Raw genomic sequence first — 57,178 nt, forward strand, 5'->3', positions numbered from 1 at the left:
AAACGCCCGGTTACATTCCGAACCCGGAAGCTAAGCCTCACAGCGCCGATGGTACTGCAGGGGGGACCCTGTGGGAGAGTAGGACGCCGCCGAACAAATTTTGAAAAGGGTTGGACCCCGAACTTCGGTTCGGGGTCCAACCCTTTTTTGTTCTGCGTAACTTCGAGTTCACGTTCCACCCGCAGCATCGGAGCCATGGGTACTGCTGCAATGCTCAGGGCGGCCGGCGTCGGAGCCGGTGACGAGGTCGTCGTACCGGCCTTCGGGAACGTCGAAGTGGCCGAGGCCGTCACCCAGGCGGGTGCGCTCCCGGTGTTCGCCGACATAGATCCAGCCAGCTACTGCCTCGACGCGTCAGCCGTGGAGGCGGCGACAACTGCACGCACGGCGAGCATAGTTGTCGTGCACCGCTTCGGACGGCGCGCGGACATAGCCCGGTTGCACCAGCTCGGACAGCGGCACGGGCTGCTCGTGCTGGAGCAGGGGGAGTCCGAGGCGCCGTACGACGAGATGGCGCAGCGCAGGGAGCGAGCCGCCTACCTCGACGCCAAGTTGAAAGGCGTGCGGACGCCGGACGGGGGCCCCGGGCACACCTACCAGCAATACGTGGTGCGGGTGCCCGGTAACGGCCGGCCGGACCGCGACGCCTTCGCCCGCGCCCTGCGGGCCAAGGGAATCGACTGCCGCGTCCCCGTGAAGACCCCCGTGCACCGGCTCTCGGAGTTCCGGCGCTGCGTCACGCTGCCGGAGACCGAGCGGGCCGCGGACGAGACGCTCGCCCTGCCGGTGGACGCCTCCCTCACCAAGCGGGAGATGCAGCGGATCGTCTCCGCCTGCAACGCGCTCGGCGGACTGCTTCAGCCCGCCTTCTGAACGTACGCCGAACGAGTTTGGGGACTCGGGCCTGTTCAGGGTATGGTTTTCTTGTTGCCGCGAGGGAAACCTCGAAGGCGACAGGCCCCTATAGCTCAGTCGGTAGAGCGTCTCCATGGTAAGGAGAAGGTCAACGGTTCGATTCCGTTTGGGGGCTCCGACAGAAAGGCCCCGCCCAATTGGGCGGGGCCTTTCTCATGCCTCCTGGTGGGGCTCCGGCACTCGCATCGCGAGGATCGCCATGTCGTCGGACGGGGCATCCGAGGCGAAGCGTTCCACCGCGCGCATGATGCGCGCGGCCACCGCGCCCGCCGTGAGGCCCGTGCACGTGGTGAGGACGTCGGCGAGGCCGTCGTCGCCCAGCATGCGGGTGCCCTCCCGGCGTTCGGTGACCCCGTCCGTGACGCAGAGAAGGACGTCACCGGGGTCAAGGGTGACCGTCTCCTCGTACAGCTCCAGGTCCTCGATGACACCGAGCAGCGGCTGGGGTTCGGCCGACGGGACCACCGTGCCGTCCTGGCGCAGGCGCAGCGGGAGCGGATGGCCGGCGCAGACCACCTTCAGCTCGGCGCTGCCGTCCTCCTGCGGCCGCATCTCGCCGTAGAGCAGCGTGAGGAAGCGGCTGCGGTCGCCCTCGTCGAGGATGGCCGAGTTCAGCCGCTCCAGCACCGCCGGGCCGGAGAGGCCCTCACGCGCCAGCAGGCGCAGCGCGTGCCGGGCCAGGCCGGTGACCGCGGCCGCGTTCGGGCCCGTGCCGCAGACGTCGCCGATGGCGAAGCCGTAGGCACCGTTGCCGATGGGGAAGAGGTCGTAGAAGTCGCCGCCGACCTCGTTGCCCTCGCCGGCCGCGCGGTAGATGACCTCGACCTCGACGCCGTCGATGTGGGGCAGGCCGGGCGGGAGCAGGCTGCGCTGGAGGGACTGGCTGATGGCCGTGCGCTCCGAGTACAGACGGGCGTTGTCCAGGGCGAGCGCGGCCCGGCGGGACAAGTCCTCGGCCAGTTCCAGGATTTCCTGGCGGAAGTGTTCGTCGGTCGGCTTGCCGAGGGTCAGCATGCCGATGACGCGGTTGCGGGCGACCAGGGGCAGGACGACCGTCTCGCCGCCGACCGCGGAGGCCGTGGCGAGCGTCGGGCCGATGGCCGAGGCGGCCTGATGGGTGGGGCCGCCCGCCAGGCCCAGGCTGCGCATGGAACTGCGCAGGGCCGCCTGGTGGGCGACCTCGCCGGGCGCGGACCAGATCCGGGCGCCGGGCGTCGGCACCGGGTCGGGCGCGGGCACCTTCGACAGCAGCGACTTGATGCCGTCGATGAGGTCCTCGTCCTCGTGCAGCACGTACGACAGATAGGGCTCCGAGGCCTGGTCGGCGATCGTGTAGACCGCGCACCAGGTCGCGAGGGTCGGCACCGTCATCTGTGCCATCAGGGCCAGGGTCTGGTCGCGGTCCAGGGTGCCGGCCAGCAGGTCGGAGGCCTCGACCAGGAAGCTCAGGGAGCCGCGGCGCAGCCGCTCCAGCTCGCCCAGCCGAGCCGACTCGACCGCCAGCGCGATGCGGTCGGCGGCGAACTGCAGGCGCAGCGCCTCCTCGTTCGAGTACCGGCCGGGTGCCTCGGCGGCGACACCGAGGGAGCCGGTCAGACGGCCCTCGACCTTCAGCGGGACCGTGACCACGGAGCGCATGCCGGTGCCGGACAGCAGGGGCACGGCTCCGGGGACGGCGGTGAGGTCGTCGTGGACGGCAGGCATGCGTGCGGAGCCGTAGCGACCGGGGCCGGCTTCCACGGGCACGCGGGCGAAACGCTGGCGGGCGGAGGGCAGGCCGGTGGAGGCGCGCACCTCGAGCTCGGTCTCGTCGTCGGTCGCGAGCAGCAGGAACGCGGAGTCGCCGTCGAGCATGTCGCGGGCCCGCTCCACCGTGCGCTGGAGCAGGCCGTCCAGGTCGTCGGGGGCGGGGGAGCCGATGAACACCTCGAACGGGTCGGTGCTCTGCCCGTCGGAAGTGGACGTCTGGTCGGTGGCGGGACCGCGCAGCGGCGTCTGCAGGACGGCGCGCTCGTGATCGCGTACCAGGAGGCACACGGTGGACGGCTCGCCGCCGGTGTCGCGGACCCGCAGGTGGGAGGCGTACACCGGGGCGACCCTGCCGTCGGCGCGGCGGATGCCGTAGCTGCCCTCCCAGCGGGAGAGCTTCAGAGCCTCGGCGATGCCGGTGCCGGTGCCCGGGGTGTGCGGCCAGGCCGCGAGGTCGGTGAGGGGCTTGCCGACGACCTCGTTCGCCGAGTGGCCGAACAGTTCCTCCGCGTCCTCGTTCCAGGCGCTGACGGAGCCCTTCCGGTCGACCTGGAGGACCGCGACGCGGATCCGGCCGTCGGCCAGCGGGAGCAGGTCGGCGGGGAGCGAGGGGCCGGCGGCACGCGTGCCGACCGGGCGTTCGGGCAGGTCGAGCTGGAACCAGACGTTCTTGTGGGTGGGCGTGTAGTCCACACCCCAGCGGGCCGCCAGGGCCGCGCACAGCTGCAGGCCGCGGCCGCCCTCGCGGTCGGGGTTGCCCATCGCGGCGTGGGCGCTCTGCACGGGCAGCTCGCGCTCCGGGTAGCGGTCGGAGACCTCGACGCGGACGCCGTCCTCGGTGCGCAGGCACAGGACCTCCGCGTGCGTACCGGCGTGCACCACCGCGTTGGTCACGAGTTCGCTGGTGAGAACCACCGCGTCGTCGATGATGTCGGCGAAACCCCAGCCCTGGAGGGTGTCGCGGACGAAGGACCGGGCGGTCGCCACCGATCGTCCGACGGGCTCGAAGCTGGCGGCCGCGCGCGCGGTGATCACAAAACTCCTCGGCCTGTTGTCGGCGGACAGGGCTGCGGGGCCGGCCGGCTCGCGCCGCTGCTGCGGCATCAGCTCACCCGTCGGCCGTGGCTCCGGGGGTTGTCCCCCGGGGATCAGTCCGGTGGTCATGTTCTGCGGCCGCCCCTCCGATGCCCGCTCGTTCTGGTGCCACCGCCCAGGCCGGACGGACCGGTGCGGCTGGACAGCCGCATGCAAGGTTACTTACCTTCGCCGTCCGAGCGGATGCCGGTCGCCGTTGTTTAACCCCCCAGGGTGTGTGCGGACGATGTGCGAAGCTGCCGAACTGTTATGGCCTGGTTCGGCCGGGGTGAAACACTGGGCAAGCTTCTGATGAAGGTCCGCTCAGTTTGAGTGTGTTCCGTGCACGGCGGGCAGCAGCCCCTGGTGTGTCCGGAGCTCATCTGGCAGAAATACCGAGCAGTAACGGGTACGCGGAAGCAACCGGTATGCCGGGGAGCGGCACACCGGACCGATGTGACCGAGCACGGCAGTAACGGTCTACCCCTTCGGGAGGGACACAGTGGAGTCTGGCGCAGCGACGCGGGGCACGAAGGCGCGCGCGAAGGGCGGACAGTCCCAGGGCAGGGGCGGCGGCACCACCGTCGTGGACACGGCCGCCCTGAACCGGCTGCAGGCGGCCCTGGTCGCCATGCGGGACGGGAACTTCCGCAAGAGGCTCACGGTGTCCGGGGACGGCGTGATGTCGGAGATCGCCGCGGTCTTCAACGAGGTCGCCGACCGCAACCTGCACCTGACCGGTGAGCTGTCGCGCGTGCGGCGCATGGTGGGGCGTGAGGGAAAGCTCACGGAACGGCTGGAGACAGGGGCCTGCGAGGGCTCGTGGGCGACCGCCGTCGACAACTCCAACGCGCTGGTCGACGATCTGGTGTGGCCCGTCTCGGAGGTCAGCCGGGTCCTCACGGGGGTCGCGGAGGGTGATCTTTCGCCGCGGATGGATCTGCGCACGCAGGCGCCGGACGGCACCGGGCATCCGCTGCGGGGTGAGTTCCTGAAGGTCGGCCGTACGGTCAACAACCTGGTCGACCAGCTGTCGACGTTCACCGACGAGGTCACACGCGTGGCCAGCGAGGTCGGCACCGAGGGCAAGCTCGGCGGCCAGGCCCGGGTGCGCGGGCTCTCGGGTTCGTGGAAGGACCTGACGGACTCCGTCAACACGATGGCGTCCCGGCTGACGGCCCAGGTGCGGGACATCGCCCTGGTGACCACCGCGGTCGCCAAGGGTGATCTGTCGCGGAAGGTCACCGTTCACGTGGCCGGCGAGATGCTGGAGCTGAAGAACACCGTCAACACGATGGTCGACCAGCTCTCCGCGTTCTCCTCGGAGGTGACGAGGGTCGCGCGGGAGGTCGGCACCGACGGCATCCTCGGTGGTCAGGCGCACGTGCCGGGTGTGGACGGCACGTGGAAGGAGCTCACCGATTCGGTGAACCTGATGGCCGGCAACCTGACGGCCCAGGTGCGGGGGATCGCCCAGGTGACCACGGCGGTGGCCAACGGTGATCTGTCGCAGAAGGTGACGGTTCCGGCGCGGGGCGAGGTCGCTCAGCTCGCCGAGACGATCAACCAGATGACCGAGACGCTGCGCATCTTCGCGGACGAGGTCACGCGCGTGGCCAACGAGGTCGGCGCCGAGGGCCGGCTGGGCGGTCAGGCGACGGTGCCGGGTGTCGCCGGCACCTGGAAGGACCTGACGGACTCCGTCAACACGGTGTTCCGGAACCTGACGACGCAGGTGCGTGACATCGCCGCGGTGACGACCGCCGTGGCCAGCGGTGACCTGTCGCAGAAGGTCACGGTTGACGTGGCCGGCGAGATGCTGGAGCTGAAGAACACCGTCAACACGATGGTGGACCAGCTCTCCGCGTTCGGTGCCGAGGTGACGCGGGTCGCGCGGGAGGTCGGTGTCGAGGGTGAGCTGGGCGGTCAGGCGCAGGTGCCGGGCGCTGCCGGTACCTGGAAGGACCTGACGGACTCCGTCAACACGGCGTTCCGGAACCTGACCGGCCAGGTGCGCAACATCGCCCAGGTGACCACGGCGGTGGCCAACGGCGACCTCTCCCAGAAGGTCACCGTGGACGTCTCCGGTGAGATGCTCCAGCTGAAGAACACCGTGAACACGATGGTGGACCAGCTGTCGAGCTTCGCCGACCAGGTGACGCGGATGGCCCGGGACGTGGGGACCGAGGGCCGGCTCGGCGGGCAGGCCCGAGTGGACGGGGTGTCGGGCACCTGGAAGGAGCTCACCGACTCCGTCAACTCGATGGCGTCCAACCTGACCGGTCAGGTGCGCAACATCGCGCAGGTTACGACGGCCGTCGCGCGGGGTGACCTCTCGCAGAAGATCGACGTGGACGCGCGCGGTGAGATCCTCGAGCTGAAGAACACCATCAACACGATGGTCGACCAGCTCTCCGCCTTCGCCGACCAGGTGACCCGGGTCGCCCGGGACGTGGGCACCGAGGGCCGTCTCGGCGGCCAGGCGCAGGTGCCGGGCGTGGCCGGTGTGTGGCGGGACCTGACGGATTCCGTGAACGGCATGGCCGGCAACCTCACCGCCCAGGTGCGCAACATCGCCCAGGTGGCCACGGCGGTGGCCCGCGGTGACCTCTCCCAGAAGATCACCGTGGACGCGCGCGGGGAGATCCTGGAGCTGAAGAACACGCTGAACACGATGGTGGACCAGCTGTCGTCGTTCGCCCAGGAGGTCACGCGCGTGGCCCGTGAGGTGGGCACCGAGGGCATGCTGGGCGGGCAGGCGGAGGTCCAGGGTGTCTCGGGCACCTGGAAGGACCTCACGCAGTCCGTGAACTTCATGGCGAACAACCTGACCATCCAGGTGCGCAACATCGCCGAGGTCACGACCGCCGTCGCCAAGGGCGATCTGTCGAAGAAGATCACCGTCGACGCGAAGGGCGAGATCCTCGAGCTCGTCACGACGGTCAACACGATGGTGGACCAGCTCTCGAGCTTCGCCGAGCAGGTGACCCGGGTGGCCCGTGAGGTGGGCACCGAGGGCATCCTGGGCGGTCAGGCGCACGTACCGGGTGTCACGGGCATCTGGAAGGACCTGAGCAACAACGTCAACCTGATGGCCAACAACCTGACCATGCAGGTGCGGAACATCTCCCAGGTGGCGGCCGCGGTCGCCAACGGTGACCTGACGCGGCAGGTGACCATCGAGGCGAGCGGTGAGGTCGCGCAGCTCGCGGACACCTTCAACACCATGGTGCGGACCCTGAGTTCGTTCGCCGACCAGGTCACCAAGGTGGCCCGTGAGGTGGGTACGGACGGCATCCTGGGCGGCCAGGCACACGTGCCGGGTGTGGCCGGCACCTGGAAGGACCTCACCGAGTCCGTGAACCAGATGGCGTCCAACCTGACCGGTCAGGTGCGCAACATCGCCATGGTCACCACGGCCATCGCCAAGGGTGACCTGACCAAGAAGATCGACATCGACGCCCGTGGCGAGATCCTCGAGCTGAAGACGACGATCAACACGATGGTGGACCAGCTGTCCAGCTTCGCCGAGGAGGTCACCCGGGTCGCCCGCGAGGTGGGTACCGAGGGGCAGCTCGGCGGTCAGGCACGCGTGCGCGACGTCGACGGCACCTGGCGTGACCTGACGGAGTCGGTGAACGAGATGGCCGGGAACCTGACCCGGCAGGTGCGTGCGATCGCGCGCGTGGCGACCGCGGTGACCCGTGGCGACCTGAACCTGAAGATCGACGTCGACGCCTCCGGCGAGATCCAGGAACTGCAGGACTACATCAACAAGATGATCGCCAACCTGCGCGACACCACGATCGCCAACAAGGAGCAGGACTGGCTGAAGGGCAACCTGGCCCGTATCTCCGCGCTGATGCAGGGGCGTCGGGACCTGGCGGACGTGGCCTCCCTGATCATGAGCGAGCTGACGCCGGTGGTCTCCGCGCAGCACGGCGCGTTCTTCGTGACGATGCCGCTCATGGACGGCCAGGACCTCGGCGCCGACGCCGAGGAGCACTACGAGCTGCGGATGCTCGGCTCGTACGGCTACCTGACGGGCTCCATGCCGGCGTCGTTCCGGCCGGGTGAGGGGCTGATCGGCACAGCCGCCGAGGAGAGGCGCACGATCCTGGTGGAGAACGCGCCCAGCGGCTATCTGAAGATCTCCTCGGGGCTCGGCGAGGCCCCGCCGGCGCAGGTGATCGTGCTGCCGGTGCTCTTCGAGGGCAAGGTGCTCGGCGTGATCGAGCTCGCGTCGTTCACGCCGTTCACGCAGATCCAGAAGGACTTCCTCAACCAGATCGCCGAGATGATCGCGACCAGCGTCAACACCATCTCGGTGAACACCAAGACCGAGCTGCTGCTGAAGCAGTCGCAGGAGCTGACCGAGCAACTGCGGGAGCGGTCGGCCGAGTTGGAGAACCGTCAGAAGGCGCTGCAGGCGTCCAACGCCGAACTGGAGGAGAAGGCCGAGCTGCTGGCCCGGCAGAACCGGGACATCGAGGTGAAGAACACCGAGATCGAGGAGGCCCGGCAGGTCCTGGAGGAGCGTGCCGAGCAGCTCGCGGTGTCCATGCGCTACAAGAGCGAGTTCCTCGCCAACATGTCGCACGAGCTGCGTACGCCGCTGAACTCCCTGCTGATTCTGGCCAAGCTGCTCGCCGACAACGCCGAGGGCAACCTCTCCCCGAAGCAGGTCGAGTTCGCCGAGACGATCCACGGCGCCGGTTCCGATCTGCTTCAGCTGATCAACGACATCCTGGACCTGTCGAAGGTCGAGGCGGGCAAGATGGACGTCTCCCCGACGCGCATCGCGCTCGTCCAGCTCGTGGACTACGTGGAGGCGACCTTCCGGCCGCTGACCGCGGAGAAGGGGCTGGACCTGTCGGTGCGGGTCTCCCCGGAGCTGCCGGCCACCCTGCACACCGACGAGCAGCGGCTGCTGCAGGTGCTGCGCAACCTGCTGTCCAACGCGGTGAAGTTCACCGACTCCGGTTCGGTGGAACTGGTGATCCGGCCCGCCGGCACCGATGTGCCCCAGATCATCCGGGAGCAGATGCTGGAGTCCGGTTCGCTGACCGACCCGGACGCCGGCCTGATCGCGTTCTCGGTGACCGACACGGGAATCGGCATCGCGGCCAGCAAGATGCGGGTGATCTTCGAGGCGTTCAAGCAGGCGGACGGTACGACCAGCCGCAAGTACGGCGGCACCGGTCTCGGTCTGTCGATCTCGCGGGAGATCGCACAGCTGCTCGGCGGCGAGATCTACGCACAGAGCGAACCGGGCCGCGGCTCGACGTTCACGCTGTATCTGCCGGTGCATCCGAGCGAGTTGCCGCCGCAGGGCTACCAGCAGTCCGTGCAGGCGCTGGAGGCCGGTGAGCTGCTCGCCTCCGAGGGCCGGCCGGACGCGGATCTGTCGGCGGCGGAGATCGAGACGCCGGCGGAGGTGAAGTCGTACCGGGAGACGCAGAACGGGGCCGCCGCGCTCTTCAGGCGCCGCCGCCGGAGTCTGCCGCCGCCCGAGCACCGGCCGGAGCAGTGGAGCACGGTCGCCGAGCAGGAGAGCGCGTCGCAGCCGGTCCTCGCGGTACGGTTCGGCGGCGAGAAGGTGCTGATCGTCGACGACGACATCCGCAACGTGTTCGCGCTCACCAGCGTGCTGGAGCAGCACGGGCTGTCGGTGCTGTACGCGGAGAACGGCCGTGAGGGCATCGAGGTGCTGGAGCAGCACGACGACGTGGCGGTGGTGCTGATGGACATCATGATGCCGGAGATGGACGGGTACGCGACGACCACGGCGATCCGCAGGATGCCGCAGTTCGCCGGGCTGCCGATCATCGCGCTGACCGCGAAGGCGATGAAGGGCGACCGGGAGAAGGCGATCGAGTCGGGTGCCTCCGATTACGTGACCAAGCCGGTCGATCCGGACCATCTGCTGGCGGTCATGCGGCAGTGGATGGGTGAGCGGTGACGGGCTCGCGGGAGCGGATGTGAACGCGGCGGGAACCTTCGGCGTGCACGCGGAGTTGTCGGAGTGCGGGGTGCCGGGCCGTGCGCCGGGACGTGTGGGAATCCTGGATTCCGGGAACCTTCGGGTCACTCACGGCGTTTCGCTTATGTGCACAGTGACATCGCGGTGACAGGGTGTGGCGACGGGCAGGGTGCGGCTACGATGACCGGCACAAGGACGGGCGGCGAAAGGGAGTCGTCCCCTGGGGCGGCGCCCGGTGTACCGCCGGGGCGAGGAGGGCGGGCCATGGTGCAGAAGGCCAAGATCCTCCTGGTCGATGACCGGCCGGAGAATCTGCTGGCGCTGGAGGCGATCCTCTCTGCGCTCGATCAGACGCTGGTGCGGGCATCGTCCGGGGAGGAAGCGCTCAAGGCACTGCTCACGGACGATTTCGCGGTCATTCTGCTGGACGTCCAGATGCCGGGCATGGATGGGTTCGAGACCGCCGCGCACATCAAGCGGAGGGAGCGGACCCGGGACATCCCGATCATCTTCCTCACCGCGATCAACCACGGCCCGCATCACACCTTCCGGGGTTACGCGGCCGGCGCGGTGGACTACATCTCCAAGCCGTTCGACCCGTGGGTGCTGCGGGCGAAGGTCTCCGTGTTCGTCGAGCTGTACATGAAGAACTGCCAGCTCCGGGAGCAGGCGGCGCTGCTGCGGCTGCAGTTGGAGGGCGGCGGCAAGGGCGCGGTCGGCGGCAAGGAGTCCGCGGGGCTGCTCGCCGAACTGTCCGCGCGTCTGGCGGCCGTCGAGGAGCAGGCCGAGGCGCTGTCGAAGCAGTTGGACGACGAGTCCGCGGACGCCGCCGCGGTGGCCACGGCCGCTCATCTGGAGCGGAAACTGACGGGCTTGCGACGGGCGCTCGATGCCCTGGAGCCGGGTGCGGGCGCCGGCAGCCAGTCGGTGCCGACGCAGAACTGACGTCCGTCGGGAAGGCAGTTGCCCATGAGTGCGCGTCACTTCCGCGCCTCGGCAAGGGCGACACGAACGGGTGAAGCAGTGGGCACACGTGTCCGCTGTCGTCTCCCCCGGTAATCTCACACCTATGGCCTCACGTCCCTCCGCAGCCAAGAAGCCGCCCGCCAAGAAGGCGGCCGCTCCCGCGAAGGCTGCGGCGAGGAACGCCGCCGCGAAGAAGGTCCCGGCGAAGAAGGCGCCCGCCAAGCGGGCGCCGGCGAAGAAGGCCGCGCCGCCCAGGCCGGCTCCGAGCCCCACGGGGGGCGTGTACCGACTCGTGCGCGCCCTCTGGCTCGGCCTCGCGCACGCCGTCGGCGCCGTCTTCCGCGGCATAGGGCAGGGTGCGAAGAACCTCGACCCCGCCCACCGCAAGGACGGCGTCGCGCTGCTGCTCTTCGGCCTCGCGCTGATCGTCGCCGCCGGTACCTGGGCCGACCTGCGCGGCCCGGTCGGCGACCTGGTGGAGATCCTGGTCACCGGCGCCTTCGGGCGGCTCGATCTGCTGGTGCCGATCCTGCTCGCGGTGATCGCGGTCCGCTTCATGCGGCACCCGGAGCAGCCGGAGGCCAACGGCCGGATCGTGATCGGCCTGTCCGCCCTCGTCATCGGCGTCCTCGGGCAGGTGCACATCGCCTGCGGGGCGCCCGCCCGCAGCTCCGGCATGCAGGCCATAAGGGACGCCGGCGGGCTCATCGGCTGGGCGGCGGCGACCCCGTTGACGTACACCATGAGCGAGGTGCTCGCCGTACCGCTGCTGGTGCTGCTGACGGTCTTCGGGCTGCTCGTGGTGACCGCCACGCCGGTCAACGCCATCCCACAGCGCCTGCGCGCGCTCGGCGTGCGCCTCGGCCTGCTCTCCGACCCGCAGGAGTTCGAGGCCGCCGGGGACGACGAGCGGTACGACGAACAGTGGCGCGAGGCGCTGCCCGCGCGCCCCCGCGGGCGCCGGAGCGCCCCCCAGGCGTACGACCCCGAGGGAGCCGAGGAGGACGCGCTCTCACAGCGCCGCGGCCGCCCGAGGCGCTCCGCGGTGCCGCAACCCGATCCGCGGCGCCGGATGGACGCGGTGGACGTCGCGTCGGCCGCCGCGGCCGCGCTCGACGGCGCCGTCCTGCACGGCATGCCGCCGTCCCCGGTCGTCGCCGACCTCACCCAGGGCGTGAGCGTGGGCGAGCGCGAGGACACCACCCCGGTGCCCACGCCTGATCCGGCGCCGGCCCCGACGCCGGTCCCGGCCGCCCGCCCCAAGCAGGACAGGCTGTCCACCGGCGGCGTCCCCGACCTGACCAAGAAGGCCCCCGACGAGCCCCGTGACCTGCCCGCGCGCGCGGAGCAGCTCCAGCTCTCCGGTGACGTCACCTACGCGCTGCCGTCGCTGGACCTGCTCACCCGGGGCGGCCCCGGCAAGGCCCGGAGCGCGGCCAACGACGCGGTCGTCGCCTCGCTCACCCAGGTCTTCACCGAGTTCAAGGTCGACGCGGCCGTCACCGGCTTCACCCGCGGTCCGACGGTCACCCGCTACGAGGTCGAGCTCGGCCCCGCCGTGAAGGTCGAGCGGATCACCGCGCTGACGAAGAACATCGCGTACGCCGTCGCCAGCCCCGACGTGCGGATCATCAGCCCCATCCCCGGCAAGTCGGCGGTCGGCATCGAGATCCCGAACACCGACCGGGAGATGGTCAACCTCGGTGACGTGCTGCGCCTCGCCGAGTCCGCCGAGGACGACGACCCGATGCTGGTCGCCTTCGGCAAGGACGTCGAGGGCGGGTACGTGATGCACTCGCTGGCGAAGATGCCGCACATGCTGGTCGCGGGCGCCACCGGCTCCGGCAAGTCGTCCTGCATCAACTGCCTGATCACCTCGATCATGATGCGGGCGACCCCGGAGGACGTCCGGATGATCCTCGTCGACCCCAAGCGCGTGGAACTGACCGCCTACGAGGGCATCCCGCACCTGATCACGCCGATCATCACCAACCCCAAGCGGGCCGCCGAGGCCCTGCAGTGGGTGGTGCGCGAGATGGACCTGCGCTACGACGACCTCGCCGCCTACGGCTACCGGCACATCGACGACTTCAACCGCGCCGTCCGCGAGGGCAAGGCCAAGCCGCCGGAGGGCAGCGAGCGCGAGCTCCAGCCGTACCCGTATCTGCTGGTGATCGTGGACGAGCTGGCCGACCTGATGATGGTCGCCCCGCGGGACGTCGAGGACGCCATCGTGCGCATCACGCAGCTCGCGCGCGCGGCCGGCATCCACCTGGTGCTCGCCACCCAGCGCCCGTCGGTCGACGTGGTCACCGGCCTGATCAAGGCGAACGTGCCCTCCCGGCTGGCGTTCGCCACCTCCTCGCTCGCCGACTCCCGGGTCATCCTCGACCAGCCGGGAGCCGAGAAGCTGATCGGCAAGGGCGACGGCCTCTTCCTGCCGATGGGCGCGAACAAGCCCACGCGTATGCAGGGCGCGTTCGTGACCGAGGCCGAGGTCGCGCTCGTCGTGCAGCACTGCAAGGACCAGATGGCGCCCGTCTTCCGCGACGACGTCACCGTGGGCACCAAGCAGAAGAAGGAGATCGACGAGGACATCGGCGACGACCTCGACCTGCTGTGCCAGGCGGCCGAGCTGGTCGTCTCCACCCAGTTCGGGTCGACTTCCATGCTGCAGCGCAAGCTCCGGGTCGGCTTCGCCAAGGCGGGACGGCTCATGGACCTGATGGAGTCCCGCAACATCGTGGGACCGAGCGAGGGTTCGAAGGCGCGTGACGTTCTCGTGAAACCCGACGAGCTGGACGGCGTACTCGCGGTGATACGTGGGGAGACGGACGGATAGGGCAGCGGGCCGCCCGGCGTGTCGGGGTTACGCCGGGTGGCGGCAGCGCCGTGATCCACCCGTTAGGGAGCGGCGGGCAACCGTTTCCCCTCGCTGTACGTCAAGTTGAGCGAAAGGACCGGTACGGATCCCGTCCTGGGGTATGTGTCTGTCCCACCATCGGGTTGTCGGGCCATACCGATGGCGTACAAACACCCCCCGCCCGGTCGCTCCACCCTTTCGTACCCGCCTAGACTGAACCTCCAGCACAGGTGGCTCACACGCTCGAAAGGCGCCCCCGTGTCCATCGGCAACTCCCCTGAAGACGAGCGTCCGTTCCACGACGTGTCCGAGGAAGCCCGTCCCTCCGTCGGCCACGCCCTGCGGCAGGCCCGCATCGCGGCCGGGCTCACGGTCGACGACGTCAGCAGTGCCACTCGTGTCCGTATCGCCATCGTGCACGCCATCGAGGCGGACGACTTCGCCCCCTGCGGCGGTGACGTGTACGCGCGCGGGCACATCCGCACGCTGGCCAGGGCCGTGCGTCTCGACCCCGCCCCGTTGATCGCGCAGTACGACGCCGAGCACGGCGGGCGGCCCGCGCCCACCCCGGCCGCGCCGATGTTCGAGGCGGAACGCATCCGTCCCGAGCGCCGGGGACCCAACTGGACGGCGGCCATGGTCGCCGCGATCGTCGCCGTCGTCGGTTTCGTCGGGTTCACCGCGTTCAAGGGCGGCGACAGCGGCAACGACGCCAAGTCGCAGGTGGCCGAGGGGGCCTCGCCCGAGCCCGGCAAGTCGTCCTCGCCCACCCCCAAGAAGGACAAGCCCGCCGCGCCGTCGTCCGAGCCGTCCGACAGTGCCATCGCCGCCGCACCGCAGGACAAGGTCACCGTCCAGGTCAGCGCGCCGAACGGGCGCAGCTGGATCTCCGCCAAGGACCACAACGGCCGGATGCTCTTCGACGGGCTGCTGAAGAAGGGCGAGTCCAAGACCTTCCAGGACAGCTCCAAGATCAACCTGATCCTCGGTGACGCCGGCGCGATCGAGCTGTACGTCAACGGCAAGAAGATCGAGGACGACTTCCGGCCGGGCGCCGTGGAGCGTCTCACGTACACGAAGGGCGACCCCGAGGCCGGATAAACGCAGACGGGGCGCGGATGTGACGGGGTTGGCCAAGATCGGCCAACCCCGTCGACGTGGGGTGTCAGCCAGACAAAGTAGTCTTGAGCCCATGCCTGAACGCCGTACCGTCGCACTTGTCACTCTTGGCTGCGCCCGTAACGAGGTGGACTCGGAGGAGCTCGCAGGCCGTTTGGAGGCGGACGGCTGGCAGCTCGTCGAGGACGCCGCGGACGCCGATGTCGCCGTGGTCAACACCTGTGGCTTCGTCGAGGCCGCCAAGAAGGACTCCGTGGATGCCCTTCTGGAGGCCAACGACCTCAAGGACCATGGCAGAACCCAGGCCGTGGTGGCGGTGGGCTGCATGGCCGAGCGGTACGGCAACGAACTGGCCGCGGCGCTCCCCGAGGCCGACGGCGTGCTCGGCTTCGACGACTACGCCGACATCTCCGACCGCCTGCAGACCATCCTCTCCGGCGGCATCCACGCCGCGCACACCCCGCGCGACCGCCGCAAGCTGCTGCCGATCAGCCCCGCCGAGCGGCAGGACTCCGCCGCCGCCGTGGCGCTGCCCGGCCACGGCCCGGCCGACCTCCCGGAGGGCGTCTCGCCCGCATCCGGCCCGCGCGCGCCCCTGCGCCGCCGCCTGGACGGCTCGCCGGTCGCCTCGGTCAAGCTGGCCTCCGGCTGTGACCGGCGCTGCTCCTTCTGCGCCATCCCCTCCTTCCGCGGCTCCTTCATCTCCCGCCGTCCCAGCGACGTGCTGAACGAGACCCGGTGGCTGGCCGAGCAGGGGGTGAAGGAGATCATGCTGGTCTCCGAGAACAACACCTCCTACGGCAAGGACCTGGGCGACATCCGCCTGCTGGAGTCCCTCCTGCCCGAGCTGGCGGAGGTCGACGGCCTCGAGCGGGTGCGCGTGAGCTACCTGCAGCCGGCCGAGATGCGCCCGGGCCTGATCGACGTCCTGACCTCCACCCCGAAGGTCGTCCCCTACTTCGACCTGTCCTTCCAGCACTCCGCGCCCGGCGTCCTGCGCGCCATGCGCCGCTTCGGCGACACCGACCGCTTCCTGGAGCTGCTGGACACCATCCGCGGCAAGGCACCGCAGGCCGGCGTGCGCTCCAACTTCATCGTCGGCTTCCCCGGCGAGGGCGAGGCCGACCTGGCCGAACTGGAGCGCTTCCTCAACGGCGCCCGGCTGGACGCCATCGGTGTCTTCGGCTACTCCGACGAGGAGGGCACGGAGGCGGCCACGTACGAGAACAAGCTGGACGAGGACGTCGTCGCCGAGCGCCTCGCCCGTGTCTCCCGGCTCGCCGAGGAACTCGTCTCCCAGCGCGCCGAGGAGCGCCTCGGGGAGACCGTGCACGTCCTCGTGGAATCCGTCGGCGGGGAGGACGGCGTGTACGGCCGGGCCGCGCACCAGGCACCGGAGACGGACGGCCAGGTGCTGCTCACGAGCGGCGAGGGCCTGAGTGTGGGACGTATGGTCGAGGCGAAGGTGGTCGGCACGGAAGGTGTCGACCTGGTCGCCGAGCCGCTGGCGGGCTCGCCGTCGTGCAGTGAGGAGGCGGGCAGATGACCGGAGTCCCGGCATCCGCCGCGGGCGGCTCCACCGGTGCGCAGGGCGCCCGGGGTTCGGCCGCCGCTGCCGACGGCGCTGCTTCCGAGGTCTCCGGCTCCGTTGCCCGTTCTCCCGCTCCGGCCCCCGGCCCGGAGGGCGGTGCGCGTCCCGCGCGCGGCGGGAAGCTGACGGCGGCGGCCGTCAACCAGGCCAGCGTGTGGAACGTCGCCAATCTGCTGACGATGCTCCGGCTGCTCCTCGTGCCCGGCTTCGTGGCGCTGATGCTGGCCGACGGCGGCTACGACCCGGCCTGGCGCTCGCTCGCCTGGGCGGCCTTCGCCGTCGCCATGATCACCGACCTGTTCGACGGGCATCTGGCGCGCACCTACAACCTGGTCACCGACTTCGGGAAGATCGCCGACCCCATCGCCGACAAGGCGATCATGGGTGCGGCGCTCATCTGTCTGTCGGCCCTGGGCGATCTGCCGTGGTGGGTCACCATCGTGATCCTGGGCCGGGAACTCGGCATCACGCTGCTGCGTTTTCTCGTCATTCGCTACGGCGTGATCCCCGCGAGCCGGGGCGGCAAGCTGAAGACGCTCACCCAGGGCGTCGCCGTCGGGATGTACGTCCTGGCACTGACGGGGTGGCTGGCCACCATGAGGTTCTGGGTGATGGCCGTGGCGGTCGTGCTCACCGTCGTCACCGGCCTCGACTACGTGAGGCAGGCCATTGTGCTGCGCCGGCGGGGAATCGCCGAACGCGCGGCGGCGTTGGAGGAGAAGGAAGCGTGAGTTCCCCGGCCACCGCACTGGTGCGACTACTGACCGTGAGGGGCGAGAGCCTCGCCGTCGCGGAGTCGCTGACCGGTGGTCTGGTGGCGGCGGAGATCACCGCGGTCCCCGGGGCGTCCAAGGTCTTCCGCGGTTCTATCACCGCCTACGCCACCGAGCTGAAGCGGGAACTGCTCGGAGTCGACGCCACCCTGCTGGCGGAGCGCGGCGCGGTGGATCCGCAGGTGGCGGCGGAGATGGCCGCCGGGGTACGCAAGGCTCTGGGTGCCGACTGGGGCCTCGCGACGACCGGAGTCGCCGGGCCCGACCCGCAGGACGGCCAGGCCGTCGGAACGGTGTTCGTCGCCGTCGACGGGCCATTTTCCGCCCTTCCGGGTTCTGCCGGTGGCGGAAAAGTGGAGGCGCTGCGGTTGAACGGCGACCGTGCGGAAATTCGTATGGAGAGTGTACGGAGCGTACTCGCACTGCTTCAGAAGGAGCTTGCGGGCGAACAGACCGGGAATGAGCGGGCACAGGATACGGAACGGAACGGGGGGTTTTGATGTTTGCAGCCCTGAGTGAACACGACATCGCTCCCCGCACGGCCGCGGCGCAAGGCGGTACGGTGGGGCGAGAAGGATGCGGCTACGCGGTCCGAGGAGGGAGCCACCGATGATTCTGCTCCGTCGCCTGCTGGGTGACGTGCTGCGTCGGCAGCGCCAACGCCAGGGCCGTACTCTGCGCGAAGTCTCCTCGTCCGCCCGAGTCTCACTCGGCTATCTCTCCGAGGTGGAGCGGGGGCAGAAGGAGGCATCCTCCGAGCTGCTCTCCGCCATCTGCGACGCGCTGGACGTACGGATGTCGGAACTGATGCGGGAAGTGAGCGACGAGCTGGCGCTCGCCGAGCTGGCCCAGTCCGCCACGGCCACCGAGCCCGTACCCGCGCCGGTCCGTCCGATGCTGGGTTCCGTGTCGGTGACCGGTGTGCCACCGGAACGGGTGACCATCAAGGCGCCCGCCGAGGCGGTGGACGTGGTCGCCGCGTGACGTCCGCGAGCACGGCCTGACCACCCGATACGCGTGAAGCCCCGGCCGGGGCCACCCAGGCGACCTGGGAAGCCCGGCCGGGGCTTCTCTTCTGTCCATGTGACCCGGGCCCGTGGCTGCGCCCGTTTGCCGGTACCCGGTACGGCGGTCATCGTGGAGGTGACGTGACCGGCGCCGAACCCACCGGAGGAAGCGGATGTACGTCGTGAAGAGCCCGCTGCCCGACGAGGCACTGAAGACCGTGTCCGAGGCCTTGCAGGGCGCCCTGGTGGACCTGGTCGACCTTTCGCTGGTCGCCAAGCAGATCCACTGGAACGTCGTCGGGCCCCGCTTCAGGTCCATCCACCTCCAGCTCGACGAGGTCGTCGCCTCCGCGCGCACCCACTCCGACACGGTGGCCGAGCGGGCCTCGGCCCTCGGCGTCCCACCGGACGGCCGCGCGTCCACGGTCGCCGCCAGCAGCGGCATCGGAACCACTCCGGCCGGCTGGATCAAGGACGCCGACGCGGTTCGGGCGATGGTCGACGCGCTCGGCGCGGTGATCACGCGGATGCGGGAGCGGGTGGCGGCGACCGGCGAGCCCGACCCGGTCTCCCAGGACATCTTCATCGGGATCACCGCCGACCTGGAGAAGCACCACTGGATGTTCCAGGCGGAGAACGCGTGAGGAGCCGCCCTGCGCCGGTCACTCCGCGGCGGACCGCCTGTCCGGTGTCCTTGCGGCAGTGAGCCCTCGGTGCGCCTCCCGTGCGGGTCGGGCGGTGTTCCGGCGTCCGGCTGGAGGTGGCGGCCATGGTGAGACGGGTGCTGCGCTGGGGAACCGCTCTCGGGCTGGGCGCCGTGTGGTGGTGGGGCGTGCTCCGGATCACCCTCGGGCAGGGCGCGGGTGTGCTCGAAGGAGCCGTCGCCATCGGTGGCTGGGGGCTCAGCGTTCTGCCGGTTCACTGCGTGCCCAGGGGACGGGCGACGGGCGCCGTGGCGGCGGGACGGTGGAAGGCGGCCTGGCGGGCGGGCAGCGTCATCACAGCGGCGCCGGGCCCCTGTTCGGGGGATGTGGATCCGGTCCGGCGCGACGGCATCGACTCGGACATCGCACCGACCGACCTCGGTGACGGGCGTCTTTGACGGAGCGTGGACCGCGCCGCTGACGGAGCGTCGATCAGTTGGACGGCGACCTGCGCGGATAGCGCTCGCGCCAGGCCTGGGCCGTGCCCCGCGCAGGCGCCGGGCCCGTCTGGCAGTGCGGGCACCAGTAGGTGGGGCGTTCCTGATAGCCGTCGCCCTGGTCGGCGACCCGGATCGAAGTACGGCAGCGCAGGCATGGACGCGGGGCGCGGCCGTAGACGAAGAGGTCCTGCCGGTGCAGGCCCGTGGTCTGCCGGACCGGGCGGTCGCGATTGCTCTCCAGCAGCTTCTTGGCGAGTCCGATCAGCCGGGTGGCACGGTCCGCCGGCAGGGCGCCGACCGGCAGCCACGGCGTCGCGCCGACCAGAAAGCAGAGCTCGCACTTGTAGACGTTGCCGATGCCGGCGAGATTGCGCTGGTCGAGCAGGGCCTCGCCGAGAGGGCGGCCGGGGTCGGCGAGCAGGTTGGTGAGGGCGAGGTCGGGGTTCCAGTCCGGGCCGAGCAGGTCGGGGCCGAGGTGGCCGACGGCCTGCTCCTCCTCGCCGGTGCGCAGGAGCTCCAGCACCGGGAGGCGGTAGCCGACGGCCGCGCGGTCGGCGATGCCCAGGATCACCCGGATCTGGTGGGCCGGGCCGCCGCGCCAGCGCTCGCCGGTGCCGTACACCTTCCAGGCGCCCTCCATGCGCAGATGCGTGTGCAGGGTCAGCCCACCCTCGAAGCGCGTGAGCAGGTGTTTGCCTCGCGCGATGGTGCTCAGCACCGCGCGACCGGTGAGATCGACCGTCGCGTACTGCGGTACCCGGAAGTCACTGCGGATCAGCACCTTGCCCGCGAGGGCGTCGTGCAGCCGTTTCGCGGCCTGCCAGACCGTGTCACCTTCGGGCATGCGTCAAGGGTGCCACGGACGGGTGATCCGCGGTGGCGCCGGCGGGCCGTGGTGGTCGCCGTGTTCAGGCGCGCAGGCGCAGACCGCGCGGGGTCGCGATGAAGCCGGCTCCTTCCAGCAGGGCGCCCAGGGGAGAGGTCAGGGCCTGCGCGCCGTTGATCCGCTCGACCGTGACCGTGCCGAGGGAGCCCGCGCGGGCGGCCGAGGCCAGGGCCTGGGCGGCGGTGCGCAGGCGTGGGTCGTCGCCGGCGGCCGTGTCCGGGTCGGCGGGCCAGGCCAGCAAGGTCTTGCCGCCGCGTTCCATGTAGAGCGTCAGCTCGCCCTCCACCAGCACCACGAGCGAACCGGCCTTGCGGCCCGGCTTGTGTCCCGCTCCGGTCGGCGGCTCGGGCCACGGAAGGGCCGCGCCGTAGGCGCTGCCGGGGTCGGCCGCGGCGAGGACCGCGGCACGCGGGTCGGGGGAGGAGGACCGGCCGCGGCGGTCGCCGAAATCACGGTTCCCGTAGGGGCCGTGAGCGGGACCGCCGCCTCTGGGGCCGCCGTAGCCGGGAGTGGCGAAGGGGTCCGCCGGGGCGCGGTCGCGCGGGGAGACGTACTCGTCCGGGGCGGGGCTGTGGTTCCCGGGCGGCCAGGTGAACTCGCCGCCGCCCGGCCGTGCCGCTTCGTCCGGCGGCCAGGTGAAGTCGCCGTCGAGGCCCGGGTGGGCCAGTCCGCCGTCGGTATCGGCGAAGCCGCCGGGAGTGGTGTGACCGGGGGCGCCGCGGTCGGGGAGGGTGCCGCCGTCGGCGGGGAAGGGCGAGGTGCCGTGGTCGCCGCCGAAACCGTTGGGCAGGCCCTGGCCGCGCTCGCGGGCGTTGGAGACCGCGCGGAGGCGGTCGACAGCGCCGTCCATCGCGAACTGGGCGGCGCCCAGCCCCTCGACGACATAACCCCGTCTGGCCTGCCCGCTGTCCTCGAAGGCGGACAGCACGCGGTACACCGCGGAGAAACCGCCCTCGACGCCCTCGGCGGCCACCGCTCCCCGGGTGACCACGCCGTGCCGGTCGAGCAGGGTGCGGGCCAGCGCGTGCGCGCGCACAGTGGCGTCCGGTTCCGGCGCGGGGAGGAGCGACCAGCGGCCGGCCACCGTCGGCGGGCCGGTGCGGGAGGCGGCGCGGGCCGCGGCGGTCAGGGAGCCGTAACGGCCGCGTGGGACGGTGCGCTTGGCGCGGTGGGCCGTCGAGCCCGCGGTACGGCCGGAGCCGAGCAGGGCGCGCATCGGGGTGAGGGTGTCGTTGGTGAGCCGTCCCGACCAGGCCAGATCCCACAGGGTGTCGGCCAGTTGGGGATCGCCGGCCTCGGGGTGCGTGGTGGCGCGCACCTGGTCGGCGATCTGGCGGAAGAACAGGCCGTAGCCGCCGGAAAGGGCGTCCAGCACCGACTGGTGAAGTGCCGTCAGCTCCAGCGGGTGCGCCTGTGGCAGCAGTAGCGGGGCCGCGTCCGCCATGTACAGGGAGACCCAGCCGTCCTTGCCGGGCAGGGCGCCCGCCCCGGCCCACACGACCTCGCCGGCCGCCGTGAGTTCGTCGAGCATCGAGGGCGTGTAGCCGGCGACGCGTGAGGGCAGGACCAGCTTCTCCAGCGCGGAGGCGGGCACGGAGGCGCCCTGCAGCTGTTCGATGGCACGCACCAGTCCGTCGGTGCCGCGCAACTCGTGGCCCTTGCCGATGTGCTGCCACTGCGGCAGGAACTGGGCGAGCGCGGCGGGCGGCACGGGCTCGAGCTCATGGCGCAGGGCCGCCAGGGAACGGCGGCGCAGCCGGCGCAGTACGGCCGCGTCGCACCACTCCTGGCCGATGCCCGCCGGGTGGAACTCGCCCTGGACGACACGGCCGGCCGCGGCCAGCCGCTGCAGGGCGCCGTCGGTGACCGCCACGCCCAGACCGAAGCGGGCCGCCGCCGTGGCCGACGTGAAGGGGCCGTGGGCGCGGGCGTACCGCGCCAGGAGGTCGCCGAGCGGGTCCTTGACCGGTTCGGTGAAGGCCTCGGGGACGCCCACGGGCAGCGCCGTGCCGAGAGCGTCCCGCAGGCGGCCCGCGTCCTCCACGGCCGCCCAGTGGTCGGTGCCCGCGATGCGCACCCGGATGGCCCGGCGGGCGGCGGCCAGGTCCCGCGCCCACTGCGGCTCGGCGCCCCGCTCGGCCAGCTCGGCGTCGGTCAGCGGGCCGAGCAGCCGCAGGAGGTCGGCGACCCCCTCGACGTCCTTGACCCGGCGGTCCTCCGTCAGCCACTGCAGCTCGCGCTCCAGCTCGGTCAGCACGTCGGCGTCGAGCAGTTCGCGCAGTTCCGCCTGCCCCAGCAGCTCGGCCAGCAGCCGGGAGTCCAGGGAGAGCGCGGCCGCGCGGCGCTCGGCGAGCGGTGAGTCGCCCTCGTAGAGGAACTGGGCGACGTAGCCGAAGAGGAGGGAGCGGGCGAAGGGGGACGGCTCGGGGGTGGTGACCTCGACCAGGCGGACCTTGCGGGACTCGATGTCGCCCATCAGCTCGACGAGCCCGGGGACGTCGAAGACGTCCTGGAGGCATTCGCGGATCGCCTCCAGGACGATGGGGAACGAGCCGAACTCGCTCGCCACCTGGAGCAGCTGGGCGGCCCGCTGGCGCTGTTGCCACAGCGGGGTGCGCTTGCCCGGGTTGCGGCGCGGCAGCAGCAGCGCGCGGGCGGCGCATTCGCGGAACCGGGAGGCGAACAGGGCGGAGCTGCCGACCTGGTCGGTGACGATCTGGTCGACCTCGCCCTTGTCGAAGGCGACGTCCCCGGCGCCGATCGGGGCCTGCTCGCTGTCGTACTCGGCGCCGCCCCTCGACGGTTCCTGGTCGAGCAGGTCCAGCCCCATCAGGTCGGCGTCCGGCAGGCGCAGCACGATGCCGTCGTCGGCGTGCATGACCTGCGCGTCCATGCCGTACCGCTCGGACAGGCGGGCGCCCAGGGCGAGAGCCCAGGGGGCGTGGACCTGGGCGCCGAAGGGGGAGTGGACGACCACCCGCCAGTCGCCCAGCTCGTCCCGGAAGCGCTCGACCACGATCGTGCGGTCGTCCGGGACATGCCCGCAGGCCTCGCGCTGTTCGCTCAGATAGGACAGGACGTTGTCCACCGCCCAGGCGTCCAGGCCCGCGCTGAGCAGGCGCCGCCGGGCGTCGTCCTTCGGCAGGGCGCCCACCTCGCGCAGGAACGCGCCCACCGCCCGGCCCAGTTCGAGCGGACGGCCCAGCTGGTCGCCCTTCCAGAAGGGCAGCCGGCCCGGCACGCCCGGCGCGGGGGAGACCAGGACACGGTCGCGCGTGATGTCCTCGATGCGCCACGAACTGGTGCCCAGGGTGAAGACGTCCCCCACCCGGGACTCGTACACCATCTCCTCGTCGAGCTCGCCGACCCGGCCGCCGCCCTTCTTGGGGTCGGAACCGGCGAGGAAGACCCCGAAGAGGCCCCGGTCGGGGATCGTGCCGCCGGAGGTGACCGCGAGACGCTGGGCGCCCGGGCGGCCGGTGATCGTGCCGGCCACGCGGTCCCACACCACGCGCGGGCGCAGTTCAGCGAACGCGTCGGACGGATAGCGGCCCGCGAGCATGTCCAGCGTCGCGGTGAACGCCGACTCGGGGAGCGAGGCGAAGGGAGCCGCGCGACGGATCACGGTGAGCAGGTCGTCGAACTGCCAGGTGTCCAGCGCCGTCATGGCGACGAGTTGCTGGGCGAGCACGTCCAGCGGGTTGGCGGGGACCCGCAGGGACTCGATGGCGCCGGAGCGCATCCGCTCGGTGACCACGGCGGACTGGACCAGGTCGCCCCGGTACTTGGGGAAGACCACGCCGGTGGAGACGGCGCCCACCTGGTGGCCGGCGCGGCCGACGCGCTGGAGCCCGGAGGCCACCGAGGGCGGGGACTCCACCTGGACGACGAGGTCGACCGCGCCCATGTCGATGCCCAGCTCCAGACTGGAGGTGGCGACCACGGCGGGCAGCCGGCCCGCCTTCAGGTCCTCCTCGACGAGGGCGCGCTGCTCCTTGGAGACCGAGCCGTGGTGCGCGCGTGCGATCACCGGGGGCGCTCCGTGGGCCGCCCCCGAGCCGCCCATCAGCTCGGCCGGCGAATGGTGCTCGTCCAGGGACTCGCCGGTCGCCCGCTCGTAGGCGATCTCGTTGAGCCGGTTGCACAGCCGCTCGGCCAGGCGCCGTGAGTTCGCGAACACGATCGTGGAGCGGTGTGCCTGGACCAGGTCGGTGATCCGCTCCTCGACGTGCGGCCAGATCGAGGGCCGCTCCGCCCCGTCGCCGCTGTCGGCCGCCGGAGAACCGCCCAGCTCGCCCATGTCCTCCACCGGGACGACCACGGACAGGTCGAACTCCTTGCCGGACTCCGGCTGGACGATCTCCACCTTGCGGCGGGGCGAGAGATAGCGGGCCACCTCGTCCACCGGACGCACCGTCGCCGACAGCCCGATGCGGCGGGCGGGCCTCGGCAGCAGCTCGTCCAGCCGCTCCAGGGACAGCGCGAGGTGCGCGCCGCGCTTGGTGCCCGCGACCGCGTGCACCTCGTCCAGGATCACCGTCTCGATGCCCGTCAGCGCGTCGCGCGTGGCCGACGTCAGCATCAGGAACAGCGACTCGGGGGTCGTGATCAGGATGTCCGGCGGGCGCGTGGACAGCGCGCGGCGCTCGGCGGCCGGGGTGTCCCCGGAACGGATGCCGACCTTCACCTCGGGCTCGGGCAGGCCGAGGCGCACGGACTCCTGGCGGATGCCGGTCAGCGGGCTGCGCAGGTTCCGCTCGACGTCGACCGCAAGGGCCTTCAGCGGGGACACGTACAGCACCCGGCAGCGCTTCTTCGGGTCGGCCGGCGGCGGCGTCGAGGCCAGCTGGTCCAGCGCGGCGAGGAACGCGGCCAGCGTCTTCCCCGAGCCGGTGGGTGCCACCACCAGCACGTCCGAGCCCGCGCCGATGGCCTGCCAGGCGCCCGCCTGGGCCGCGGTGGGCGCGGAGAACGCCCCCGTGAACCAGGCGCGGGTCGCGGGCGAGAAGCCGTCGAGGGCTCGGAGTGCGGAGCTGACCATGCCCTCCATCCTGCACCCGGCCACTGACAATCGGGCTGACCTGGGCAAAAGGGGCGGGTCCGGGCGTGAGCCGGCCGCCGACCGGTCTCCGCCGGCCTGGCGGAGAATGGACGTATGGCGGGTTCGGCGGAGCGGGCACGGCACTGGCGCTACGAGCAGCTGCCCGGTGTCGACCTGCTGCGTGCCCGGTACATCCGCAAGAGCTTCGTCCGGCACACTCACGAGAACTTCGTGATCGCGGCCATCGCCGACGGCGTCGAGGTCTTCCACCACCGGGGCTCCGACGTGTCGGCGGGCGCGGGCGCCCTCGCCCTGGTCAACCCGGACACCCCGCACACGGGCCGGGCCGGGGTCCCCGAGGGCTGGCGCTACGGCGCGGTCTATCCGTCACCCGAGGTGGTGGCCGCGATAGCGGCCGAGACCACCACGATCCGCGGTACCCCCGGCTTCGCCGGCCCGGTCCTCGACGATCCGTACACCGTCCGCCTGGTCCACCAGGTGCTCCGCGCCGCCGATGAGGGCAACGCACTGGCCGCCGACACCCTGCTGCGGGTGGCCGTGACCCGGCTGCTGCGGCTCAACGGCGGCCCGCTGCCCCAGCGGCCGCGCCGGACGGCCGGCGCCCGGATCGCGGCACGCGCGCGTGCCGTGCTGGAGGAGGAGATGGCCGCGCCGCCGACCCTGGAGCGCCTGGCCGCCGACCTCGGGACCGGCCCGTTCGCCCTGCTGCGGGCGTTCCGCGACGCCTACGGGATGCCGCCGCACACCTGGCTGACGGACGCGCGCGTGCGCCGCGCGCGGCTGCTGCTCGACGCGGGGACCGCGCCCGCCGAGGCGGCCGTCGCCGTCGGCTTCACCGACCAGCCCCACCTCAACCGGCACTTCGCCCGCATCGTCGGCGTGCCCCCGGGCGCCTACCAGCGCGAGCGCAAGAACGTACAAGACCCGGACTGAGGGCCGGACGTACCGTCCGGGGTGTGGCACAACAGACAGCACTCGCGGACATGTCCTCCGAAGGCACCGCCAAGCCCGATTCCGCCGTCGTACGGGACGCCCTGGGCGTCGGCGTCGCGGTGGGGCTTTCCGGCTTCGCCTTCGGCGTGACCTCGGCCGGCAGCGGACTCGGACTCCTCCAGACCTGCGCGCTCAGCCTCCTGGTCTTCACCGGCGCCTCGCAGTTCGCCCTGGTGGGCGCGCTCGCCGCGGGCGGCAGCCCGTTCACGGCCGCCGCCGGCGCCTTCTTCCTGGGCGTGCGCAACGCCTTCTACGGGCTGCGCCTGTCGCAGATGCTGGCCGTACCGCGCGCGCTGCGGCCGTTCGCCGCCCAGTGGGTGATCGACGAGACCACGGCCGTGACCCTGGCCCAGCCGACCCGGCGTGCCGCGCGGATCGGTTTCACCGTGACCGGGCTCAGCCTGTACCTGCTGTGGAACCTGACCACGCTGCTCGGCGCGCTGGGCGCGAAGGCCATCGGGGACACCGACGCCTGGGGGTTGGACGCGGCCGGCCCCGCCGTTTTCCTGGCCCTGCTCGCCCCCATGCTGAAGACGCGCACCGAGCGGGCGGTCGCGGGCCTCGCGGTTCTCCTGGGCCTCGGTCTGCTGCCCGCCCTGCCGGCCGGCGTACCGGTTCTGGTGGCGGCACTGGCCGCGCCGGTCGCCCTCTTCGTCGAGGGCCGGCGCATGGGACGCACCCGGAGGACCGCGGCGGGCGGAACGGAGGAGGACCGGTGAACACCTGGACAGCGATCGGCCTGACCGTCCTCGGCTGCTACGCCGTCAAGCTCGCCGGACTGCTCGTGCCCGCGGGCGCCATGGAGCGGCCGCTCGTCCGGCGGCTCGCCGCCCTGCTGCCCGTCGCCCTGCTGGCCGCGCTCACGGCCCAGCAGACGTTCGCCGACGGGCACGCCCTCGTGCTCGACGCCAGGGCGGCGGGGCTCGGCGCGGCCGCCGTGGCGCTGATGCTGCGCGCACCCTTCCTGCTGGTCGTCGCCGCCGCGGTGGTGGTGACCGCGGGGGTGCGGGCGATCGGCGGCTGAGCACGGCTCAGCCCACGAAGCGGCCGTACGCCCTGAGGGTGCGCAGTGCCTCGATCGTCACCATGGGCCGCGCCTCCAGGGCCGGGGCCGGTGCCCACCGGCGCCGGCGGACGGGCCAGCCGCCGTCCTCCTGCTGCGATCGCGTGAGGTGGTCCAGGGAGCGTGTCATCTCCTCGTCCGTGAACCACGCGCGCGCGAGCGACCGCGGGCTCCTCGCGAAGTCGTGCGGGAAGTGGTGCTCGCCGCAGGCGTACCCGGGCGCGACCGGGTACGCGTCGAGCCGGTCCGGGTCCAGTACCGCCAGCCGATGTTCGCGGACCAGACGGCCGAGCCGGTCGGCCGCCGCCTCCGCGCGCGGGCGGTCCGGGACGGAGTCCAGGAAGGCCACCGCCGCCCGCACCTCGTAGGGGTGTGACTTCCGCAGGGACTCCACCGCCTGCCAGCAGAAGTCGGTGGCCCGGAACAGCCAGGCGTGCCACACCTCGTTGCGGTGCAGCAGCCCCACCACGGGACCGGTGGCGAGCAAATCGCTCGGCGGATCGTCCACGACCGGGACGAACGGTGCCACCGGGTAGCCGCGCTGGCCGGGGCCGGCCGCCGGCAGCGCGCCGTCCGCGGTCGAGACGGCGGTCAGATGACGGCACACCCGCTCCACCCGCTGCCCGCCGCAGCGTCCGATGGCGTCCAGGACGCCCAGCGCGCGAGCGGTGTGCAGGGGCTGGCTCACGGGTCCGCGCAGATCGGGTTCCAGCGCGTGACCGTAGCCGTCGTCCTCGTTGCGGTAGGCGTTCAGCGCGGCCTCCACCGGCTCGGCGGCGCCGTTCAGGAAGTGGTACGCGAAGAGCCGCTGCTCCAGCACGCGCGCGGTGAGCCAGACGAACTGTTCGGCGCGGAAGAGCGGGGAGCGCGCCGGGGGCTTTGGGGGGAGTGGGGAAGCTCCTGATTCGGCCATGCGACAGACCGTAGGACGGAAAGCGGTCCCGGCAGGCGCCTCCCGGCGGGCCCCACCCCCAGGGGCGGGATACTGGAGTCATGCGGTTGACGGTCTTCTGGCAGCGGATGGCGGAACACTTCGGTCCGGGGTACGCCGACACCTTCGCGCGCGATCATGTGATGACGGAGCTGGGCGGACGCACGGTGCACGAGGCACTGGACGCCGGCTGGGACGCCAAGGACGTGTGGCGAGTGGTCTGCTCGGTCATGAACGTGCCCGGGGAGAGGCACTGAGCCGACACGAGGACTCCGGGCGGGCCGTGGCCGCCGGCCGCGTGGGCGAGACTGGGTGCGTGGCACCCACTGACGACAATGAGCCGGCCGTCCGGCACGCAGCCTCCCCGACCGCTTCGCCGCCGCACGCCCGGCGCCCGGCCGACGACGGCTCCGCCGAGCGGCCCGGGCCCCGCATGCCGCGCTGGCTCCCGCGGGCCATGGTGCTCGCCCTCGCGCTCATCGCCTCGTTCCAGCTGGGCAGCTGGGCCTTCCACCAGCTGACCGGACTGCTGATCAACATCCTGATCGCGTTCTTCCTCGCGCTCGCCATAGAGCCCGCGGTGAGCTGGATGGCCGCCCACGGCATGCGCCGGGGCCTCGCCACCTTCCTGGTCTTCCTCGGCCTGACGATCGTCGCGGCGGGCTTCGTCACGCTGCTCGGGTCGATGCTGGCGGGACAGATCATCAAGATGGTCGAGGGCTTCCCCGGCTATCTGGACTCGGTGATCAACTGGATCAACCAGACGTTCCACATGGAGCTCAGACGGGTGGACGTCCAGGAGGGCCTGCTGCACTCCGACTGGCTGCGCAAGTACGCCCAGAACAGCGCGGCCGGCGTGCTCGACGTGTCCGCCCAGGTGCTTGGCGGCCTCTTCCAGCTGCTGACGGTCGGGCTGTTCTCGTTCTACTTCGCCGCCGACGGCCCCCGGCTGCGCCGGGCCCTCTGCTCCGTCCTGCCGCCCGCGCGCCAGGCCGAGGTGCTGCGCGCCTGGGAGATCGCCGTCGACAAGACGGGCGGCTATCTCTACTCACGCGGCCTCATGGCGCTCATCTCCGGGGTCGCGCACTACATCCTGCTCGAGGCGCTGGGCGTGCCGTACGCGCCCGTGCTCGGCGTCTGGGTGGGGCTGGTCTCGCAGTTCATCCCGACCATCGGCACCTATCTCGCGGGCGCGCTGCCGATGCTGATCGCGTTCACCGTGAACCCCTGGTACGCGGTGTGGGTGCTGATCTTCGTCGTGGTCTACCAGCAGTTCGAGAACTACATGCTGCAGCCCAAGCTGACCTCCAAGACCGTCGACATCCATCCGGCCGTCGCCTTCGGCTCGGTGATCGCGGGCACCGCGCTGCTCGGCGCGGTCGGCGCGCTGATCGCCATCCCCGCGGTCGCCACGCTGCAGGCCTTCCTGGGGGCGTACGTGAAGCGGTACACCGTCACGGACGATCCGCGGGTACACGGGCACCGCCGACGGGATCCGGGCCGTCCCGGCGCCTTCACGCGCGTGCGGCTGCTGTGGGGACGGCGGCCCGGTTCGCAGGAGTCCTCGTAGCGGACCACGCCGCCGGCAGCCCGCCCGCCGTGGTCCTGTGTGGTGCGCTTGACACCAAAATCGAACATCCATTCTTATGGAAGCTCAGGCGAGGCTCCGGACGGGGATTTTGTCCCCTTTGGATGGGGTATGTGCCCAGGTTATCCACAGGCCGGGCCTGCGTCGGGGCGCATTGTCAGTGGCAGGCGTTAGCGTCTTTGACGTGAAGCGATCGACTCAAGCAAACCGGGTGGAACCCATGGCAGGAACCGACCGCGAGAAGGCGCTCGACGCCGCGCTCGCACAGATTGAACGACAATTCGGCAAGGGCGCTGTCATGCGCATGGGCGAGCGGTCGATGGAGCCCATCGAGGTCATCCCGACCGGGTCGACCGCGCTCGACGTCGCCCTCGGAGTCGGTGGCCTGCCGCGCGGCCGTGTCGTGGAGATCTACGGACCGGAGTCCTCCGGTAAGACCACGCTGACCCTGCACGCCGTGGCCAACGCGCAGAAGGCCGGCGGCCAGGTCGCGTTCGTGGACGCGGAGCACGCCCTCGACCCCGAGTACGCGAAGAAGCTCGGCGTCGACATCGACAACCTGATCCTCTCCCAGCCCGACAACGGCGAGCAGGCCCTGGAGATCGTGGACATGCTGGTCCGCTCCGGCGCCCTCGACCTCATCGTCATCGACTCCGTGGCCGCGCTCGTCCCGCGTGCGGAGATCGAGGGCGAGATGGGCGACAGCCACGTCGGTCTGCAGGCCCGTCTGATGAGCCAGGCGCTGCGGAAGATCACCAGCGCGCTCAACCAGTCCAAGACCACCGCGATCTTCATCAACCAGCTCCGCGAGAAGATCGGTGTGATGTTCGGCTCCCCGGAGACCACGACCGGTGGCCGGGCACTGAAGTTCTACGCCTCGGTGCGCATCGACATCCGCCGCATCGAGACCCTGAAGGACGGCACGGAGGCGGTCGGCAACCGCACCCGCTGCAAGGTCGTCAAGAACAAGGTCGCGCCGCCCTTCAAGCAGGCCGAGTTCGACATCCTCTACGGCCAGGGCATCAGCCGTGAGGGCGGCCTGATCGACATGGGCGTGGAGCACGGCTTCGTCCGCAAGGCCGGCGCCTGGTACACGTACGAGGGCGACCAGCTCGGCCAGGGCAAGGAGAACGCGCGCAACTTCCTGAAGGACAACCCCGACCTGGCCAACGAGATCGAGAAGAAGATCAAGGAGAAGCTGGGCGTCGGTGTCCGGCCGGAGAAGCCCTCCGCCGAGCCGGGCGCGGACGCGGCGGTCGCCGCCCCTGCCGACGACGCCGCCAAGACGGCGCCCGCGGCCGCTAAAGCCACCAAGCCCAAGGCCGCCGCAGCCAAGAGCTGACCCGTGACACGACGAACCGACTGGGCCGAGTACGAGTACGCCACCCCCGATGCCCCGCGGGAGAGGGGCACCGGGGACGGCATGGGCTCCGCCACGGCCGGCGACGACGGGTACGGGGGCGACGGAAGAAGGAACGAGGGGCTCGGCGAGTACGAGGGCGGCGGCACGCGCCCGGGCGGCGAGCCCTACGGGGACGGCACGAACGCGACCGACGGCCAGGGGAGGCCCGCCGGATCACGGGGTGGCCGTGGGCGCGGCCGTGGCCGTCGGCGGGGCGGCTTCGGGGAGCCGCCCGGTGAGGACGAAGGCGCCCCCGCCTCGTCGAGGGCCGAGCGGGGGGAGTCTTCGGGGGACCCGGTCGAGCGGGCGCAGGCGATCTGTCTGCGCCTGCTCACCGGGACCCCGCGCACCCGCAAGCAGCTCGCGGACGCCCTGCGCAAGCGGGACATCCCCGACGAGGCGGCCGAGGAGGTGCTCTCGCGGTTCGAGGAGGTCGGGCTCATCGACGACGGTGCGTTCGCGGAAGCCTGGGTGGAGTCCCGGCACCACGGCCGGGGACTCGCCCGCCGCGCACTCGCCCGCGAACTGCGCACCAAGGGCGTCGACTCCACGCTGATCGACGAGGCCGTCGCCCAGCTCGACTCCGAGCAGGAGGAGGAGACCGCCCGGGAACTCGTCGCCCGCAAGCTGCGGGCCACCCGTGGCCTCGACCGCGACAAGCGGCTCCGGCGCCTGGCCGGCATGCTCGCCCGCAAGGGCTATCCCGAGGGCATGGCCCTTCGCGTCGTCCGTCAGGCCCTCGAGGAAGAGGGCGAGGAGACGGAGTTCCTCGAGGGCGAGGGCTTCTGACGGCGGGCGCCCGGCAACCGAGCGCCGCCGGCCGTGTGCCGGGGTGGGGTTAGCCCCCGCCCAAGACGCCGGGCTACCGCAGTGCTCCCGCTGCCCCGCGCGGGCGAGGGTGTACGCACGCCCCGGACCCCGGCTCACGCCGAGGCCGGCCGGCGCACGGACACCCGGGACGCACAACAGAAAAGAGCCCGCTCCGATGATGCTGCGTTACGCCCTCAAGACCGTCCGCGCACGCAAGGCGGGCTTCCTCGGCGCCTTCCTCGCCCTCATGTGCGCGGCCGCTCTGATCACCGCCTGCGGCACCCTCCTCGACACCGGCTTGCGCGGCACGATCCGCACCGAGCGCTATGCCGCCGCTCCCGTTGTGGTCTCCGCCGACCAGTACGTCCACCGCACCACCGTGAAACACAAGAAGGGCAAGACCAAGGTCAAGCACAAGGCGAAACCCGTCGCCGAACGCGCCTGGCTGTCCTCCGACTTGGGAACGACCCTCGCCCGCACCCCCGGCGTCGCCCGCGTCGTGCCCGAACTGACCTTCATCGCACAGCCGTTGACCCCGGCCGGCACCGGCGGCCGTACCGCCTACGGGCACGCCTGGGAATCCGCCGCACTGACCCCGTACCGGATCACCGTAGGCGCCGCGCCCAGGACCACCGGTGATCTCGTCATCGACCACGACCTCGCCGCACGCGCCCGTCTCCGGCCCGGCGACCGCCTCACCGTGCAGTCCACGGGGTCGCCGCGCGACTACCAGATCACCGGTATCGCCACTCCTGGCCCGTCCGTGAGCCACCAGACCTCCCTGTTCTTCTCCACCGCGGAGGCCCGCCGGCTGGCCGCACACCCCGGACAGGTCAGCGCGTTCGGCGTCCTTCCGGCCAGGGGCACCGACCCGGAAGCGGTGCGGCAGGCCGTGACACGGACGCTGCACGGCACCACCGCCCAGGTCAGCACCGGCGACGCCCGCGGTCCCGTCGAGTTCCTGGACGCGGCCGCGGCCCGCACCCGGCTGGTCAGCATGGGCGGCGCGATGGGCGGCACCTCACTGCTGGTGGCGGTGCTCGTGGTCGTCGGCACCTTCGCACTCACCGTCCAGCAGCGCCACCGCGAACTCGCCCTGCTCCGGGCCATCGCCGCCACGCCCGGTCAGCTCCGCAAGCTGCTCGGCCGGGAGGCACTGATCATCGGCGCGGCGGCGGGCACCGCCGGGGCCCTCCTCGGACTGCCACTAGGCGGTCTGCTGCACTCCAGGTTCGTCGCCCTGGGCGCCGTACCCGCGACGCTCCAGCACACCACCAGCGTCTTCCCGCCCTTCGCCGGCCTGGCCGCAACCCTGCTCGGCGCCTGGGCGGCGGCCCGGATCGCCTCCCGCAGGGTCGCCCGGATCCGTCCGGCGGAAGCCCTGGCCGAGTCCAGGACCGAGCGCGATCGGCCCGCCTGGGGGCGTATCGCCGCCGGTCTGCTCTTCCTCGCCGGTGGCATCGTCCTCGTCGCCGTCCTCACCGCCCTGCGCACCGAGCCCGCCTCGACCCCCGTGACCTTCCTCGCCGTCATCGTGCTGTCCACCTCCGTCGCCCTGCTCGGCCCCCTCCTGGTCAAGGCGGCCGCGCTGCTGCTCGCCGTACCGCTGCGGCTCACCGGACACGGCGGGCGGCTCGCCACCGCCAACCTGCGCGGCAACGCCGCCCGGATGGCCTCCGTCGTCACCCCCCTCACCCTGCTCATCGGCATGACCTGCACCGTCCTGTTCGTCCAGTCGACCCTCGGCGGCGCCGCCCGCACCCAGGCACGCGAGGGTGTCACCGCCGACTGGGTCGTAGCCGCCCAGGGACCCGGCGTCCCGGGGGAGGCCGCGCGGCTGCTGCGGGCCCGGCACGACACCGTCACCGAGGTGGTGCGCACCACCGTCCGCGTCGGCCTCGACAAGTACCCCGCCCAGGGCGTCACCCCGGCCGGTCTCACCCGCACCTGGGACCCGGAGGTCACCGCCGGCTCCCTCGCGGATCTAGGCCCCGGCACCGTGGCCGTCAGCCGACTGGCCGCGGATCGACTCCACTTGAAGCCCGGGAGCAGCGTGAAACTGACGCTCGGCGACGGGACGCCCGCCACGCTCACCGTCGCCGCCGTCTACGCCCGGGGTCTCGGCTTCGGCGACCTCACCTTCGCCCACGACCTACTGGCCCGCCACATGGACAACCCGCTCGCCTCCTCCGTCCTCGTCGGAACGAACCGTACAAAGACACAACTCGCGACTACGCTCCGTGAGTTCCCGGGTCTCGAAATTCTTTCGCCGGCCGCCGCCGACTCACTCCAGGCCGAACGCCAGCAGGCGAACGCCGAGGTCAACTACCTGGCCATGGGGCTGGTCCTGGCATTCACCGCCATCGCGGTCGTCAACACCCTCGCCATGTCGGTCGCGGAACGTGTGCGCGAGTTCGCCCTGCTCCGTCTCGCCGGAGCGACCCGCCGTCAGGTGCTGCGCATGCTCCGCACCGAGGCGCTGTCCGTGCTGCTCCTCGCCACCGCGCTCGGCAGCGGAATCTCACTCGCCGTGCTCAGCGCGTTCAGCCTCGGCATGACAGGCCGGGCAGCGCCCACGGTCATGCCCCTGCTGTATGTGGCCGTCGTCGCGGTGGCCGCGCTCCTGGCACTCAGCGCCAGTGCCCTTCCCGGGCGTGCGGCGCTTCGCGTCAGGGCGGTGACGGTGGCCACCGCGAAGGAGTAGAGCGAGCGGCGACGGCTGCGGGCCACCCCCGGAGGCCGGCTCTCGCCGAGAGCCGCGGGTCACCTCCCGGCGGAGGCCCGCTCAGCCCGCCGCCGGCTCCACGGGCAGCCCCTCGGCTCGCCACGCCTGGAAGCCGCCCACCAGGTCCGTCGCCCGGTGCAGGCCCAGTTGGTGGAGGGAGACCGCCGCCAGGCTGGAGGCGTAGCCCTCGTTGCAGATGACGACGACCCGCAGATCGTGGCCGGTGGCCTCGGGTACCCGGTGGCTGCCCCGGGGATCGAGACGCCACTCCAGCTCGTTGCGCTCGATGACCAGGGCGCCGGGGATCAGCCCGTCCCGCTCGCGCAGGGCCGCGTAGCGAATGTCGACCAGCAGGGCATCACCGGCGCGCGCCGCCTCGTGCGCCGCTCGCGCGTCGATGCGCCGGTAGTCCGCACGGACCCGCTCCAGCAGCTCGTCGATGCCGGTCGGCCGCGCAGTCGGGTCGCCGCTCACTGCCAGTCCTCCGGGCGCTCGATCTGCTCCAGGCGCAGCACCTGGCCCGTGCGACTGTAGCGGCGGATCCGCGGCAGCGGCGGATAGTAGGCGTGGACCGAGATCGCGTGCCGGTCCGGGGACTCGTTGAGCACCTCATGCACATGGTGGTGGCCGAAGGCGCGCCCCTGCCCGGCGGGCAGCCGGCGCTCGCGGTCCACGTCCTCGGCGAGCTCCAGGGTCTTCCAGCCGTCGCTGGGGAGCCGTGCCGCCAGCGAGTACTCCTTGAGTTCACCCGAAGCGGTGACGAAGGCCCCGATCGAGTCGGCGTGGTCGTGCCAGCCGGTGCCACTGCCGGGTGGCCAGCCGATCAGCCAGGCCTCGCTGCCGCCGGGGCCCTCCAGGCGCACCCAGGTGCGGCCCTCCGGGTCGAGCGGGAGCGAGGCGATCAGCTCGCCGTCGGCGGCCGTACGCCGCGCGAAGTCGAGGAGTTTCGCCTGGGTCGGCACCTGGCCGGCGGCACCGGCCGTGGCAGGGGGCACGGAGGAGACGGGGGAGCCGGAGGCGGGACCGGCCGAGGAGAGGGATGCGGAGGCAGCGGGAGAGACAGACACGTACACCGTCCTGAGGAAGGTTCGCCGAAACGGGCGCACTACGGCGCCCGCGAGAAAAAAGGGGAGCGAAATTCAGCAGGACGGGCGACACACGCAGCCCGCATAGCGGACGAGGTCCATATGGACCCTCCGCCACAGGCGCACACAGGTGTCGGTCACGATCCGGAGTACAGCACGCTGCCGGACCCCGGTCAACTCACCGTCACCATGCGGACAGCGAGTGACGGATACCTCGGTCAGCGCACGCCGGAGCCGGTCTTCGCCTCCTGTCCGACCGGGCCGCCCACTGCCGCCTCCGCCGCCGTGTACAGGTCGGCCGGGCGTACCCCGCTCAGCGCGGTGACGAGGTGTCCGTCGGGGCGTACGAGCAGCACGCTGTGCGCCGGCGCACCCGGGTATTCCTCGGCGACCAGCAGTTCCGCCGGATGCGGAAGCGCGGTCACCGCGGCGGCGAGCCGGGGCATGACGCCGGCGGACACCCAGTGCTTGCGGTCCCACACGCCGGTACCGGGCGCGATGAGCACCACGAGCAGCGCGCCGTGGCCCAGCCGGTCGCGCAGCCGTACGAAGGAACCATCCTCCGCCGTGACGCGCACATCCGTGACCGGTGCGCCCGGCGCGGTCCCGACCGGGACCTCGCCCTCCAGACGCCCCGGCGCGAGCGGCGAGTCGGCGTACGCGCCCGGCGCACCGAGCGGGCCGCGACCCAGATGACCGTCCGTGAGCAGCGCGTCATGTCCGCGGGCCGCGCCGGGGACGATGTGGCGCAGCCCGCCACCGCCGCGCAGCACCGGCAGCACCTGGTCGGCTGCGCGCAGCCGGGCGGCGACCACCGCGCGGCGCTCGGCCTGGTAGCTGTCGAGCAGGGTCTCGTGATGCCCGTGGTGCCAGGCAGGGGCCAGCTTCCAGGCGAGATTGTCGGCGTCCCGGAGCCCCTCGTCGAGCCCCTGGGTGCCGAGCGCGCCGAGCAGGTGGGCCGCGTCCCCGGCAAGGAACACCCTGCCTGCCCGCCAGCGCCGGGCCAGCCGGTGATGCACCGTGTGGACACCGGTGTCGAGCAGGTCGTACGGCGGCGGAGTGGAGCCGTCCGTCCAGCCCGCGAGGGTCTCGCGGATCCGGGCCACCAGCAGCTCGGGCGTGACCAGGTCCTTGCCCGGCGGCAGCAGCCAGTCCAGGCGCCACACGCCGTGCGGGAGGGGGCGGGCGGTCACCTCCCCGGCCGAGGGTCCGGACTGCCGCCACGGCGGCATCCGGTGGAGCAACGCCTGACCCTCCCACGGAAGTTCCGTGCGCAGTGCCGCGACCGCGTGCCGCTCCACCGCCGTACGGCCCGGGAAGCGGATGTCCTGCAGTTTGCGCACCGTCGAGCGGGGACCGTCGCAGCCGACCAGGTAACTGCCGCGCCACCAGGTGCCGCTGGGGCCTCGGGTGTGCGCGGTGACGCCGGAGCGTTCCTGCTCCAGCGAGTCGAGCCGGCTGTCCGCGGCGACCTTGACCAGCGGCTCGTCCGTGATGGCCGCGCGCAGAGCACCGGTGAGGGAGTGCTGGGCGATGTGCAGCGGGGCGGGATCCGCCGCGTCGAAGGTGATCTCACCCATCACCTGCCTGCGCCGCGCCGACCGGAATCCGGTCCATCTCATCCCCAGGTCACCGAGCGCGGTCCCGGTCAGCCGCTCCACCAGGGCGGCTGTGTCCTCGCGCAGTACGGCGGTGCGCGCCGGGCGCGGTTCGTCCTTGCCCGGGCCCTCGTCCAGGACGACGGAGGGGACGTCCTGACGGGCCAGCGCCAGGGCGAGCGTGAGCCCGACGGGCCCCGCTCCGACGATGATCACCGGGTCCACGGCGCGGTGCCCCCTGCCCGCAGCGGTGCCCTCGGGGATGTGTGTGAACAGAAGGTTGGAGCAGGGTGCACGATCACAGAATGTATGCAACCCATTGGCAGAGTTTGCGTCAAGCGACCGGAGGCAGTGGCGATCATGCCACTGCCTCCGGGGGCCGTACGGGTGACGTGACGGTCGGTCAGGCGGCGCTTCCGGTGCCGAAGGCGCCGCCCACCGCAGCCGGATTGAGCTCCTCCATGTCCTCGGCGCCGAGCACGGCGCCCGTGCTGCGCTTGCTGCGCCGCAGTCGTCCCTCGAGCCAGCTCACGAAGGGGGTCAGGGCGAGCTGGCACGCTGGACCGGACCGGTCGGGAGTCACGAAGGCCCACGGCAACCTGGGTTGGTAGGCAATGATGGCGCATCGTCCGGGGCCCATACGAAGATGCGCTAAACAAGTATGTCAAGTTGAGGCGTAAAATTGATTGGCTTGCCAAGCGATGCGAGCAGCGTGGAAGCGACTCTGAACGCTTAGTTTCGCACAGATGGATCGGACATGATCCTTCACGGTTCCTGAACTGATGATCAGATTTTGGGCTATGGATTGATTTGACATGCCCTCGCTTAATAATGCTAAAACATCGCGCTCTCGTGAAGTTAAACTGCAGAGCTTTTCCCGTGCCGCCTTTTTCCGGGTCGCCTCAATTGCTGGTGCCGTAAATTTCGCGATCACCATATCGGATATCTCAGGGGAGAGGGCGCAGCTACCCCGAGATGCTGCGATGGCTGCCCACGGTAGATGCTGTGGTGCGCTTTCCAGTAGGACAATTCCAGAAGCGCCTTGGGTCAGTAATTGGGGGCAAGTGTGGATCACACCGTTATCCGGCCACCGCCATCCATGGAGGGAGGAGAGACGGATCGCGAAATGACTGGCCTAACTGCTGACTGCTCTTGCGGTCTCGCACACCCGTTAGGTCAATGCGGCGATAAGCGCGACCCAAGGCCCATTCTATTTGCATCGGTGCGACTATTTATCCCTTCGCCGCTCCCCGTGGATCCGAGCTGCTACGAGCGAACCAGGTAGGTGAGGTGCGAGTCGGTGTGCAGCTCCGGCGCACCCGTCGAGCTGTCATGGTGAAGACTGATACATGATTGGCGAATGCGTCACTTTTGCTAGGGCTGGCAGTGAACGGCCAGGGGTGGTGACGATCACGCCACCACCCCTGATTGGGTACCGCTAATTGTGTACGTTATTGCTTCTTAGGGCGAGTTGTGGTGATCCCGATGACACCACCGTCACCGTTGGCTCCAGTTCCGAAGGCGCCGCCCACCGCAGCCGGATTGAGTTCCTCCATGTCCTCGGCGCCGAGCACCGCGCCCGTGCTGCGCTTGCTGCGCCGCAGCCGACCCTCGAGCCAGCTCGCGAAGGAGGTCAGGGCGAAGTTCAGGACGATGTAGATGACCGCCACGACGACGAAGCTGGCGATGACGTTGGCGTAGTTGGCGGCGAGCGTGCCCCGCTCGCTCAGCAGCTCCGCGAAGCCGAGCATCACGCCGCCCAGCGCGGTGTCCTTCACGATGACCACGAGCTGGCTGACGATGGCGGGCAGCATGGCGGTGACCGCCTGCGGGAGCAGGATGCTGGTCATCGTCTGCCCCTTGCGCAGACCGATCGCGTACGCCGCCTCGGTCTGCCCCTTCGGCAGGGCGAGGATGCCGGCCCGGACGACCTCGGCGAGGACCGAGGCGTTGTAGAACACAAGGCCGGTGACCACCGCGTAGAAGGGCCGGTCGTCGCTGGTGACCTGCGTGTAGCGGCTGAAGAACTCGTTGGCGAACAGCATCAGCAGCAGCACCGGGATGGCCCGGAAGAACTCGACGACCACACTCGCCACGCTCCGCACCCAGCGGTGGTCGGACAGGCGGGCGATGCCGAAGACCGCGCCGAGGGGCAGCGCGATGACCATGGCCAGCGCCGCCGCCTTCAGGGTGTTGACGAGGCCGGGAAGGAGGTAGGTCGTCCACGCCTCGGAGGTGGTGAACGGCTGCCAGAGCGCCCAGCGCAGCTGGCTCTTGTCGTCCAGCACCCGCCAGACATACCAGGCCACCGCGGCGAGCAGGACGAAGAAGACCACGGAGAGCAGTACGTTGCGCCGCTTGGCGCGGGGCCCCGGAGTGTCGTAAAGGACGGAACTCATCGCTTCACCGCCAGTCGCTTGCCGAGCCACCCCAGGACGAGGCCCATGGGCAGGGTCAGAACCACGAAGCCGAGCGCGAAGACCGCGCCGATCGCCAGCGTCTGGGCTTCGTTCTCGATCATCGTCTTCATCAGGGTCGCGGCCTCGGCGACGCCGATGGCGGCCGCGACGGTGGTGTTCTTCGTCAGGGCGATCAAGACGTTGGCCAGCGGGCCGATCACCGCGCGGAACGCCTGCGGCAGCACGACGAGGCGCAGCGTCTGCGTGAAGTTCAGTCCGATCGCGCGGGCGGCCTCCGCTTGGCCCAGGGGCACCGTGTTGATGCCGGAGCGGATCGCCTCGCACACGAAGGCGGCGGTGTAACCGATCAGGCCGAGGACCGCCAGACGGAAGCCCTGCACCTTGAAGTCGGAGGCGCCCATCGTCACCCGGAAGATGTCGGCGAGACCCAGCGAGGTGAAGAGGATGATGATCGTCAGGGGGATGTTCCGGACGATGTTCACGTAGACCGTGCCGAACCCCCGCATGAGCGGGACCGGGCTGACTCGCATCGCCGCCAGCAGGGTGCCCCAGACCAGGGAGCCGACGGCGGAGAGGAGGGTGAGCTGCACCGTCGTCCAGAACGCCCCTAGGACGTCATAACCTTGAAGAAAGTCGAACACGATCTCCCGCGCTTCCGGGTGTGTGGCGTACGTGGAGGGCGGGGCGCGCCACCGCTCGAAGCGGCGGCGCGCCACGGGAACCCTGCGTCACCCGCCGGAGTGAGCGCCGGCGGAGTTCCGCGTTACTTGACGATCTGGCCGATCTTCGGGGCCTGCTCGTTCTTGTATTCGGCCGGGCCGAAGTTCTTGTCCACGGCCTTCTGCCACGAACCGTCGCTGACCATCTTCTCCAGCGCCTTGTTGATCTTGTCCAGGGTCGCGGTGTCGCCCTTCTTGACGCCGACGCCGTAGTTCTCGTTGCTCAGCTTCAGACCGGCGAGCTTGAACTGGCCCTTGTACTTGTCCTGCGCCGCGAAGCCCGCGAGGATCGAGTCGTCGGTGGTCACCGCGTCCACCGCGCCGCTCTGCAGGCTGGCGATGCACTCCGAGTAGGTGCTGTTCTCCTTCAGGTTCGCCTTCGGGGCGATCGTCTTCTGGACGTTCTGCGCGGAGGTCGAGCCGGTCACGGAACACAGGTTCTGGCCGTTGAGGTCCGTACCCTTGGCGATCTTCGAGTCCTTCTTGAGCAGCAGGTCCTGGTGGGCCAGCAGGTACGGGCCGGCGAAGTCGACCTTCTGCTTGCGCTCGTCGGTGATCGAGTACGTGGCGGCGATGAACTTCACGTCACCCCGGGCGAGCGCGTTCTCGCGGTCGGCGCTCTTGGTCTCCACCCACTGGATCTGGTTCGGCTTGTAGCCGAGCTCCTTGGCGACATAGGTGGCGACGTCCACGTCGAAGCCCGAGAAGGAACCGCTGGGCTCCTTCAGGCCGAGACCCGGCTGGTCGAACTTGATGCCGATCTTGATCTTCTTGCCGCCGCCGCCCGAACCGCTGTCCGAGTTGCCGCCACAAGCGGTGGCGCCCACAGCGAGGGCGAGTACGGCTGCCGAGGCGGCGGTGACCTTGCGGAGCTTCATGGTGAACATCCTTTGCGTGGTGAGAGAACGAGGCCGGTGAGGGACGGGCGACCCCGGAACGTCAGGGCGCGCGGGCTCCGCGCCGTCAGTGGTGCAGGATCTTCGACAGGAAGTCCTTGGCCCGGTCGCTGCGCGGCGCGCTGAAGAACTGGTCGGGCGCGGCCTGCTCGACGATGCGGCCGTCCGCCATGAAGACCACCCGGTTCGCGGCCGATCGCGCGAAGCCCATCTCGTGGGTGACCACGATCATCGTCATGCCCTCGCGGGCGAGCTGCTGCATGACCTCGAGGACCTCGTTGATCATCTCGGGGTCGAGGGCCGAGGTCGGCTCGTCGAAGAGCATGACCTTCGGGCCCATCGCCAGCGCCCGGGCGATGGCGACGCGCTGCTGCTGGCCACCGGAGAGCTGCGCGGGGTACTTGTCGGCCTGGGTGCCCACGCCGACCCGGTCGAGCAGGGCGCGGGCCTTCTCCTCGGCCTGCTTCTTGTCCGTCCTGCGGACCTTGATCTGGCCCAGCATCACGTTCTCGAGCACGGTCTTGTGCGCGAAGAGGTTGAAGGACTGGAAGACCATGCCGACGTCGGCGCGCAGCCGGGCCAGTTCCTTGCCCTCATGGGGCAGCGGCTTCCCGTCGATCGTGATGGTCCCGGCGTCGATGGTCTCCAGCCGGTTGATGGTGCGGCACAGGGTCGACTTCCCGGACCCGGAGGGCCCGATGACCACGACGACCTCGCCGCGGGCGATCGTCAGGTCGATGTCCTGGAGCACATGCAACGCGCCGAAGTGCTTGTTGACGCTCTTCAGGACGACCAGTTCGTCGGTCGCGGCCACGTCTTCCTTGGCCACCGATACTTCGGTCATCGCTCTCGGGCTCCGTCCTCCTCGGTTTCGGTGGACAGTAGTGAGACGCCGTGACCTGCGTCATCACATCTGAGGGGAATCTGAGCATCACGATCCGATAGCAATCGGACACGTGTCGTAGCACTTGCGTTCTGTGCCACGTATCGGGCGCATAACGGAAGTGGCAGGCAACCGGAACCCTCTTGACGCCGTCCTTGTCCATCGGCGTGACTTCCATCGTGCACGCGCGCGTGCACGTGAGATACAAGCCGAACGAGAACCACGACCGTACGACCACTGAACCGGAGGGGGCGGCGATGAGACTGCTGCTCGTCGAGGACGACAACCACGTCGCCGCGGCCCTGTCCGCGGTCCTCGCGCGGCACGGCTTCGATGTCACCCACGCGCGCAGCGGCGAGGAGGCCCTACAGGCGCTCGTCCCCGAGGGAGCGGGATTCGGAGTGGTCCTGCTCGACCTGGGCCTGCCCGACCAGGACGGCTACGAGGTCTGCGGCAAGATCCGCAAGCGCACCAACACTCCGGTGATCATGGTCACCGCCCGGTCAGACGTCCGCTCCCGCATCCACGGGCTCAACCTTGGCGCCGACGACTACGTGGTGAAGCCGTACGACACCGGAGAACTGCTCGCCCGGATCCACGCCGTCAGCCGGCGCAACGTGCACGAGGAGCCCGCGCCGGACGCCGGAAGCGCGCTGCGGCTCGGGTCCGTGCACATCGAGCTGCCCACCCGCCAGGTCAGCGTGGACGGTTCGGTGATCCAGCTGACGCGCAAGGAGTTCGACCTGCTCGCGCTGCTCGCACAGCGGCCCGGTGTGGTCTTCCGGCGGGAGCAGATCATCAGCGAGGTGTGGCGCACCAGCTGGGAGGGGACCGGACGCACCCTGGAGGTGCACGTCGCCTCCCTGCGTTCCAAACTGCGCATGCCCGCGCTGATCGAGACCGTACGAGGCGTCGGCTACCGGCTCGTCGCCCCGGCCGCGTAGCGGGGACGGGTGCGCACCCGGCTGCTGCCGCTGCTCATCGTCCTGATGGCGGCCGTGCTCCTCGCCCTGGGCGTGCCGCTCGCCGTCAGCCTGGCCGCCGCCCAGCAGCAGAACGTCGTCGTCGACCGGATCGACGACACCGCGCGCTTCGCCGCGCTCGCCCAGTTCGTCACCGACGTCCCCACCGCGTCCCGCCCGTCCACCACCGACGAGCGCCGGCAGACCCTGCGCCGCGAACTCGACAGCTACCACGGCGTCTACGGCATCCGCGCGGGCGTCTTCTACAGCAATGACGCGGCCATGGCCAACGCACCCGGCGACTGGCTCCTACCGCGGACGGGGGAGGTGCGGGAGGCCTTCGACGAGGCGCTGCTCAGCCGCCGCAGCCACGACCCGCGCCAGGTGTGGCCCTGGCAGCGCGGCCGGCTGGTCGTCGCCTCACCGGTGATCCGGGACGGGGACGTGGTGGCGGTCGTGGTCACCGACTCGCCCACCGGGCAACTGCGCTCGCGCATCCTGCGCGGCTGGCTGGTCATCGGGGCCGGGGAGGCCGCCGCGATGCTGCTCGCCGTCGGTGCCGCGCTGCGGCTGACCGGCTGGGTGCTCAGACCGGTGCGCATCCTGGACGCCACCACGCACGACATCGCGACCGGGCGCCTGAAGTCCCGGGTCGCGGTCGGTGGCGGCCCGCCGGAACTCAGGCGGCTGGCCCGATCGTTCAACGAGATGGCGGACAACGTCGAGGACGTCCTGGAGCAGCAGCGCGCCTTCGTCGCGGACGCCTCGCACCAATTGCGCAATCCGCTGTCGGCGCTGCTGCTGCGCATCGAACTGCTCGCCCTGGAGCTACCGGAGAACAACGCGGAGATCGCCTCGGTGCGCACCGAGGGCAAGCGCTTGGCACAGGTCCTGGACGACCTGCTCGACCTGGCGCTGGCCGAGCACGCCGAGGCCGACCTCCGGCTGACCGACATCGGCGCGCTGGCCGAGGAGCGGGTGGCGGCCTGGGCACCGACCGCCGACGCCAAGGGCGTCCGGCTCACCGGTGACTGCCCTCCGACGACCGGCTGGGCCGACCCGATCACCCTGTCCAGCGCGCTGGACGCGGTGATCGACAACGCCGTGAAGTTCACGCCCGAGGACGGCACGGTCGAGGTCAGCGTGGCCTCCAACGGCGACAGCACGACCGTCCGGGTCAGCGACACCGGGCCCGGACTGACCGATGAGGAACTCACACGCGTGGGCGACCGTTTCTGGCGTAGCGGCCGTCACCAGAACGTCAAGGGTTCCGGGCTCGGTCTGTCCATCACCCGTGCCCTGCTCGCCGCGGGCGGCGGCTCGATCGGCTGCGCGCACCACGAGCCGCGGGGGCTGACGGTCACGGTCACGCTGCCGCGGCACGCCGAGCCGCGCTAGACACCCTCCAGAACCGGCCGGGCGCGCGTGCCCCGCGCGAAGCCCGCTACGGCTTGACCGACTGGTAGTAGCGCCGGGCGCCCTCCTGCAGGGGCAGCGGGTCGGTGTAGATGGCGGTGCGCAGGTCGACCAGCTGCGCTGAGTGGACATGGGCGCCGATGTCGTCCCGGCTCTTGATCACCGTGCGGGTCACCCACTCGGTCAGCCGGGGATCCATGTCCGCGCGGGTCATCAGCACGTTGGACACCGCGATCGTCGCCACCGTCGAGCCGTGCTGCACGCGCGCGTACGCCGACTCGGGGATGTTGGTGGCCCGGTAGTAGCGCCCGGCCTCGCCGGCCGCGTGCAGCTTGGCGACGAGGTCGCCGTCGATCGGCACGAACTTGAAGCCGGCCTTCCTGGCCAGCCCCTCCAGCCCCTTCGTGGGCAGCCCGCCCGACCAGAAGAAGGCGTCGATCTTGCCCTGTGCGAGGCGCGAGGGCCCGACGTCTATGCCGTCCGACACCGGCGTGATGTCCTTGTGCGGGTCGATGCCGGCGGCCCTGAGCACCCGGTCGGCGATCAGCCGCACCCCGGAGTCGGGCAGGCCGGTGGCCACCCGCTTGTGCCGCAGGTCCGCGACGCTGTCGACGTCCGAGTCACGCGGCACGATGAGCTGCACATAGTCGTCGTACAGCCGGGCCACTCCACGCAGCCGGCCGGACGAGCCGGGGTGCCGCCGCTCGTACGTCCCCACCGCGTCGGCCGCCGCGATCGTGAAATCGGCGTGCCCGTCGACCACCCGCTGCACGTTCTGCTGGGAGCCGGCGCTGTTCAGCAGCTTCACCTTCAGGCCTGGCATGTCCTTGGCCATCTCGTTGCGCAGCCGCTGGCCGTACTCCTCGTAGACCCCGCGGGACGTGCCCGTACTGAAGACGATCGTCCCGCTCGGCGGCTTCTCGCCCAGGGGAAGCAGCCACCACAGCAGCAGCCCGAGGACCACGGCGCCGGCGGCCGCGCTCTGCAGCGCCCGGCGCCTGCTGACACGGGGGAACACCTTGGACATGCGGGCGATCCTGCCAGCCGCCCGCCGGGCTGACCAGGGCCGGGGTCACCGCGGGGTGCGGCGGCGGCGGCGCGGGCCCGGGCTGTCGGTGGCGGCCGTTAGAGTCGCGGCATGAGCACTTCGCCCGCCCGGCTCGTCCGCGAATTCCACCTCGCCTTCGGCCTCGACGCCCACAGCACGCCCACCGAAGTGGCTCCCGACCTGGCCGCGCACCGCGGGGAGCTGCTCGCCGAGGAGGCCGCGGAGGTCGCCGAGGTGTCGGTCGAGGGTCCGCTGGACCGGCTCGCGCACGAGCTGGCCGACGTGGTGTACGTGGCGTACGGCACCGCGCTGGTCCACGGTGTCGACCTCGACGAGGTGATCGCCGAGATCCACCGCGCCAACATGAGCAAGCTGGGCCCCGACGGCCAGGTCGCCCGGCGTGCCGACGGCAAGGTCCTCAAGGGGGAGCACTACCGGGCGCCGGACGTGTCGGCCGTGCTGCGCCGCCAGGGCTGGACCGCGGACGGCGCGGCCTGACACCCGGCCGTACGGCGACTCCCCGGCCGACGGCCCGGAGGGCGGGCCCCATCAGCATGCCGTTCTGGTAGATCGACATCAGGCCCGTGCCGGCGTCACCGTCGACGGGAGCGGTGTAGGTGACCAGGAGGTGCGTCCAGGTCCCCGGGGACCCGGTACCGGTGTCCCCTTCCGCGGTGGGGAAGGACGGCCACCAACCTCACCCCGCAGTACGACTCGTCCATGCCGCTCACCGTCGGCGGCCGCGTCAACAGCCCCGACGCGACGTCGCCGTACAACGCCTTCCCCGGCTCCGTCGCGGACGTATCTCCTCTGAGAGGAGCGACAACGGCGATGCCGATGACGCCACCACCCGACGACCCCGTAGCGGTGCAGCTGATCGCCGCCCTCAACGACCCCGGGGTACCGGAGGGGGATCAGCCGGACGCGGCGATGGACCTGTACGAGCACTCCGGCCCCTGGCTGGAGCAGGCCGTCTTCGAGATCCTGCGGCGCGAGGACTTCCGGAGCGTGCTGGCCCAGCTGTGTGCCGAGTCGCTCGCGGAGATCTGGGCCAGGGAGGGCAGGGTCGACGAGGCCTTCTTCCCGGAGCTCCGGGGCCGGCCCTGGACGAGGTGCTCGGCATCCTTGGACCGCGTGCACCGCACCTGATCCCACCCGGGACGCGGGGAGGTTGACCCGCCCGCCGCCCTCCGTTTCCCTGCCGAGGACCGGGACGGGGCTCTTCCGGCGAGCGCCTACCCTTGTCCCATGACCAGCAGCAGCGACCGGAGCCCCGCAGTGGACGTGTCCGCACCCAAGAGTTACGAGATCCGCACGTACGGATGCCAGATGAACGTCCATGACTCGGAGCGACTGGCCGGGCTGCTGGAGGACGCCGGGTACGTACGCGCCCCCGAGGGTTCCGACGGGGACGCCGACGTCGTCGTGTTCAACACGTGCGCGGTGCGTGAGAACGCCGACAACCGGCTGTACGGCAACCTCGGCCGGCTCGCGCCGCGCAAGGCGTCCCGGCCCGGCATGCAGATCGCGGTCGGCGGCTGCCTGGCGCAGAAGGACCGCGACACCATCGTGAAGAAGGCGCCCTGGGTGGACGTCGTCTTCGGTACGCACAACATCGGCAAGCTGCCCGTCCTGCTGGAGCGCGCACGCGTCCAGGAAGAGGCGCAGGTCGAGATCGCCGAGTCGCTGGAGGCCTTCCCCTCCACGCTGCCGACCCGGCGCGAGAGCGCGTACGCGGCCTGGGTGTCGATCTCCGTCGGCTGCAACAACACCTGCACCTTCTGCATCGTCCCGGCGCTGCGCGGCAAGGAGAAGGACCGCCGCACCGGCGACATCCTCGCCGAGATCGAGGCCCTGGTCGGCGAGGGCGTCTCCGAGATCACCCTGCTCGGCCAGAACGTCAACGCGTACGGCTCCGACATCGGCGACCGCGAGGCCTTCAGCAAGCTGCTGCGCGCCTGCGGGAGCATCGAGGGCCTGGAGCGGGTGCGGTTCACGTCCCCGCACCCGCGCGACTTCACCGACGACGTCATCGCAGCCATGGCCGAGACGCCGAACGTCATGCCGCAGCTCCACATGCCGCTGCAGTCCGGCTCGGACACCGTGCTCAAGGCGATGCGCCGCTCGTACCGGCAGGAGCGCTACCTCGGGATCATCGAGAAGGTCCGCGCCGCCATCCCGCACGCGGCGATCACCACCGACATCATCGTGGGCTTCCCCGGCGAGACCGAGGAGGACTTCGAGCAGACCCTGCACGTCGTCCGCGAGGCGCGGTTCGCGCAGGCCTTCACCTTCCAGTACTCCAAGCGGCCCGGCACCCCCGCCGCGACCATGGAGGACCAGATCCCCAAGGAGGTCGTCCAGGCCCGCTACGAGCGGCTGGTCGCCCTCCAGGAGGAGATCTCCTGGGAGGAGAACAAGAAGCAGGTCGGCCGGACGCTCGAGCTGATGGTGGCCGAGGGCGAGGGCCGCAAGGACGGCGCCACCCACCGGCTCTCCGGGCGCGCCCCCGACAACCGCCTGGTCCACTTCACCAAGCCGGAGCAGGAGGTGCGCCCCGGTGACGTCGTCACCGTCGAGGTCACCTACGCCGCCCCGCACCACCTCCTCGCCGAGGGCCCCGTCCTCGACGTGCGCCGCACGCGCGCGGGAGACGCATGGGAGAAGCGCAACGCCGCCAAGCCGGCGGGCGTGCTGCTCGGCCTGCCGAAGATCGGCGTTCCGGCTCCGCTGCCCGCCGTCGCGAGCGGCTGCGGCTGCGACTGAGCGGCTCGGGCGCCGGCCGGCGGGCGGTTCGACCCGGGTTCCGGGACCGGTCCGCGTCTCGGCGCGGAGCTCGGCGTGGGGTAACGCTCCGTCTGCGTACGGCGTTACCCTGCCGGTCATGCTTGTCGCCGCCGCTGTCTGCCCCTGCCCACCGCTGCTCGTGCCCGAGGTGGCCGCGGGTGCCGCACCGGAACTGGACCCCGCGCGCGTGGCGTGCGCCGACGCGCTCGGCGTGCTGGCCGCCGCCCGCCCCGACACGCTCGTGGTCGTCGGGCCCGCCGAGCGCAGCGGGCGCGGACGGCACCCGCAGGGCGCCCGCGGGTCCTTCCGCGGCTTCGGTGTCGACGTCGCCGTACGGCTCGGCCCCGCCACGGACGCCGCCGGCGAGCGTGAGCTGCCGCCGTCGCTGGCCGTCGCGGCCTGGCTGCTGGAGCGCACCGGCTGGGCGGACGCCCCGATCGAGGGGCTCGGCGTCGGGGAACCGCTCGAACCCGGGCGGTGCGTGGAGACCGGCAGGGAGCTGGGTGCCCGGGCCGGGCGGGTCGCGATGCTGGTGATGGGGGACGCGAGCGCTTGCCGCACCCTCAAGGCGCCGGGCTACCTCGACGAGCGGGCGGCCCCCTTCGACGCTGCCGTGGCACGTGCTCTGGGCACGGCGGACGTGGCGGCGCTTCAGGCCCTGGACCCCGGACTGGCGTACGAACTGAAGGCCTGCGGACGCGCGCCCTGGCAGGTTCTCGCGGGGGCGGCGGAGGGCGCGGGCCTGGAGGGCGCGCTGCTGTACGAGGACGCGCCCTACGGAGTGGGATACCTGGTCGCCACCTGGTCGTAGGCCCCCGAGCGGGCCGCGCGAAACGGCGGACGGCCGGGAGGCTTGGTACTCCGCGGCCGTCCGGCGAGGCGTGTGCCGTTCAGGAGGTGGGCGGCGGGCCCTCCGGCCGGGCCGGGGGCTTCGCACCGCTGACGTGCGGCTCCTCCTTGTGCGCGAGGCGGTCCATCGCCTCCTTCGCCCTGCCCGTGCCGGCCTGGATCCGGTCGGAGTACTTGCCCTTGGTCCGCTCGTCCACGGCACGCGCGGCCTTGTCGATGCCGTGCTGCACCCGGTCCCCGTGCCGGCTCGCCAGATCCGACACCTTGTCCTTGGCCGGACCCAGCCTGGCCTTCATGTTCTCCAAAAGACCCATACTCCACCTTCCCTGACGGGGACGGTCACCTGCGGGCGCCCTCCCCGGCCTCGCTGTCGGCGGCCTCGTCCGCGGACTGCTGCTTGGGGATCTCCGCGCTTTCGGCACCCTCGGCGTCATCGGCCGCGCGGGTTCCCGAGTCGTCCGTCCCGGCCGCCGCGCCCGCGTGCCCGTCGTCGGACGAGCCCGGCGCGTCCGCCGTCCGCGCACCCTCGGCCGCCTCCGGCCCCGCGGCCTCCTCCGGCGCGTCGTCGCCTCGGACCTCGGCGGCCGACGCCTCCTGCTTCGCCTTCGACCTGCCGAGAAGCCGTGCAAAAACGCCCATAACCACTCCATACGTTACTCGTGCGGGCGAAATCCCGCGTCAAGCGGTGCGTCCGTTTGCGCCACCCGGCTCACCGCCTCCAAAGACCGAGCGGGCGGTACCCCGGTGCAACGAACCGGCATGCGCGCCGTCACGTAACTCGTTCGAGGCGCGGCCGTGAGGTTTGCGAGACTGGTGCGGTGAGCAGCGCAGCCCCCGCCCCCCGCGTCATCGCCGTCGTCGGCCCCACAGCGGCCGGAAAGTCCGATCTCGGCGTGTTCCTGGCCCAGCGACTCGGCGGCGAGGTCGTCAACGCCGACTCCATGCAGCTGTACCGAGGGATGGACATCGGCACCGCCAAACTGACGCCCGAGGAACGGGCCGGTGTCCCGCACCATCTGCTGGACATCTGGGACGTGACGGCCGCCGCCTCGGTCGCCGAATATCAGAAACTCGCCCGCGCGCGGATCGACGCGCTGCTCGCCGAGGGCCGTTGGCCGATCCTGGTCGGCGGCTCCGGGCTGTACGTACGCGGGGCGGTCGACAACCTCGAGTTCCCCGGCACCGACCCCTTGATCCGGGCCCGCCTGGAGGAGGAGCTGGCGCTGCGCGGCTCCGGCGCGCTGCACGCCCGCCTGGCCGCCGCCGACCCCGCCGCCGCCCGCGCCATTCTGCCCGGCAACGGCCGCCGCATCGTCCGTGCCCTGGAGGTGATCGAGCTCACCGGGCAGCCCTTCACCGCGAACCTCCCCGGCCACGACTCCGTCTACGACACCGTGCAGATCGGCGTGGACGTCGCCCGTCCCGAGCTCGACGAGCGCATCGCGGTCCGGGTCGACCGGATGTGGGAGGCGGGGCTGGTGGACGAGGTGCGCGCGCTGGAGGCGCGGGGGCTGCGCGAGGGCCGTACGGCCTCACGCGCGCTCGGCTACCAGCAGGTGCTCGCCGCGCTCGCCGGGGAATGCACCGAAGCGGAGGCGCGGGCCGAGACCGTACGCGCTACCAAACGCTTCGCGCGCCGCCAGGACTCCTGGTTCCGGCGCGATCCGCGGGTGCACTGGCTGAGCGGTGCGGCGGCGGACCGCGGGGAACTCCCGCGGCTGGCCCTGGCTGTGGTCGAACGACCGGTTACAGCCTGATCACGTGATGGCATCGGGATGCGCCGCCGGTCAGCGCGGCCTGTGACGCCGTGCCATCATCGAGCTTCGATCGACCAAGTGGAGTCCTAGTTGGGAGGGCGCGTGGCGATGGAGGCCGGCCCTCGCGACACCGCACGAAGTGCCGAGATCACGACCGACCCCGGTGAACCGGAACAGGGCGAGGACCGCCTGTCCGACGACGCGGGGCGTCTCACGGACGACGGCCCCGACGACACCGAGGGCGGCGTCACCGCCGACGGCCCGGCGCCCGAGGAGATGTATGCGAGCGGTCCGGAGGTCGAGGTCGAGCTGCGTCCGCAGCGGCGGCTGCGCATCTGGCAGCTCGCGCCGATCGTGGCCCTGGCCGCGGGCGGCTCCCTGATGTTCGCCTTCCCGCTCGCCTTCGACTTCGGCGACAGCGGCGCGGTCATCGCCATGCTGGGCCTGCTGATCTGCTCCTGCGCCGCGGGCTGGGGCATGATGGCCGCCCGCCGGGTGGGCTACACCTGGCCGGGCCTGCCGGCGCGCGGCTCCGGACGCCGCCCCGACTGGCGGGTCGTCCTCGCCTACGTGCTCCTGGTGGCCCTCGTGGCCGTCCTCGCCGTGTGGCGCGTGGCCCGGCTGCGCTAGCCGCTGCCTCCCCCGGCGTCGCCGCCCTTGTCCTACCGACCCCGTACGATCGAGGAATGAGCACGCGGATCGCCTTCCTCAAGGGTCACGGCACCGAGAACGACTTCGTGATCGTCCCGGACCCGGAGAACACCCTCGACCTGACCCCGGCCGAGGTCGCCGCCCTGTGCGACCGCCGGGCCGGCATCGGCGGCGACGGGGTGCTGCACGTCGTGCGGTCCGCCGCGCACCCGGAGGCCAGGGAGATGGCGGCCGTGGCGGAGTGGTTCATGGACTACCGCAACGGCGACGGCTCGATCGCCGAGATGTGCGGCAACGGCACCCGTGTGTTCGCCCGCTACCTCCAGCACGCCGGTCATGTGGCCGAAGGTGACATCGCGATCGCCACGCGCGCGGGCGTGAAGAGCGTCCACATCGCCAAGGACGGAGACGTCACCGTCGGAATGGGCAGCGCACTCCTGCCCGAGGGCGAGGTCACGGTGAGCGTGGGTGAGCGCAGTTGGCCCGCACGCAATGTGAACATGGGCAACCCGCACGCCGTCGCCTTCGTCGACGACCTCGGGCACGCCGGTGACCTGCTCTCCCCGCCGCCGTTCGCCCCCGCCACCGCCTACCCGCAGGGCGTCAACGTCGAGTTCGTCGTCGACCGCGGCCCGCAGCACGTGGCGATGCGGGTGCACGAGCGCGGTTCCGGCGAGACCCGCTCGTGCGGCACGGGCGCCTGTGCCGTCGCCGTGGCCGCCGCCCGCCGGGACGGAGCCGACCCGGCCCGCACCGGCACCCCGGCGACGTACACCGTGGACGTGCCCGGCGGCCGCCTGGTCATCACCGAGCGGCCCGACGGCGAGATCGAGATGACCGGACCGGCCGTGATCGTCGCCGAGGGCGAGATCGACGCCGAGTGGCTGGAAAGCGCGCTTCGCTGATCTGGTGAGACGCCGGTCGTGGCGGCTCCCGGATGCCCGGATCAGCGATTTCCGGCGGCCGGGGGCCATTCGAAACCGCGGCCGAGCGCAGTGCAGGTGGCGCAAACTCTAAACCTCCTTGTCGTCGCTCGATTGGGTGATCCGTTTCACGCTCGGCGAGAGGCGGTCAGCCGCACGTGATGGGCTCGGTAGCATCAAGCACCGGCACGGACGGGGGAACGTCGCCATCCCTGAGCCGCGCATGCCCCGGGCTCCGTCCGCCGGTCCACGAGCCGGAGGTGCCCATGAGTGCGGAGGCCACAAACCCTGCGAACCCCGGCCCGGCCGCGGCGGCGCCCGCGGCGGTCCGCCGGAAGTCCCGGGCCAGGATCGACCTGCGCCGGCTCGGCCGGGCCGCGCTGCTCGGCCCCACCGCGCGCGACAAGCTGCCCGACGCCATCAGCCACGTCGTCGACGCCCACCGCGCCCATCACCCCGACGCCGACCTCGAGCCGCTGCGCCGCGCCTACGTCCTGGCCGAGTCCTCGCACCGCGGCCAGATGCGCAAGAGCGGCGAGCCGTACATCACGCACCCCCTGGCCGTGACCCTGATCCTCGCCGAACTCGGCGCGGAGACGACGACCCTGACGGCCTCTCTGCTCCACGACACCGTCGAGGACACCGACGTGACGCTGGATCAGGTACGGGAACAGTTCGGCGAGGAAGTGCGTTATCTCGTCGACGGCGTCACCAAGCTGGAGAAGGTCGACTACGGGGCCGCCGCCGAGCCCGAGACCTTCCGCAAGATGCTCGTCGCCACGGGCAGCGACGTGCGGGTGATGTCGATCAAGCTCGCCGACCGCCTGCACAACATGCGCACCCTCGGCGTGATGCGCCCCGAGAAACAGGAGCGGATCGCCAAGGTCACCCGGGACGTCCTCATCCCGCTCGCCGAACGTCTCGGCGTACAGGCACTGAAGACCGAACTGGAGGACCTCGTCTTCGCCATCCTCCACCCCGAGGAGTACGAACACACCCGGGAACTGATCGCCGGGAACGCGGCCCACCCCGACGACACCCTCGCGGAGACCGCCGAGTCGGTCCGCGCGGTGCTGCGCGAGGCCGACATCGCCGCCGAAGTCCTCATCCGCCCACGGCACTTCGTCTCCGTCCACCGGGTGGCCCGCAAGCGGGGACAGCTGCGCGGCGCCGACTTCGGCCGGCTGCTGGTGCTCGTGGCGGAGGACGCCGACTGCTATGGCGTCCTGGGCGAGCTGCACACGTGCATGACGCCGGTCGTCTCCGAGTTCAAGGACTTCATCGCCGTACCCAAGTTCAACCTCTACCAGTCGCTGCACACCGCCGTCGCCCGCGCCGACGGGCAGGTCGTCGAGGTCCTCATCCGCACCCACCAGATGCACCGGGTCGCCGAGGCCGGCGTCGTCGCGCTCGGCAACCCCTACGCCCCCGGGGCAGACGACCCCGCCGACGGCGAGCGCGCCGACCCCACCCGCCCGGGCTGGCTCTCCCGCCTCCTCGACTGGCAGGAGGCCGCGCCCGACCCCGACACCTTCTGGTCCACCCTGCGCGAAGACCTCGCGCAGGACCGTGAGATCACCGTGTTCCGGCCGGACGGCGGTGCCCTCGGTCTCCCTGAGGGCGCCAGCTGTGTCGACGCCGCCTACGCCCAGTACGGCGAGGACGCCCACGCCTGCATCGGCGCCCGTGTCAACGGCCGCCTGGCCACCCTCAGCACCGTGCTGCGGGACGGCGACACGGTCCAGCTCCTCATGGGTCAGGATCCGGCGTCCGAGCCCTCCCGAGAGTGGCTGGAGCACGCCCACACCGCCGCGGCGCGGATCGCCATCCAGCGGTGGCTGACCGCGCATCCCGGCGGCAGCGGCGAGGCGCGGGCCGAGGAGGCGGAACGTGCCACCGGGAGCGCGGCCGGCGAGGCGGCTCTCCGGCCCGCCGGGCCCGAGAGCGCGGGCGTCACCCGCTCCCGCGGCGCCGACGTGCTCCTGGACCGCCCGGGGGCCACCGTGCGACTCGCGGGATGCTGTACGCCCGTACCGCCCGACGCGATCACCGGTTTCGCCGTGCGCGGGGGAGTGGTGACCGTGCACCGGGTGGAGTGCGCCGCGGTGGCGGAGATGAACAACCGGGGGCGCACCGAGATCGACGTGCGCTGGGGGGACACCACCGAGTGCCGGGTCACTCTTGTCGCCGAATCGTTCGGCCGCCCGCATCTGCTGGCCGACCTGACCGAGGCGATCGCTCTGGCCGGTGTCGACATCGTCTCCGCGACCGTGGAACCCCCCAGTCAGCAGCGGGTCCGCCACACCTACACGCTCCAGCTCCCCGACGCGGCCCACCTCCCGGGCCTCATGCGGGCGATGCGCGACGTGCCGGGGGTGTTCGACGTGGCCCGGGCCCAGCACCAGGCACCCGCGTCCTGAGGAGCCACCAGCCACCGAAGGCGCCCGGATTCCTGAAGAAGGCTGTGCGCGACCAACCCGATCGGGTGGGCCCGGCGCGCGTCGCCGTCGTGCCGCACGCGCGCGCTGGTAGCGGTGGTGCATGCCGCTCACCCTCCGCCGGGGCCGGAACCCACGCCCCTTCCGCCGCCGGAAGGCCGCCCTGCTCGCCTCCGCCGTCTCCGTCTGCCTGCTCGCCGCCGCCGCCCCGGCCGAGCCCCTGGGCGTCGGTGACCGGCTCTTCCCGACCCTGGGCAACCCCGGATACGACGTGGCGTCGTACGACCTGTCCTTCACGTATTCCGGAAAGAACGACAAGCCGCTGCGGGCCGTCACGACCATCAGCGCCTGGACGACCACCGGCCTGGACCGCCTCAACCTCGACTTCGCGCACGGCACCGTCGAGTCCGTCGAGGTCGACGGCCGCCCCGCCGCCTTCACCGGCGCGGGCGAGGATCTCGTGGTCACGCCGGAGCACCGGCTGCCCCGGGGCGTCTGGACGCGGATCACCGTGAAGCACACCAGCGAGCCGGTCAGCGCCAAGGGGCAGGACGGCGGCTGGGTACGCACCACCGACGGCCTGGCGATGGCCAACCAGGCCGACGCCGCCCACCTGGTCTTCCCGTGCAACGACCACCCGTCCGACAAGGCGATGTTCACCATCCGGGTCACCGCTCCGAACGACTACACCGCCGTGGCCAACGGCCTGCCCACCGGCGCCGAGCGCGTCGGCCGTGCCACCACCTGGACCTACCGCACCCAGCACCCCATGGCCACCGAACTCGCCCAGGTGTCCATCGGCCGCTCGGCCGTGGTGCGCCGTACGGGACCGCACGGGCTGCCGGTCCGCGACGTCGTGCCCAGCGCCGACCGCAAGGCGCTCGAACCCTGGCTCGCGAAGACGCCCGGCCAGATCGCCTGGCTGGAGAGCAAGGTCGGGTCCTACCCGTTCGAGACGTACGGCGTGCTCATGGCGCAGGCCTCCACCGGTTTCGAACTGGAGACGCAGACCCTCTCGCTCTTCGAGAAGGACCTCTTCACGAAGCCCGCCTACCCCGCCTGGTACGTCGATTCGGTCATGGTGCACGAGCTGTCCCACCAGTGGTTCGGCGACAGCGTCAGCCCTCGCACCTGGTCCGACGTCTGGCTGAACGAGGGGCACGCCACCTGGTACGAGTCCCTCTACGCGCAGGAGAAGTCGAAGCGGCCCATGGAGGACCGCATGAAGGCCGCCTACGGCGCCTCCGACCGCTGGCGGACCGACGGCGGCCCCCCGGCTCGGCCCAAGGCGCCCGCGCCCGGCCAGAAGATCAGCATCTTCCGGCCCAACATCTACGACGGCGCGGCGCTGGTGCTCTACGCCCTGCGTCAGGAGATCGGCACGCGGGCCTTCGAACGCCTGGAGCGGACCTGGGTGCGGGAGCACCGCGACTCGACAGCCACCACCGCCGATTTCGTCCGGCTGGCCTCGGCCGTCGCCGGCCGCGACCTCACCGGCTTCTTCCAGCCCTGGCTGTACGGCGAGAAGACCCCGCCGATGCCCGGCCACCCGGACTGGAAGAGCGGCAAGTCCGCCAAGGAACCCAAGCGGTACAAGGGCGGTAGGAAGGGTGGGGGCCGGGAATAACACGGTGACGAGCCGTCCCGCGCCGTGCGACCATCTTGAGGTCGGCGCGGCGCGGGACACGGGAATCTCCCGGGGTACTCGTGCGTTGTCCCTGATGACCGCCGACTCGGCATTTCCACCGACGTAAGGATCCAATGACCTCCTCTTCTTCCCCTTCCCAGGACACCAAGCGCCTCGCGCACGACTATCCCGAAGGTCTTCGGGCCGATGCCCTGATGGAAGAGGACGTCGCCTGGAGCCAGGAGATCGACGGCGAGCGGGACGGTGAGCAGTTCGACCGCTCCGAGCGCGCGGCCCTGCGCCGCGTCGCGGGCCTCTCCACCGAGCTGGAGGACGTCACCGAGGTCGAGTACCGCCAGCTCCGCCTGGAGCGGGTCGTGCTCGTCGGGGTGTGGACCACCGGGACCGTCCAGGACGCGGACAACTCCCTCGCGGAGCTGGCCGCCCTCGCGGAGACCGCGGGCGCACTCGTGCT

47 protein-coding genes, 1 tRNA gene, 1 rRNA gene and 1 pseudogene (1 of these 50 cut by a window edge) are annotated in these 57,178 nt (G+C 71.4%); 33 read left to right on the forward strand and 17 right to left on the reverse strand.

Annotated elements, in window-relative coordinates; genetic code table 11:
* From rrf to ABZ478_RS27270, 3 genes are all read left to right on the forward strand, one after another.
* Positions 1-95 (forward strand): 5S ribosomal RNA (gene rrf, locus ABZ478_RS27260); the annotation flags it as partial.
* A gap of 100 nt (positions 96-195) precedes the next feature.
* A complete protein-coding gene (locus ABZ478_RS27265) occupies positions 196-873 on the forward strand; it encodes a DegT/DnrJ/EryC1/StrS family aminotransferase (RefSeq protein WP_359553291.1) in 678 nt (225 codons plus the stop codon).
* Between the two features lie 84 nt (positions 874-957).
* A tRNA-Thr gene (locus ABZ478_RS27270) sits at positions 958-1,030 on the forward strand.
* Positions 1,031-1,068: 38 nt separating this feature from the next.
* Here ABZ478_RS27270 and ABZ478_RS27275 read toward each other — a convergent pair.
* Positions 1,069-3,828 (reverse strand): SpoIIE family protein phosphatase, encoded by a 2,760-nt coding sequence (locus ABZ478_RS27275; protein WP_359553292.1) that lies wholly within the window; start codon positions 3,826-3,828, stop codon positions 1,069-1,071.
* Positions 3,829-4,240: 412 nt separating this feature from the next.
* Here ABZ478_RS27275 and ABZ478_RS27280 point away from each other — a divergent pair, with 412 nt between their 5' ends.
* The 10 genes from ABZ478_RS27280 to ABZ478_RS27325 all read left to right on the forward strand — a co-directional run bounded on the left by ABZ478_RS27280 (position 4,241) and on the right by ABZ478_RS27325 (position 19,142).
* Entirely contained in the window at positions 4,241-9,700 is a 5,460-nt protein-coding gene (locus ABZ478_RS27280) for a HAMP domain-containing protein (RefSeq protein ID WP_359553293.1), read from the forward strand.
* A gap of 285 nt (positions 9,701-9,985) precedes the next feature.
* Positions 9,986-10,666 carry a response regulator gene (locus ABZ478_RS27285; RefSeq protein WP_359553294.1) on the forward strand — a complete coding sequence of 227 codons (681 nt, stop codon included), beginning with the start codon at positions 9,986-9,988 and terminating at the stop codon, positions 10,664-10,666.
* A gap of 124 nt (positions 10,667-10,790) precedes the next feature.
* Entirely contained in the window at positions 10,791-13,529 is a 2,739-nt protein-coding gene (locus ABZ478_RS27290; RefSeq protein WP_359553295.1) for a DNA translocase FtsK, read from the forward strand.
* 279 nt (positions 13,530-13,808) lie between these two features.
* Positions 13,809-14,651 carry a RodZ domain-containing protein gene (locus tag ABZ478_RS27295; RefSeq protein ID WP_359553296.1) on the forward strand — a complete coding sequence of 281 codons (843 nt, stop codon included), beginning with the start codon at positions 13,809-13,811 and terminating at the stop codon, positions 14,649-14,651.
* A 91-nt stretch (positions 14,652-14,742) separates the two neighbouring features.
* Positions 14,743-16,215, forward strand: coding sequence for a 30S ribosomal protein S12 methylthiotransferase RimO (gene rimO / locus ABZ478_RS27300; RefSeq protein WP_359553297.1), 1,473 nt, complete (start codon positions 14,743-14,745; stop codon positions 16,213-16,215).
* Positions 16,212-16,991: a CDP-diacylglycerol--glycerol-3-phosphate 3-phosphatidyltransferase gene (pgsA, locus tag ABZ478_RS27305; protein WP_359553298.1), complete on the forward strand. Its 780-nt coding sequence runs from the start codon at positions 16,212-16,214 to the stop codon at positions 16,989-16,991. The genes rimO and pgsA overlap by 4 nt, the downstream gene beginning before the upstream one ends.
* Positions 16,988-17,533 carry a CinA family protein gene (locus tag ABZ478_RS27310; RefSeq protein WP_359553299.1) on the forward strand — a complete coding sequence of 182 codons (546 nt, stop codon included), beginning with the start codon at positions 16,988-16,990 and terminating at the stop codon, positions 17,531-17,533. Before pgsA ends, ABZ478_RS27310 begins: the two co-directional genes overlap by 4 nt.
* A gap of 109 nt (positions 17,534-17,642) precedes the next feature.
* Positions 17,643-18,017 (forward strand): helix-turn-helix transcriptional regulator, encoded by a 375-nt coding sequence (locus ABZ478_RS27315; protein WP_359553300.1) that lies wholly within the window; start codon positions 17,643-17,645, stop codon positions 18,015-18,017.
* 196 nt (positions 18,018-18,213) lie between these two features.
* The gene (locus ABZ478_RS27320; protein WP_359553301.1) at positions 18,214-18,684 is read left to right on the forward strand and encodes a DNA starvation/stationary phase protection protein; all 471 of its coding nucleotides are present in this window, start codon (positions 18,214-18,216) and stop codon (positions 18,682-18,684) included.
* 125 nt (positions 18,685-18,809) lie between these two features.
* On the forward strand, positions 18,810-19,142 hold the full coding sequence (locus ABZ478_RS27325) for a hypothetical protein (protein WP_359553302.1): 333 nt from the start codon (positions 18,810-18,812) through the stop codon (positions 19,140-19,142).
* A gap of 34 nt (positions 19,143-19,176) precedes the next feature.
* On the opposite strand, the gene ABZ478_RS27330 is transcribed toward ABZ478_RS27325, so the two are convergent.
* Both ABZ478_RS27330 and ABZ478_RS27335 read right to left on the reverse strand, forming a co-directional pair.
* The gene (locus ABZ478_RS27330) at positions 19,177-20,028 is read right to left on the reverse strand and encodes a DNA-formamidopyrimidine glycosylase family protein (RefSeq protein ID WP_359553303.1); all 852 of its coding nucleotides are present in this window, start codon (positions 20,026-20,028) and stop codon (positions 19,177-19,179) included.
* A gap of 64 nt (positions 20,029-20,092) precedes the next feature.
* Complete coding sequence (locus tag ABZ478_RS27335; RefSeq protein WP_359553304.1) at positions 20,093-25,111, reverse strand: ATP-dependent helicase; 5,019 nt, start codon at positions 25,109-25,111, stop codon at positions 20,093-20,095.
* Between the two features lie 114 nt (positions 25,112-25,225).
* Here ABZ478_RS27335 and ABZ478_RS27340 point away from each other — a divergent pair, with 114 nt between their 5' ends.
* The 3 genes from ABZ478_RS27340 to ABZ478_RS27350 are packed head-to-tail and all read left to right on the forward strand — an operon-like array spanning position 25,226 to position 27,149.
* Positions 25,226-26,065: an AraC family transcriptional regulator gene (locus ABZ478_RS27340; protein ID WP_359553305.1), complete on the forward strand. Its 840-nt coding sequence runs from the start codon at positions 25,226-25,228 to the stop codon at positions 26,063-26,065.
* 50 nt (positions 26,066-26,115) lie between these two features.
* Positions 26,116-26,844 (forward strand): AzlC family ABC transporter permease, encoded by a 729-nt coding sequence (locus ABZ478_RS27345; protein WP_359553411.1) that lies wholly within the window; start codon positions 26,116-26,118, stop codon positions 26,842-26,844.
* Positions 26,841-27,149 carry an AzlD domain-containing protein gene (locus ABZ478_RS27350; protein ID WP_359553306.1) on the forward strand — a complete coding sequence of 103 codons (309 nt, stop codon included), beginning with the start codon at positions 26,841-26,843 and terminating at the stop codon, positions 27,147-27,149. Before ABZ478_RS27345 ends, ABZ478_RS27350 begins: the two co-directional genes overlap by 4 nt.
* A 7-nt stretch (positions 27,150-27,156) precedes the next feature.
* Here ABZ478_RS27350 and ABZ478_RS27355 read toward each other — a convergent pair whose 3' ends face one another.
* Positions 27,157-28,101: a hypothetical protein gene (locus ABZ478_RS27355; protein WP_359553307.1), complete on the reverse strand. Its 945-nt coding sequence runs from the start codon at positions 28,099-28,101 to the stop codon at positions 27,157-27,159.
* A gap of 80 nt (positions 28,102-28,181) precedes the next feature.
* Between ABZ478_RS27355 and ABZ478_RS27360 the strand changes: the two genes are divergently transcribed.
* From ABZ478_RS27360 to ABZ478_RS27380, 5 genes are all read left to right on the forward strand, one after another.
* Positions 28,182-28,376 carry a DUF3046 domain-containing protein gene (locus ABZ478_RS27360; protein WP_351669671.1) on the forward strand — a complete coding sequence of 65 codons (195 nt, stop codon included), beginning with the start codon at positions 28,182-28,184 and terminating at the stop codon, positions 28,374-28,376.
* Positions 28,377-28,435: 59 nt separating this feature from the next.
* Entirely contained in the window at positions 28,436-29,689 is a 1,254-nt protein-coding gene (locus ABZ478_RS27365) for an AI-2E family transporter (RefSeq protein ID WP_359553308.1), read from the forward strand.
* Between the two features lie 238 nt (positions 29,690-29,927).
* Positions 29,928-31,049, forward strand: coding sequence for a recombinase RecA (recA, locus tag ABZ478_RS27370; protein ID WP_359553309.1), 1,122 nt, complete (start codon positions 29,928-29,930; stop codon positions 31,047-31,049).
* Positions 31,050-31,052: 3 nt separating this feature from the next.
* Positions 31,053-31,898 carry a recombination regulator RecX gene (gene recX, locus ABZ478_RS27375; protein WP_359553310.1) on the forward strand — a complete coding sequence of 282 codons (846 nt, stop codon included), beginning with the start codon at positions 31,053-31,055 and terminating at the stop codon, positions 31,896-31,898.
* A gap of 196 nt (positions 31,899-32,094) precedes the next feature.
* Positions 32,095-34,623: an ABC transporter permease gene (locus ABZ478_RS27380; RefSeq protein WP_359553311.1), complete on the forward strand. Its 2,529-nt coding sequence runs from the start codon at positions 32,095-32,097 to the stop codon at positions 34,621-34,623.
* 81 nt (positions 34,624-34,704) lie between these two features.
* On the opposite strand, the gene ABZ478_RS27385 is transcribed toward ABZ478_RS27380, so the two are convergent.
* From ABZ478_RS27385 to ABZ478_RS27430, 10 genes and pseudogenes are all read right to left on the reverse strand, one after another.
* Positions 34,705-35,118, reverse strand: a complete 414-nt coding sequence (locus ABZ478_RS27385; RefSeq protein ID WP_359553312.1) for a rhodanese-like domain-containing protein — start codon at positions 35,116-35,118, stop codon at positions 34,705-34,707.
* A complete protein-coding gene (locus tag ABZ478_RS27390) occupies positions 35,115-35,639 on the reverse strand; it encodes a cysteine dioxygenase (RefSeq protein WP_359553412.1) in 525 nt (174 codons plus the stop codon). Before ABZ478_RS27390 ends, ABZ478_RS27385 begins: the two co-directional genes overlap by 4 nt.
* 144 nt (positions 35,640-35,783) lie before the next feature.
* Complete coding sequence (locus ABZ478_RS27395) at positions 35,784-35,870, reverse strand: putative leader peptide (protein ID WP_313960178.1); 87 nt, start codon at positions 35,868-35,870, stop codon at positions 35,784-35,786.
* 77 nt (positions 35,871-35,947) lie between these two features.
* Positions 35,948-37,552, reverse strand: a complete 1,605-nt coding sequence (locus ABZ478_RS27400) for an FAD-dependent monooxygenase (protein WP_359553313.1) — start codon at positions 37,550-37,552, stop codon at positions 35,948-35,950.
* Positions 37,553-37,730: 178 nt separating this feature from the next.
* Positions 37,731-37,874 (reverse strand): annotated as a pseudogene (locus ABZ478_RS27405) (amino acid ABC transporter permease); the annotation flags it as partial.
* 117 nt (positions 37,875-37,991) lie between these two features.
* On the reverse strand, positions 37,992-38,264 hold the full coding sequence (locus ABZ478_RS27410) for a helix-turn-helix transcriptional regulator (RefSeq protein WP_359553314.1): 273 nt from the start codon (positions 38,262-38,264) through the stop codon (positions 37,992-37,994).
* A gap of 514 nt (positions 38,265-38,778) precedes the next feature.
* Positions 38,779-39,726: an amino acid ABC transporter permease gene (locus ABZ478_RS27415; protein WP_359553315.1), complete on the reverse strand. Its 948-nt coding sequence runs from the start codon at positions 39,724-39,726 to the stop codon at positions 38,779-38,781.
* On the reverse strand, positions 39,723-40,388 hold the full coding sequence (locus ABZ478_RS27420) for an amino acid ABC transporter permease (protein WP_359553414.1): 666 nt from the start codon (positions 40,386-40,388) through the stop codon (positions 39,723-39,725). The genes ABZ478_RS27415 and ABZ478_RS27420 overlap by 4 nt, the downstream gene beginning before the upstream one ends.
* A gap of 122 nt (positions 40,389-40,510) precedes the next feature.
* Positions 40,511-41,344: a glutamate ABC transporter substrate-binding protein gene (locus tag ABZ478_RS27425; RefSeq protein WP_359553316.1), complete on the reverse strand. Its 834-nt coding sequence runs from the start codon at positions 41,342-41,344 to the stop codon at positions 40,511-40,513.
* Between the two features lie 85 nt (positions 41,345-41,429).
* Entirely contained in the window at positions 41,430-42,206 is a 777-nt protein-coding gene (locus ABZ478_RS27430; RefSeq protein ID WP_358939145.1) for an amino acid ABC transporter ATP-binding protein, read from the reverse strand.
* 296 nt (positions 42,207-42,502) lie between these two features.
* Here ABZ478_RS27430 and ABZ478_RS27435 point away from each other — a divergent pair, with 296 nt between their 5' ends.
* Together ABZ478_RS27435 and ABZ478_RS27440 are read left to right on the forward strand one after the other, a co-directional pair.
* Complete coding sequence (locus ABZ478_RS27435; RefSeq protein ID WP_359553317.1) at positions 42,503-43,189, forward strand: response regulator transcription factor; 687 nt, start codon at positions 42,503-42,505, stop codon at positions 43,187-43,189.
* Between the two features lie 9 nt (positions 43,190-43,198).
* Positions 43,199-44,605 carry a HAMP domain-containing sensor histidine kinase gene (locus tag ABZ478_RS27440; RefSeq protein WP_359553318.1) on the forward strand — a complete coding sequence of 469 codons (1,407 nt, stop codon included), beginning with the start codon at positions 43,199-43,201 and terminating at the stop codon, positions 44,603-44,605.
* 46 nt (positions 44,606-44,651) lie between these two features.
* On the opposite strand, the gene ABZ478_RS27445 is transcribed toward ABZ478_RS27440, so the two are convergent.
* On the reverse strand, positions 44,652-45,650 hold the full coding sequence (locus ABZ478_RS27445) for a TAXI family TRAP transporter solute-binding subunit (RefSeq protein WP_359553319.1): 999 nt from the start codon (positions 45,648-45,650) through the stop codon (positions 44,652-44,654).
* Positions 45,651-45,761: 111 nt separating this feature from the next.
* On the opposite strand from ABZ478_RS27445, the gene ABZ478_RS27450 reads away from it, so the two are divergent.
* From ABZ478_RS27450 to ABZ478_RS27465, 4 genes are all read left to right on the forward strand, one after another.
* The gene (locus ABZ478_RS27450; protein WP_359553320.1) at positions 45,762-46,169 is read left to right on the forward strand and encodes a MazG nucleotide pyrophosphohydrolase domain-containing protein; all 408 of its coding nucleotides are present in this window, start codon (positions 45,762-45,764) and stop codon (positions 46,167-46,169) included.
* Positions 46,170-46,391: 222 nt separating this feature from the next.
* On the forward strand, positions 46,392-46,820 hold the full coding sequence (locus tag ABZ478_RS27455) for a hypothetical protein (protein ID WP_359553321.1): 429 nt from the start codon (positions 46,392-46,394) through the stop codon (positions 46,818-46,820).
* A 99-nt stretch (positions 46,821-46,919) separates the two neighbouring features.
* On the forward strand, positions 46,920-48,437 hold the full coding sequence (gene miaB, locus ABZ478_RS27460) for a tRNA (N6-isopentenyl adenosine(37)-C2)-methylthiotransferase MiaB (protein ID WP_359553322.1): 1,518 nt from the start codon (positions 46,920-46,922) through the stop codon (positions 48,435-48,437).
* 118 nt (positions 48,438-48,555) lie between these two features.
* The gene (locus ABZ478_RS27465; protein ID WP_359553323.1) at positions 48,556-49,269 is read left to right on the forward strand and encodes a class III extradiol dioxygenase subunit B-like domain-containing protein; all 714 of its coding nucleotides are present in this window, start codon (positions 48,556-48,558) and stop codon (positions 49,267-49,269) included.
* Between the two features lie 79 nt (positions 49,270-49,348).
* On the opposite strand, the gene ABZ478_RS27470 is transcribed toward ABZ478_RS27465, so the two are convergent.
* The gene (locus tag ABZ478_RS27470; RefSeq protein WP_359553324.1) at positions 49,349-49,621 is read right to left on the reverse strand and encodes an antitoxin; all 273 of its coding nucleotides are present in this window, start codon (positions 49,619-49,621) and stop codon (positions 49,349-49,351) included.
* 25 nt (positions 49,622-49,646) lie between these two features.
* The gene (locus ABZ478_RS27475; protein ID WP_359553325.1) at positions 49,647-49,946 is read right to left on the reverse strand and encodes a hypothetical protein; all 300 of its coding nucleotides are present in this window, start codon (positions 49,944-49,946) and stop codon (positions 49,647-49,649) included.
* A gap of 179 nt (positions 49,947-50,125) precedes the next feature.
* Here ABZ478_RS27475 and miaA point away from each other — a divergent pair, with 179 nt between their 5' ends.
* The 6 genes from miaA to hflX form a co-directional block, all read left to right on the forward strand.
* Positions 50,126-51,064, forward strand: coding sequence for a tRNA (adenosine(37)-N6)-dimethylallyltransferase MiaA (gene miaA, locus ABZ478_RS27480; RefSeq protein ID WP_359553326.1), 939 nt, complete (start codon positions 50,126-50,128; stop codon positions 51,062-51,064).
* A gap of 108 nt (positions 51,065-51,172) precedes the next feature.
* On the forward strand, positions 51,173-51,694 hold the full coding sequence (locus ABZ478_RS27485) for a hypothetical protein (protein WP_359553327.1): 522 nt from the start codon (positions 51,173-51,175) through the stop codon (positions 51,692-51,694).
* A 56-nt stretch (positions 51,695-51,750) separates the two neighbouring features.
* On the forward strand, positions 51,751-52,620 hold the full coding sequence (gene dapF, locus ABZ478_RS27490; protein ID WP_359553328.1) for a diaminopimelate epimerase: 870 nt from the start codon (positions 51,751-51,753) through the stop codon (positions 52,618-52,620).
* 284 nt (positions 52,621-52,904) lie between these two features.
* Positions 52,905-55,058: an HD domain-containing protein gene (locus ABZ478_RS27495; protein WP_359553329.1), complete on the forward strand. Its 2,154-nt coding sequence runs from the start codon at positions 52,905-52,907 to the stop codon at positions 55,056-55,058.
* A 121-nt stretch (positions 55,059-55,179) separates the two neighbouring features.
* Positions 55,180-56,703 (forward strand): M1 family metallopeptidase, encoded by a 1,524-nt coding sequence (locus ABZ478_RS27500; protein WP_359553330.1) that lies wholly within the window; start codon positions 55,180-55,182, stop codon positions 56,701-56,703.
* A gap of 134 nt (positions 56,704-56,837) precedes the next feature.
* Positions 56,838-57,178, forward strand: partial view of a GTPase HflX gene (hflX, locus tag ABZ478_RS27505; RefSeq protein ID WP_359553331.1) — the 5' end (the start) only. The gene runs 1,150 nt beyond the window's last position; only the first 341 of its 1,491 coding nucleotides appear in the window; the start codon lies at positions 56,838-56,840; the stop codon falls past the right edge of the window.

The organism is Streptomyces sp. NPDC005706, assembly GCF_040631045.1.
Taxonomy (GTDB): Bacteria; Actinomycetota; Actinomycetes; order Streptomycetales; family Streptomycetaceae; genus Streptomyces.

Excerpts from the sequence above, each read along its gene's own strand:
- ABZ478_RS27265 (WP_359553291.1), top strand. The coding sequence starts at position 196 with ATGGGTACTGCTGCAATGCTCAGGGCGGCCGGCGTCGGAGCCGGTGAC.
- ABZ478_RS27275 (WP_359553292.1), bottom strand. The coding sequence starts at position 3,828 with ATGACCACCGGACTGATCCCCGGGGGACAACCCCCGGAGCCACGGCCG.
- ABZ478_RS27285 (WP_359553294.1), top strand. The coding sequence starts at position 9,986 with ATGGTGCAGAAGGCCAAGATCCTCCTGGTCGATGACCGGCCGGAGAAT.
- ABZ478_RS27290 (WP_359553295.1), top strand. The coding sequence starts at position 10,791 with ATGGCCTCACGTCCCTCCGCAGCCAAGAAGCCGCCCGCCAAGAAGGCG.
- rimO (WP_359553297.1), top strand. The coding sequence starts at position 14,743 with ATGCCTGAACGCCGTACCGTCGCACTTGTCACTCTTGGCTGCGCCCGT.
- pgsA (WP_359553298.1), top strand. The coding sequence starts at position 16,212 with ATGACCGGAGTCCCGGCATCCGCCGCGGGCGGCTCCACCGGTGCGCAG.
- ABZ478_RS27315 (WP_359553300.1), top strand. The coding sequence starts at position 17,643 with ATGATTCTGCTCCGTCGCCTGCTGGGTGACGTGCTGCGTCGGCAGCGC.
- ABZ478_RS27320 (WP_359553301.1), top strand. The coding sequence starts at position 18,214 with ATGTACGTCGTGAAGAGCCCGCTGCCCGACGAGGCACTGAAGACCGTG.
- ABZ478_RS27325 (WP_359553302.1), top strand. The coding sequence starts at position 18,810 with ATGGTGAGACGGGTGCTGCGCTGGGGAACCGCTCTCGGGCTGGGCGCC.
- ABZ478_RS27330 (WP_359553303.1), bottom strand. The coding sequence starts at position 20,028 with ATGCCCGAAGGTGACACGGTCTGGCAGGCCGCGAAACGGCTGCACGAC.
- ABZ478_RS27335 (WP_359553304.1), bottom strand. The coding sequence starts at position 25,111 with ATGGTCAGCTCCGCACTCCGAGCCCTCGACGGCTTCTCGCCCGCGACC.
- ABZ478_RS27340 (WP_359553305.1), top strand. The coding sequence starts at position 25,226 with ATGGCGGGTTCGGCGGAGCGGGCACGGCACTGGCGCTACGAGCAGCTG.
- ABZ478_RS27345 (WP_359553411.1), top strand. The coding sequence starts at position 26,116 with ATGTCCTCCGAAGGCACCGCCAAGCCCGATTCCGCCGTCGTACGGGAC.
- ABZ478_RS27355 (WP_359553307.1), bottom strand. The coding sequence starts at position 28,101 with ATGGCCGAATCAGGAGCTTCCCCACTCCCCCCAAAGCCCCCGGCGCGC.
- ABZ478_RS27360 (WP_351669671.1), top strand. The coding sequence starts at position 28,182 with ATGCGGTTGACGGTCTTCTGGCAGCGGATGGCGGAACACTTCGGTCCG.
- recA (WP_359553309.1), top strand. The coding sequence starts at position 29,928 with ATGGCAGGAACCGACCGCGAGAAGGCGCTCGACGCCGCGCTCGCACAG.
- ABZ478_RS27380 (WP_359553311.1), top strand. The coding sequence starts at position 32,095 with ATGATGCTGCGTTACGCCCTCAAGACCGTCCGCGCACGCAAGGCGGGC.
- ABZ478_RS27410 (WP_359553314.1), bottom strand. The coding sequence starts at position 38,264 with ATGGTGATCGCGAAATTTACGGCACCAGCAATTGAGGCGACCCGGAAA.
- ABZ478_RS27415 (WP_359553315.1), bottom strand. The coding sequence starts at position 39,726 with ATGAGTTCCGTCCTTTACGACACTCCGGGGCCCCGCGCCAAGCGGCGC.
- ABZ478_RS27425 (WP_359553316.1), bottom strand. The coding sequence starts at position 41,344 with ATGAAGCTCCGCAAGGTCACCGCCGCCTCGGCAGCCGTACTCGCCCTC.
- ABZ478_RS27430 (WP_358939145.1), bottom strand. The coding sequence starts at position 42,206 with ATGACCGAAGTATCGGTGGCCAAGGAAGACGTGGCCGCGACCGACGAA.
- ABZ478_RS27435 (WP_359553317.1), top strand. The coding sequence starts at position 42,503 with ATGAGACTGCTGCTCGTCGAGGACGACAACCACGTCGCCGCGGCCCTG.
- ABZ478_RS27445 (WP_359553319.1), bottom strand. The coding sequence starts at position 45,650 with ATGTCCAAGGTGTTCCCCCGTGTCAGCAGGCGCCGGGCGCTGCAGAGC.
- ABZ478_RS27450 (WP_359553320.1), top strand. The coding sequence starts at position 45,762 with ATGAGCACTTCGCCCGCCCGGCTCGTCCGCGAATTCCACCTCGCCTTC.
- ABZ478_RS27455 (WP_359553321.1), top strand. The coding sequence starts at position 46,392 with ATGCCGCTCACCGTCGGCGGCCGCGTCAACAGCCCCGACGCGACGTCG.
- miaB (WP_359553322.1), top strand. The coding sequence starts at position 46,920 with ATGACCAGCAGCAGCGACCGGAGCCCCGCAGTGGACGTGTCCGCACCC.
- ABZ478_RS27465 (WP_359553323.1), top strand. The coding sequence starts at position 48,556 with ATGCTTGTCGCCGCCGCTGTCTGCCCCTGCCCACCGCTGCTCGTGCCC.
- ABZ478_RS27470 (WP_359553324.1), bottom strand. The coding sequence starts at position 49,621 with ATGGGTCTTTTGGAGAACATGAAGGCCAGGCTGGGTCCGGCCAAGGAC.
- ABZ478_RS27475 (WP_359553325.1), bottom strand. The coding sequence starts at position 49,946 with ATGGGCGTTTTTGCACGGCTTCTCGGCAGGTCGAAGGCGAAGCAGGAG.
- ABZ478_RS27485 (WP_359553327.1), top strand. The coding sequence starts at position 51,173 with ATGGAGGCCGGCCCTCGCGACACCGCACGAAGTGCCGAGATCACGACC.
- dapF (WP_359553328.1), top strand. The coding sequence starts at position 51,751 with ATGAGCACGCGGATCGCCTTCCTCAAGGGTCACGGCACCGAGAACGAC.
- ABZ478_RS27495 (WP_359553329.1), top strand. The coding sequence starts at position 52,905 with ATGAGTGCGGAGGCCACAAACCCTGCGAACCCCGGCCCGGCCGCGGCG.
- ABZ478_RS27500 (WP_359553330.1), top strand. The coding sequence starts at position 55,180 with ATGCCGCTCACCCTCCGCCGGGGCCGGAACCCACGCCCCTTCCGCCGC.